Consider the following 56,719-nt stretch of genomic DNA (forward strand, 5'->3'; position numbering starts at 1 on the left):
AAAGAAGTGTTGGCCTAGTGGGCGTCGGCTTCGATTGCACCCTGGAGGTAGATCGCGGTCAGCAGGGCGAAAACAAACGCCTGCAGGACCATGATCAGCAGTTCCAGGAAGTACATGGCGACCGAGCCAACGATGACCAGGATGCCAAGGCCGTTCATGGCCAGGGAGTCCTGGACAACGATCAGGTGACGAGCGCCGGCAGCTGCCAGCATCACGATCATGTGACCGGCCAGCATCGTTGCCATCAAACGCAGCGAGTGCGTCAGCGGGCGAACGATGAAGTTAGAAATGATTTCCAACGGAATCATCAGTGGCATGATCCAGCCCGGAACACCGGACGGGACGACGGCCAACTTGAAGTAGCGGATACCGTGGTTCTTCAGGCCTACAGCAATCCAGGTGCCGTAGATGATGATAGCCATCGCGTATGCAGAACCAGCGTGTGAGAACGATGGAAGCTGCAGGAACGGAATCGCGCCGAAGAGGTTGTTCAGCAGTACGAAGAAGAAGGTCGCGAACAGCAGAGGAATCCAAGGACGGAAGTTCTTCTCGCCGATGATGTCGCGGCCAATTCCGTTACGTACAAACGCGTAACCGGACTCAGCGATGTACTGCATCTTGCCTGGAACCAGCTTCGGGTTCTTGATGGCCACGGTGAAGAACCAAGAGATAAGCACGATCGACAAAACGATCATGAGCATCTGCTTGCCGAAACCCGTGCCGTACTCAGCCATCCACGGGAAAAGATCCGGGAGGTGGGTATCGGAAACGGATGGCGGTACGAAGCCGCCTTCTTCTGAGGCCATTGGGAGCGCAAACGCGAACAACGCGCTGTCCTCTCTGCAGTAACGGTCACGGGCAAAAGGCGGTGACTGGCGGTAACTGCCTCTCACCGTGTGAAGAAAAGATCAAACGGGGATCCCATCATGGCCCATGCCAGAAGCATCAACCCTGATGAAGGTCCATCTGCGGGTTACCCCGCGGATGCATATTGCGTATTCCGCCCGCAGTTGAGCGGACGGCCAAAAATGACCCGAAGTAAGCTTATCAAACTCACAGCACCCCACCGACACAAAGTCGCGCAGAATACTCTATTCCTCGTTGTAGATAGCCAGGCGCGCCTTCATGAAAGCACGCACCTCGCCAACCTGCCAGGCAACAAGGGAGATAGCTGCTGCAAGAACGAATCCCTGGCGATTAACCCAATCGGGCAACCCCAGGTTCAACAACACGAAGGCGATGCCAAAAACCTTGATGACAAAGACACCCAAGAACGCGGGCATGGCCCACGAGTGGCGAATTCGCCCTGCAGCTTCGGCAATGAGAATGCCAATCGCGAAAAAGCCAATCACAATTCCGGCAGCCAGCGCGCCAGAAAGCGCGTAGCGAAGATCGGCAACCAACCATGAAATCAGGAAAAATATGGCGGTAGCGATCAGCGAATACACCAGTGACAAGCCAAGAATCGGCAACCAGATGGATTTCGGGGCTGACGAAGCACTGACGCGGGCAGAACCAGAATTCACGTCCGCAACCTTTCTTCGTCAACACCGAGGAACCATCGTGCACCCATCGATGCTGATGAAACTTGAAACTTCCACCTATTCCCTAAAGAGCAGATGAAAGAAGATCCAGATTGAATTCTACACGAGATAGAAACAGATTGCTTGTGCGTTACCCTGCTATTTGATCGGGCTAGGCTTTGCCCATGCGCTTGCGTAAGGCCTCGACCCGCTTGATCACCAGGGGGCGCCACGTTGCAACCGCTGCCACTAGGAACAACAGCAAGGCCATCGGGACCACCAGAATGACCGGGATGAAGGCGATGGAAACCACTGAGACTGCAATCACGGCGGCCCACAGGTAGAGCAGAACTACCGATTGGCGCACCGAGTGGCCCTGGGCCAGCATCCGGTGGTGGATGTGCTTGGCATCCGGGGAAAAGGGTGAGCGTTTGTTGGCCAGCCGGCGGAAGACCGAGAGTACAAGGTCCAGTACTGGTAGGAAGACGATCACCATCGGCAGCAGCATCGGCATGTAGGCCGGGATGTTGCGGAAGCGCCGGGCCTCCAGGCCCTGCACATCACCGGTCACCGCGATCGCGGCCACCGAGAGGATCATGCCGATGGCGAGAACGCCGGTCTCCCCCATGAAGATATTGGCCGGGTTGAAGTTGTGCGGCAAGAAGCCCAGGCAGGCACCGAGCAGCAAGGCGCAGAGCAAGGCCCCGATGTTCGCGTAGTCATCGGCGCTCACGTGCGTGGCCAGCACATAGGAGTACACGAAGAAGGTCGCCGCGCCAATGGCGGCCAGGCCCGCGGCCAGGCCATCCAATCCATCGGAGAAGTTGATCGCGTTCATGGTCAGCACGATCAGGAAAATGGTCACCGCAATCTGCAGCCATTGCTCATCGATCTGCCACGAACCCACGGGCAGGGACTGGATGACGATTCCGTTGGTGGCGACCAGCCAGCCGATCAGGATCTGGCCGGCGAGCTTCAGCCACCACTTCAGGTCGAACATGTCATCGGCCAGGCCCATGAGCACGATGACGCCCAGGGCGTAGGCGATTCCCCGGATGGGGTCGTCATTGCCGAAAACCCCGCGGAAGAAGTGGAAGTTGCTGGCCAGCCATAGCCCTGCGGCGAAAGCGGCGATAATCGCCAGGCCGCCGAACTTCACGATCGGTTTTTCGTGCTGGTCGCGTTCGCGCACCAGCTGGTTGCCGGTGAAACGGTGGCCAAGGGTGCGGATGATCGGGGTGAGCAGGAACGAAACCGTAAAGCTGAATGCTATGAGCAGTACGTATGTTCTCATGCGCCGGTTTCCGGTGCGTCCTGTCCCAAATCGAGAATGCCAGGGACGACCACGCGCAATTCCTCAATGGAAATCGCGCCCGAGCGAACCACCTGCAGGTTCTGGCCGGTGCAATCGATGATGGTCGATGGCAGGACCTCTTCCCCGGCCTCGCCGCGCGGGCCGCCATCGAGGTAGACATCCACCGACTCCCCGAGCTGAGCGAGAGCCTGCTCGACATCCAGCGCCGCCGCGTTGCCGGTGCGGTTGGCCGAGGACACGGCCAGCGGGCCGGTCTGGCCCAGGAGCTCCAGGGCGGTGTCGTCGTTGGGCACGCGCAGCGCCACGGTGCCGCGGGTCTCCCCCAGGTCCCAGGTCAGCGAAGGCTGGGCCTGCAGGATCAGGGTCAGTCCGCCTGGCCAGAACGCTTCGGCCAGCTTGCGCGCAGCCTCGGGGATGTCCCTGGCCAATCCGTCCATGGTGGAACTCTGGGCGATCAGCACCGGCGGGGGCATGGTGCGGTTGCGGCCTTTGGCGGCCAGCAGCATCGCCACGCCCTGGGCGCTGAATGCATCGGCGCCGATCCCGTAGACGGTATCTGTAGGCAAGACGATGCAGCGCTTGTCCGCCAGCGCGGCCTTGGCTGCGGCGATGCCTTCAGCGTGTTCCTGCTCGTTGCTTACCGAAAATGTTGTGCTCACGGGATCATTCTTTCATGCACTGGGTGTGGTTTGGTTATTGCGGCGCGTAGCCGGATGTGGCGCGGGCGCGCCCGGTCAAATCTTCATGGCCAGCTACCTGCGTGAAACCGGCCGCGCGCAGCATCGCTGCCGCGGTTTCGCGCTGCACTTCGGCGTGTTCCATCACGTAGTAGCCGCCGGGACGCAAGAGCTTCATGGCTTGGGCGGTAATGGCTCGCGGAATGTCCAGTCCGTCCTCCCCGAGCCCGTACAACGCCATTTCCGGGTCGTGCTCGCGCACTTCCACTTCACGCGGCACCGCGTTGGGCGGAATATACGGCGGATTGGAGATCACCAGGTCCATGGTGCCTTCCAGCTCCCCGGGGACCGCCGTGGCATCCTGGTGCAGCACGGTGACCCGGTGCGGCTCGCAGTTGGCCCGGGTGTAGCCGATGGCATCGTCCGAGAGCTCCACGGCCCAGACGCTGGCTGCTGGCACTTCGCTGGCCACGGACGCTGCAATGGCCCCGGAGCCCGAGCACAAATCAATGCACCGCGGGGTGCCGATGCCTTGGGCGGCCAGGAAATCAAGGCCGAGCTGCACCACGGTTTCGGTTTCCGGCCGCGGGGTGAATACTCCCGGTCCCACCTTCAGTTCCAGGTAGCGGAAGTACGCCACGCCGGTCAGGTGCTGCAGCGGGATGCGGGTGCGCCGGGCGGCCACCAGGGCGGTGAATTGCTCCCGGCTTCCAGGGTCGAGGCCCTCGCCACGCAGTTCGCGCAGCTTCAGTTCCGAGCGGTCGATGCCCAGCACGTGGCACAGCAGCAGGTCGACGTCGACGCCGGGGCTTGGCACCCCGGCGTCGGCCAGCGCCGCAATCGCCTGGCGGCGTACGGCAGTGAGTTCTTCCAAGGCGTCGTTACTCGCCCAGCGCTGCCAAGCGCTCTTCCTCGTCCATCTGGATGCAGGATTCAACCACCGGCTGCAGGTCCCCGTCCATCACGGCGTCAAGGTTGTAGGCCTTGTAGCCGGTGCGGTGGTCGGCAATGCGGTTTTCCGGGTAGTTGTAGGTGCGGATGCGCTCGGAGCGGTCCATGGTGCGGATCTGGCTTGCACGCTGGGCCGAGTTCTCCTTGTCGATGATCTCCTGCTGGTGGGCCAGCAGGCGCGAACGCAGCACGCGCATCGCGGCTTCGCGGTTCTGGATCTGCGACTTCTCGTTCTGCATGGCCACCACGATGCCGGTGGGCAGGTGGGTAATGCGCACCGCGGAGTCGGTGGTGTTCACCGACTGGCCGCCGGGGCCCGAGGAACGGTAGACGTCGATCTTCAGGTCGTTCTGGTGGATGTCGACTTCTTCGGGCTCGTCCACCTCGGGCAGGACCAGCACGCCGGCAGCCGAGGTGTGGATGCGGCCCTGTGATTCGGTGACCGGCACGCGCTGCACGCGGTGCACGCCGCCTTCGAACTTCAGCTGGGCGTAGACGCCTTCGGCCGGGTCGTTCGATTTGCCCTTGATGGCAACCTGGGCGTCCTTGTAGCCGCCGAGGTCGGACTCGTTGAAGGAGATCATCTCCACCTTCCAGCCCTTGTGCTCGGCGAAACGGGTGTACATGCGCAGCAGGTCGGCTGCGAACAGCGCTGCTTCGTCGCCGCCCTCGCCGCCCTTGACTTCGAGGATCACGTCGCGGCCGTCGTTCTCGTCGCGCGGGATCAGCAGGCGGCGCAGCTTCTCCTCGAGCTCTGGCAGGGCGGCGGTGAGGGTTTCCACCTCTTCTGCGAAGTCCGGATCCTCGTCAGCCATTTCCTTGGCTGCTTCCAGGTCCTCGGTGGCGGCGTGCCACTTGTTGTAGGCCTCGACGATGCCGTTCAGCTGTGCCGAGCGGCGGCCGAGCTTGCGGGCCAGCGCCTGGTCGGCGTACACCGCTGGATCCGAGAGCTGCGCCTGGATTGCGGCATGCTCTTCTAGTAGCGACTTGACGGACTCGAACATGGTGGGTGTGCTTCCTTGTTGGCGTTTTCCGCGCAGTGCCGCCGGCTATTGCGGCTGGGGCACTGCTGGAATTCAATTCTAAACGCTGCGCCGGTCGGGGCCGGCGTGCGAGGTGTCACTACGCGCCGATGGCGTCCAGCCAGCTGCCGGTGCGGCATGCTGGCTGGACGCCATGGCGGTGGGTGGTGCTAATCCTTGTTTGGAGTGGTCTTGTTGACCAGCATCAAGAATTCCGCGTTCGATCCGGTTTCGCGGATCTTCCCGGTGAGCACTTCCAGTGCCTGCTGCGGATCGATGCCCGAGAGCATGCGGCGCAGGCGCCACATGATGCGCACTTCTTCGGCACTCATCAGCTGCTCTTCGCGGCGGGTCGAGGAAGCGTTGACATCCACTGCCGGGAAGATGCGCTTCTCGGCCAGCTGGCGCGAAAGGCGCAGCTCCATGTTGCCGGTGCCCTTGAATTCCTCGAAGATGACCTCGTCCATCTTGGAACCGGTCTCCACCAGGGCGGTAGCCAGGATGGTCAGCGAGCCGCCATTCTCGATGTTGCGGGCTGCACCGAAGAAGCGCTTCGGCGGGTACAGCGCTGCCGAGTCGACGCCGCCGGAGAGGATGCGGCCCGAGGCCGGAGCTGCCAGGTTGTAGGCACGGCCCAGGCGGGTCATCGAGTCCAGCAGGACAACGACATCCATGCCCATTTCCACCAGGCGCTTGGCGCGCTCGATGGCCAGCTCGGCCACGGTGGTGTGGTCATCGGCCGGGCGGTCGAAGGTCGAGGCGATGACCTCGCCCTTCACGGTGCGCTGCATGTCGGTGACTTCTTCGGGACGCTCATCAACGAGCACCATCATCAGGTGCACTTCCGGGTTGTTGATGGTGATCGCGTTGGCAATGGCCTGCAGGATCAGGGTCTTGCCGGCCTTCGGAGGCGAAACGATCAGGCCGCGCTGGCCCTTGCCGATCGGCGCAACCAGGTCGATGACGCGCGGGCCGACCAGCTTCGGATCGGTTTCCAGGCGCAGGCGCTCGGTCGGGTACAGCGGGACGAGCTTGTTGAACTCGACGCGTTCGCGGTTGTCCTCCGGCTTCTTGCCGTTGACCGAAGTCAGCTGCACCAGGGCGTTGAACTTCTGGCGGGGGTTCGGGGTCTCGCCCTCGCGTGGCTGGCGGATCGCGCCAACGATGGCGTCGCCCTTGCGCAGGTTGTACTTCTTGACCTGGCCCAGGGTGACGTAGACGTCGTTCGGGCCGGGCAGGTAGCCGGAGGTGCGCACGAAGGCGTAGTTCTCCAGCACGTCCAGGATGCCGGCGATCGGCAGCACGACGTCGTCCTCGCTCAGCTGCGGCTCGTCGTCATCACGGCGGTTGCGGCGGTTGCGGTTGTTGCGATCGTTACGGTCGTTGTTGCGATCGTTGCGATCATTGTTGCGCTCGCGGCGGTTGCTGCGGTCATTGCGATCGTTGCGGTCGTTGTTGCGCTCACGGCGTTCGCGGCGGTCATTGCGGTCGCCACGCTCGGAACGGTCCTCGGTGTTATCCGAGTCGTTCGAGTCGTTGTTGCGCTCGTTGCGCTCAGCACGATCGTTATTGCGCTCATTGCGGTCGTTGTTGCGCTCGTTGCGGCGGTTGTTGCGCTCGCGGCGCTCTTCGCGGCGGTCGGTGCGCTCTTCAGCGTTCTCCGACTCGGCAACTTCGGTGCGCTCAGTGCGCTCGGTGCGCTCGGTGTTGCGATCGCGGCGGTTGCCACGCTCACGGCGGTTGCCGCGTTCGCGGCGCTCTTCGCGTGCTTCGCCGTTGTTCTCGGCGCTCTCCGCCGGTGCCTCGGCCTGCTCGGCTGCCTGCTCTGCTGGCTGGTCAACCGGCTTGTTGTTCCGCGAGTTGCGGCGCTGGCGTGGAGCCTTGGACTCCTCGGCTGCTGCCTGGTTCTCGGCTGGAGCCTCGGTGGCGGCTTCGTTGGCTTCGGCAGGAGCCGCAACCTTGCCCGAGTCGGTCACGCGGCGCGAGGTGCGGCGTGCGCGAGCTGGCTTTTCAGCCGGTGCTTCAGCAGCTGCGCCGGCCTCTGGTGCGCTCTCGGTCTCGGCCTGCGCCTGGGCCGCGGCCTTTGGCGCACGACGTGCACGGGTCTTGGTTTCCTTGGCCTGCTCGGCTGGAGCTTCAGCCTTCGCTGCGGGAGCTTCGGTCTTGGCAGACTTCGCTTCCTGTGCGGCCTTGGCGTCCTTGGCGTCCTTGGCGGCAACGGAGCCACCGCGCTGGTGGTCGCCGATGGCCTTGACCAGATCAGCCTTGCGCATCCGCGAACCGCCGGTGATACCCAGCTGCGAAGCCAACTGCTGGAGCTGGGTCATTTTCAAAGAGGCCAGTCCGGCGCTCTTGTTTTCGGAAGTCTTGGTGTCCACGCCTTCGTTGAGGCTCGTGGTTTCGGTCACGAAAGTTCCTTCTGACTCGTAGGATGGGCCGCTTCAAGGCAGGCCCACTATGCCGTAAATGATGTTCAGCAGCCGAAGATTTCGTGGCTACTTCACTTTCTCCCCGCAAGATGGCCCAGAATTCGGGGCAAAACTGCAGTGGATTAGAGAGACTGACATCTCCTAGGCACGAAGACGTACCTGAATGCGGGATATCAAAGTTGCTGCGAACTGCAGGAAGATCCGGGACGGCTGGACGGATGAAATGGGGTTCGAGAACCGAATTTATCCGCATCAACACTGGCCACAAAGGATTCGGACCGGGCTACTGCCCAGCTATCCGGCCTGCCATGGTGTTACAGCACTTCTACTGTAACACCGTTGGCGGCCAGCTTGGGAACTTCAGCACGCCAAGACACTGGAGATCCTGCAGAGAATTCATCGATGGCCGCTTGCACGGCAGCGACCTGTTCATCGCTGGCCACCAGGGTCAACACGGTCGGTCCGGCGCCGGAAACCACTGCGGCCAGTCCTGCGCCGCGCAGCTTGGCAATCAGCGCTGCGCTTTCGGGCATGGCCGCGGCGCGGTAGTCCTGGTGCAGGTAGTCCTTGGTGCCGCCCAGCAGCTGGCGCGGATCGTTGCTCAGCGCATGGATCAGCAGCGCGGCGCTCGCGCTGTTCGCCGCGGCTACCGCGTGGTCGACCTGTGCAGGCAGCGCGCCGCGCGCGACCTCGGTGGACAAGCCGTTGGACGGGATCGCCAGCACTGCGCGCAGGTCCGGGTGCAGGGGCACCTGCACCGAGCTGAAGCTGCCGGCGGCATCGGTGGCAGAGATGCTCAGCCCGCCAAAGACCGCCGGAGCGACATTGTCCGGGTGCCCTTCCCACGCTGCAGCCGCCTGGAAGATCCGCTCGGTCCCGCCACGAGCTGGGGCCGGAAGCAGCGCATCGGCGGCGGCGTAGGCTGCGACAATCGCCGCGGCGGAGGATCCCATGCCGCGCGCGTGCGGGATGTTGTTATGCGCGACCAGCTGGACGCCAACCGGTTCAAAACCGGCGTCTTTCCAGTAGCGGTGCATTTCCTTGATGATCAGATGCGACTCATCGCGTGGCAGCTGCTGCGCCCCATCGCCGAAAATCTCGACGCTGCTGGACTGCGCGGTGCGCACTTCGAGGCGGTCGCGGTATTCCAGGGCCAGGCCCAGCGAGTCGAAGCCGGGACCGAGGTTGGCGGAGGTGGCCGGCGGGGAAACGATCAACTTCTGGCCCAGGGCGATCTGCTGCGTCATGGTTCCTTCAAGAATTCGGTGCGATAGGTATCAGGTGCGCAACGGCCCGCCGCGATTGGCTCCCCCGGTCCGGGAGAGCCAATGACGCGGCGGGCCGTCGTGCTGCCGGCGGCTGGCCGGCGAAAGCTGCTAGGCCAGGCCCAGCGCGCCGGCGACCTCGACCACGTCGAAGGCCACCTTCTTCGGCGCAACTTCCGAGCCGTCGGCCTGCTTCAGGGCCCAGTCCGGGTCCTTCAGGCCGTGGCCGGTCACGGTGATCACGATCTTCTTGCCGGTCGGCGCAGTGCCGGCGGCGTGGTGCTTGAGCAGGCCGGCCACGCCGGCTGCCGAAGCTGGCTCCACGAAGACGCCTTCGCGGCTGGAAAGCCAGCGGTGGGCTTCGAGGATCTGCTCGTCGGTGACCGAATCGATCTGCCCGCCGGACTCATCGCGGGCGGCTTCGGCCTGTTCCCAGGATGCCGGATTGCCGATGCGGATGGCGGTGGCAATGGTATCCGGTTCGGTGATCGGGTGGCCGGCCACGATCGGGGCGGCCCCGGCGGCCTGGAAGCCCCACATGACCGGGGTCTTGGTGGAGACCGGCTCCAGCACCTTGCCGGCCTCATTGGTCCACTTGGAGGAATACTCCTTGTAGCCCTTCCAGTACGCGGTGATGTTGCCCGCGTTGCCTACCGGCAGCAGGTGGTAATCCGGGGCGTCGCCCAGGAAGTCGACGACCTCGAAGGCACCGGTCTTCTGGCCCTGGATGCGGGCCGGGTTCACCGAATTCACCAGGAACACCGGGTAGTTCTCGCTGAGCTTGCGCGCCACTTCCAGGCAGTTGTCGAAGTTGCCGTCGATCTGGATGATGTCCGCACCGTGGGCGATCGCCTGGGACATCTTGCCCATGGAGATCTTGCCATCCGGCACCAGCACCGCGCACTTCAGCCCGGCCTGGCTAGCGTAGGCGGCGGCCGAAGCGGAGGTGTTGCCGGTGGAGGCGCACACCACGGCCTTGGCGCCGGCAGCCACCGCGGCGGTCATCGCCATGGTCATGCCGCGGTCCTTGAAGGAACCGGTCGGGTTCATGCCCTCGACCTTCAGGTACACCTCGTTGCCGGTCTGCGCCGACAGCGCCGGGGCGTAGACCAGCGGGGTGCCGCCCTCGCCCAGGGTGATGACCTTGGTGTTTTCGTCTACTGGCAGGCGATCGGCATATTCGCGGATCACTCCGCGCCACTGGTGAGCCACGTTAGTTTCCTTCAACTCGCATAACGGATAGAACAGAGTGCACCGCGTCCAGCGCGGTCAGCGCCTCGACGGTGCTGGCCAGGGCCGCTTCGGTGCCCTGGTGGGTCAGGATGCGCAGCTGCGCGCCGGCTTCGGCGTCCACCTGCTGGCTCATCGACTCGATGGAGACCCCGTGCTCGCCGAAGACGGTGGCGATGGCGGCCAGCACGCCGGACTGGTCCTTGACCGACAGGCCAATCCAGTAGCGGGTGTCGATGGCCTCGAAGTCCAGCATCCGTGGCGCCTGGTTGACCGAGCCGTTAGGCAGCGGGGCTCCGGCAGCGATCTGGCGGGCCACGGCGACGACGTCACCCATGACCGCCGAAGCAGTCGGGTTGCCACCGGCTCCAGCCCCGTAGAACATCAGGTCGCCGGCGTTCTGCGCTTCGACGAACACGGCGTTGAACGCGCCATGCACGGTAGCCAGCGGGTGGCTGCGGCGCACCAGCGCCGGGTAGACGCGCACCGAAATGCCTGCTTCGGCCTGCTCGGCGATGGCCAGCAGCTTGATCACGTAGCCGGCGGCGGCCGCGGCCGCGACATCGGCGGCGCTGACTTCGGTGATGCCCTGGGTCCAGACCTGGTCCGAGGACACGGTGGTGTGGAAGGCCAGCGAAGCCAGGATCGCGGCCTTCGCGGCGGCATCGTGCCCGCCCACGTCGGCGGTTGGATCGGCTTCCGCATAGCCCAGCGCCTGGGCTTCGGCCAGCACGTCGTCGAACGCGGCACCGGTGGTGTCCATTGCGTCGAGGATGAAGTTGGTGGTGCCATTGACGATGCCCATCACCTTGGTGATGCGGTCCCCGGCCAGCGAGTCAGCAATTGGGCGCAGGATCGGGATGGCCCCGGCCACCGCGGCCTCGTAGCGCAGCTGGGCGCCGTTGCCGGCAGCGATCGCGTTCAGTTCGGCGCCCTTGAGCGCAATCAGCGCCTTGTTGCCGGTGATGACGCTGGCACCCTTGGCAAGGGCGGCGGCGATGTATTCGCCGGCCGGCTCCATGCCGCCGAGCAGTTCGATGACCACATCGGCCTGGGCGATCAGCCCGTGGGCGTCGGTGGTGAAAAGCTCCTGGGGCAGCACTGCATCGCGCTTGGCATCCGGGTTGCGCACGGCAATGCCGATCAGCTGCAGGCCGGCGCCCGAGCGGGCAGCCAGTTCGTTTGCATCTTCCAGCAGGATCCGGGCCACTTGGGCTCCGACCGTGCCGCAACCCAGCAGGGCTACCTTCAGGTTCTTTTCGCCGCTCAATTAAACTCCCATGTCACGGGCCAACAAGTCTGTTTCCGTTTCCCTGCGCACGATCAGACGGGCTTGGCCATCGCGTACCGCTACCACCGCGGGGCGGGTGAGGTAGTTGTAGTTGCTCGACAGCGCCCAGCAGTAGGCGCCGGTGGCCGGAACGGCGATCAAATCGCCGGCCGCCACGTCATCGGGCAGGTAAACGTCCTTCACGACTATGTCACCTGACTCGCAATGTTTCCCAACTACACGAGAAATAATTGCGTCGTTTTGCGTCATACGGCTAGCCAGCACGGCGGTATATTGCGCGTCATAGAGCACCGGGCGCGGGTTGTCGCTCATCCCGCCGTCCACTGAAATGTAGCGGCGCGGGTGCAGGGCTCCGGCCTCGTCTTCCACCTGGACGTCCTTGCGCACGCCGGCCTCGTAGAGGGTGAAGGTGCTCGGGCCGGCGATGGCGCGGCCCGGCTCGATGGAAATGCGCGGGCATTCCAGCTCGAGTTCGGCGCAGGTCGCCGAGACCACTTCGGCCATCTGCCCGGCCAGCTTGGCCGGGGTGGAGGGGTGGTCCTCGGAGGTGTAGGCAATGCCGTAGCCGCCGCCCAGATCCAGCTCGGGCAGGGAAACACCATGAATCGAGCGGATCTTGGCCAGCAGGCCGAGCATGGTGCGGGCGACCATTGCGAAGCCTTCGGCCTCGAAGATCTGCGAGCCGATGTGGGTGTGCAGGCCCAGCAGGTTGATGTTCTGCGCCTCGATCGCCTGGGCGACCGCACGCAGCGCAGGAGAAGTGCCGGAGGCATCGTCCAGGATGGACAGCCCGAACTTCTGGTCCTCGTGCGCGGTGGCAATGGCCTCATGGGTGGAGGCGTGCACGCCGGGGGTAATGCGCAGCATGACCTGCGCGCTCTGGCCCATGGCGTCAGCGATCGAAATCACCCGGTCCAGCTCGTCCAGCGAGTCGATGACCAGGCGCCCGACGCCCATTTCGATGGCGCGGGTGATCTCAGCAGCCGACTTGTTGTTCCCGTGCAGCGAGAGGTTGGCAGCGGGCACCTTGGCGGCGTTGGCCACGGCCAGTTCGCCCCCGGAGCAGGTATCCAGGCGCAGGCCCTCGTCGGTCACCCAGCGGGCCACCTCGGTGCACAAGAATGCCTTGCCGGCGTAGTAGACGTCGACTCCCCCGCACAGCTGCCTGAACGCGTCGTCGAAGGCGGTCTTGAAACCCCGGGCGCGGGCGCGGAAGTCGTTCTCATCGAGCACGAACAGCGGGGTGCCGAACTCGGCGGCAAGCTGGGAGACGGGAAGGCCCTGGATGGACAGTTCGCCGCCAGCCTCGCGGGAAACCCCCGAAGCCCACTCGATCTGTCGAAGTGCGTTGATGTTTTCCGGGAATTGCAGCCATTGCGGGGCTAGCGGCGATACAGCCATAAGGTCTTACATCCTCTCTGGGGCGGAAACGCCCAGCAGTTCCAATCCATTTGCCAAAACGGTGGTGGCGGCGTCGTTCAGCCACAGGCGGGTGCCGTGCACCGGCGCGACCGCTTCACCTTCGCCCACCGGGGTGATGCGGGTTGCGGCGTACCACGAGTGGTAGGCGCCGGCGACCTGCTCCAGGTAACGGGCAATGCGGTGCGGTTCGCGGAATTCCGCGGCACCGGCAACCACCGACGGGAACTGGCCGAGCACGGCCAGCAGCTCGTTTTCGGTCGGGTCGGTCAGCAGCGCGGCATCGAAGCCGTCACGGGTCACGCCCTTGGCGGCGGCATTGCGGGCCGCGGCGCACGAACGGGCATGGGCGTACTGGACGTAGAACACCGGGTTGTCATTGGTGTTCTTCTTCAGCTGCTCGGGGTCCAGCGCGATCGGCGAATCAGCCGGGAAACGGGCCAGCGAGTAGCGCAGCGCGTCGGCGCCGATCCAGTTGATCAAATCGCGCAGCTCGATGATGTTGCCCGCGCGCTTGGACAGCTTGGCTCCGTTGACGGAGATCAGCTGGCCGATCAGCACCTCGATGTTCTTGTCCTTGTCATCTCCCGCGCAGGCGGCGATCGCCTTCAGGCGGTTGACGTAGCCGTGGTGGTCGGCGCCCAGCAGGTAGATCTTCTCTTCGAAGCCGCGGTCCTTCTTGGACAGGTAGTAGGCTGCATCGGCGGCGAAGTAGGTCGGCTCGCCGTTGGCGCGGATCAGCACGCGGTCCTTGTCATCGCCGAAGTCGGTGGTGCGCAGCCAAACCGCGCCCTCCAGATCGAAGATGTGGCCCTGTTCGCGCAGGCGTGCCACGGCGTCAGCCACCGCACCGCCCTCATGCAAGGTGGTTTCGGAGAAGAACACGTCGAAGCTGACGCCGAAGTCGGCCAGGGTGGACTTGATGTCTTCGAGCTGCGCCTTGTAGGCGGCGTCGCGCAGGGCAGGAATTGCTTCTGCTTCGTCCAGCTCGCGCAGCTGCGGGGCTTCGGCCAGGACCGCGTCGCCCAGTTCCTTGATGTATTCGCCCGGGTAGCCGCCCTCTGGCACTGGCAGGCCGTGGATGCGGTTGTACACCGAACGGGCGAAGACGTTCATCTGGTTGCCGGCATCGTTGATGTAGTACTCGCTGGTCACCGAAGCGCCCGAAGCGCGCAGCACACGGGAGATGGCATCTCCCAGCGCGGCCCAGCGGGTGTGGCCTATGTGCAGCGGGCCGGTGGGGTTCGCGGAAACGAATTCCATGTTGACCACGTGGCCGGCCAGGGCCTCGTTGCTGCCGTAGGCGGAACCCGCCTCGACGATGGTGCGGGCCAGCTCGCCGGCAGCGCCGGCTTCGAGGGTGATGTTCAGGAAGCCGGGACCTGCGATGTCCACGGCGCCGACTCCTGGGACCGAAGCAAGTCGGGTGGCCAGGATCTGGGCGAAGTCGCGCGGGGCCATGCCGGCCTTCTTGCCCAGCTGCAGCGCGATGTTGGTTGCCCAGTCGCCGTGTTCACGGCTTTTCGGGCGGTCCACGCGTACGGTCTCTGGCACCTCGACGGAGATTTCGCCGGCGGCTACGGCTTCGGTGAGGCATGCGGATATTGCTGCGGAGAGTTCTTCAGGAGTCACCGTTCAAGAATACCGGCAATTGCCGTGCTTCTTCAGCATTCATGACTTGCATCGCCTGTGAGACTGGCCCAACCCGGTGACTTTTGCAACACATGCGTGCCAAGGTGCTGGAATTGCGCAGATCAAGTGACGACCTGATAGTATTTTTTCTGTTGCCCAGCAACACGCCTCTGTAGCTCAGTGGATAGAGCGTCTGCCTCCGGAGCAGAAGGCCGAAGGTTCGATTCCTTTCAGGGGCACCACCTAAATTGCAGGTCCTGGTTACCAGGGCCTGCTATTTTTTTCGCTCTTCTTCTCACGCCGCAGCTCGCGCGAGGCCACGAATCTTCTCCGTTCAGCATTTTCTGGCAGCTTCCCCGTCGCCACAACCTTTAGCTTCGGCTAGGCCCTAAACTCGGATAAACCAACAAGCGCTTAAGGGCACCATGAAAAAAACCATTCTCATTACCGGAGCCAGCGACGGGATCGGGGCCGCATCGGCCCGAGAACTTTCACGACAGGGGCACCAGATTGTCGTTGTCGGTCGTTCGCAAACCAAAACCCAGGCCATCGCCCATGAGCTAGGCGCCAGCTATTTCGTGGCAGACTTCAGCCAGCTCGCACAGGTACGCGGCCTGGCCACGCAGTTGCTCCAGAAGTATCCCCGAATTGATGTGCTGGCTAATAATGCCGGCGGGATCAAGGCAGAGCGCGAACTGACCGTGGATGGATTCGAAAAGACTTTCCAAGTCAATCACCTCGCGCCCTTCCTGCTCACGAATCTGTTGTTGCAACGACTAATCGATTCGGGTGCCACGGTCATTCAGACCGCCAGCATGGCTGCGCGTCTCATGGCCAAATTCGACATTGCGGACCTACAGGGCGAAAACAGCTACTCACCGAGGGCCGCCTACGGCAATGCAAAGTTGGCGAACATTCTGTTCACCTCGGAATTACAGCGGCGCTTTGGCGGTTCCGGGATTAACGCCGTGGCGTTCCACCCCGGGATCGTTGGCACCAGTTTCGCCTCGGACTCCAAGGGGTTATTGAAGTTCCTTTACCACGGTCCGCTTAGGCGCTTCTTCACGGTCGACTCGAGCAAGGGTGCCGACCAGCTCGTCTGGCTTGCGGAGGCGAAGCCTGGCGTGCAATTCGAACCGGGCGCCTACTACGAGTCGGGAAAGATCGCATCGAAGGTCAACCCGCTGATCCATGATGAGGTACTAGCGAAGCAACTCTGGGACCGCTCGGCGACCTTGCTTCAAATCCAGAACTGCACATAGGGGATCTCGGAGTCGACCCGACCGGCCTATTCGGGAACTACTGCCGGCATGGACCGGGCTCGTCACCAATCCGAGATGGCGATACCCGCATCAAATTGCCCGCGGCCGCTAACTGCCCACCGCTTGATGGAAAGAGCGATACGCCATCCACTCGACACTGAATTCGCATCGCTGCCATTCAAGAGTTCCTCGGCAAACTACCCGAGCGAAAACGCGGGAAATCGAAGTACTCTCATGAACTCTTGATTTTATCCCGCTAAAAGATAATCTTGACACATGACGAAACGCCTCTTTGGAATCATTTCACTTGCTTCTGTGATTGCTTTGGCACTGTCTTCATGCAGCCCTTCGACTTCCCCTGAGACAGCGCTTGGAGAGATTCCTTCGTCAGATACGTCGGCCAGCACCTCGGAATCGCCAGATCCCCTAAAGAAGCATGCCGAATTCCTCGCCCAGAGCGAAGACTCCTTCCAGATTCTCAATGAAACTCATTCCGTGGGCTCGACCACTCTGCGCCTCGGGGATCTTCCCGGAGGATTTGATTCAGTTGGCTTCATAATTTCATGTGATGCAACGTCCCCTTGGGAGATTATCCTGCTAGGTGGATCAAAAACCGGTGCGAGTGGTTGCGATTCGAATTCAGAAATATATACGAGCCTTTCTACCCCGGCACATCAAATCAACACCAATGAGGTACAGCTCGAATTCAAAGAGCCGGTGGGAGTCTGGGTCACTGTTTATGCCACGAATGAAGAATAGACAGGCGTTTCCGATTTTTCATTTGGACACTAGGCGAAAAGCCTAAAGACATCGCGCGGCAGCTGACTGTCCGCGCTAATGATTCGGCGAAAGCCTAACCGGCATTGCCGAGAGGGAACCAAAGCTCCACTTAGAGCAATAGCCGGGGAAATTTCGCTTTGTATCGCGCTTACGAGATACCCGGATGCCAAGAATCCTGAATCACTAGAATTGCAAAGCTTAGGGATCAACCGTGGATGACTGGGATGCCGGATGCTCGGGCGCAGCAGGATACAGTTCCTCCGGTAGCCCTATAGTGAATCCTTCCTCACGGATACTATGGCCACCGACCCACAGTGAGTGCCGAGCATACTGGCTACCATCAGTCAGGTGAACGGATACTGCGCTTCCAAACTGCTCTCCAACCACGACCGACACATTTTCAGGTGTAATGCCGTGGTTCTCTAGAATCTGCCGAGTCTGGCTGACCATCTGGTCATCCAGGTTTCCTCCTGGAAATGGCGAAGTAACCCGGCAAACTCCAGTCCGATCGCCAGCATACGCAGCAACTACCAATTCCGTGCCCGCCTGCTCTAACGAGCTGACGGGTTTGCGGCCGTCGCAGGTTTCATCGGAGTATTTCCCAGTCAAAGAGCAACCCGACAGCAATCCAGTGATGAGAGCCAGACCGACGACTCCTGTCGCTGCAGCTATGTACGCGCTACGGGTTCTCAATAGTCCACCATTCGTTTCGCAGAAGGTGTTAATCCTAGGCAGGTTTATAGCAATGCATCTTTAACTGCATGAATATTTCTCAAATTCATATTGAGTATCGAAGATCAGCTGCATGAGTAAACCCATTAATGCCACCTACGATGCCAGAGCTGCGGCCGCGCATGTCGCGCTCTCTCATGAGCTAGCAGTTGAAACGGCAGAAATCGAGTCTTCTAGCATGCCGTACCTCGTGAACTAGGATCTTGACAGCGCAGGCAGGCCGACAGGTGTAGAACTGATCCATCCTGCTGGTCACTGCCCCAGCCATGTCCAGTCTGCTGATCGCCAGCAATGCATGTGCCGAGGCGCTCTATCGCCGTTGCGGGTACCAATGGACAGGACAGCAAGTCATCGACCGGAGCTCAGGACGCGTCGAGCACCGCCTTCGCAAACCGCTGCCTTAAACCCGACAGGCCCCGCACCCATCGGGTGCGGAGCCTGCGCAGATGCTGGCCAGCGGCTACTGCAGCATGGTCTTGTCATCGAGCTGTGCGCCCTTGATCTTGCTGAATTCCTCCAGCAGGCCCTTGACGGTCATCTTGGACTTCTCTTCCTGGTCCAGGTCCAGGATGATCTGCCCATCGTGCATCATGATCAGCCGGGTGCCCAGCTGCAAGGCCTGTTCCATATTGTGCGTCACCATCAACGTGGTCAGCTGGTGGCGTTCGACAATTTCCTTGGTCAGGCGCGAGACCAGCGCGGCACGCTGCGGATCCAGGGCCGCGGTGTGCTCATCGAGCAGCAGGATCTTGGGCTTGGAGAAGGTGGCCATCAGCAAGCTCAGCGCCTGGCGCTGGCCGCCCGAGAGCAGGCCCACCTTGGTCTTCAAGCGGCCTTCCAAACCGAGTTCCAGGCTCTTGAGTTCCTCGACGAACAGCTCGCGCCGCTTGGAGCCTACGCCCAGGCCCAGGCCGCGGAAACGGCCGCGGGCGTAGGCCAGCGCCATGTTCTCCTCGATGGACATGGTCGGCGCAGTGCCGGCCATCGGGTCCTGGAATACCCGGCCGATGTACTTGGCGCGGGTGTAGTCGGCCATCCTGGTGACGTTCTTCCCCGCGATGGACACCGAACCGGCATCGGGCTGCAGCTTGCCTGCAACCATATTCAGCACGGTGGACTTGCCGGCGCCGTTGGAGCCGATGACGGTGACGAATTCACCGTCGGACAGGTTCAGGTTGATGTTGCGCAGCGCCTTGCGCTCGTTGACAGTTCCCGGGAAGAACGTGCGCGACAGGTTCTTGATTTCAAGCATTGGTGCGAACCTCTTCCTTGGTTTCAACTTCTGCTGGGGTGCGCTTGAAGTTCTTGATGATCTTCTGGAAGCCCTTCCACTTCGGCAGCAGCAGGGCGACGACGACGAGGACCGCGGAGATCAGCTTCATGTCGTTGACCTCCAGGCCTGCCGACAGGGCCATCTGGATCACCAGGCGGTAGATCACTGCGCCGAAGACCACCGCGATGGCGGCCAGCCAGATGTAGCGCTGGGTGAAGATCGCCTGGCCGACGATGACCGAGGCCAGGCCGATCAGGATCAGGCCGATGCCCATGCCGATATCGGCGAAGCCCTGGTACTGGGCGATGACCGCTCCGGACAGCGCCACCAGGCCGTTGGACAGCGCCAGGCCCAGGATCTTCTGGTTGTCGGTGCTCACGCCGAAGGAACGGATCATTTCCTGGTTGTCGCCGGTGGCCCGCATGGCCATGCCCAGCTCGGTGTGCAGGAACCAGACGATCGCTGCCACGAAGACCAGGCAGACGGCAAAGAGGATGGCCACCGACGCCCAGGAGCCGAGCAGGCCCGAGACGCGCATCGGGCTGATCAGGGTCTCCTCCCCCAGCAAGGGGGTGTTGGCCTTGCCCATGATGCGCAGGTTGATCGAGTACAGCGCGATCATGGTCAGGATGCCGGCGAGCAGGCCGTCGATCTTGCCCTTGGTATGCAGCAGGCCGGTAATGACACCGGCAACCATGCCGGCGAAGAAGGCCAGCACGGTGGCCAGCCAGGGATTCATCCCGTTCACGATGCCCACCGAGGCGACGGCGGCACCGGTGGTGAAGCTGCCGTCGACAGTCAGGTCGGGAAAGTCCAGGATACGGAAGGTCAGGTACACCCCGAGCGCCATGATGGCGTAAATCAGGCCGAGTTCAACCGCTGTGATCATGTGTGGATCCTTGAGTTGTAAGTTTTGCAGGTAATCACGACGAAAGGCGAGGCACCAGGTTATGCGCCTCGCCTTGCGTCGGTAAGTTGTTGCCGGGGCTTAGTAGACCTCTACGGCTTCGGACTTCATCTCGTCGGTGAATTCGATGCCTGCCTTCTTGGCGGCATCTTCATTCAGGTAGAGATCGACCTCGGAGATGGTCTCCACCGGCAGGGTTGCCGGCTCGGCCTCGCCCTTGAGCAGCTTCACGGCCATGGCAGCGGTCTGCGCGCCCAGCTTCTCGTAGTTGATGCCGTAGGTTGCGGTAGCACCGCGCTTGACGGACTCGCCGTCAGCCGAAATGACCGGCACGCCGTTCTTCTCGGCAACCTGCAGCAGGCCTTCCAGGGCAGAAACGACAGCGTTGTCAGTCGGAACGTAGTACGCGTCGACATCCAGCGAGCTGGCGGCCTGCTGGACTTCGCTGGACGCCGAGACAGCGGCTTCTTCAATGGTCAAGCCCAGGCCCTTGGCTGCTTCCTTGGCCATCTTCACCTGGACTGCGGAGTTGGCTTCACCCGAGGAGTAGACAATGCCGACCTTCTTGGCATCGGGCACCAGGTCCTTGAGCAACTGCAGCTGCTCGTCGACCGGGTTCATGTCCGACGTGCCGGTGACATTCGCGCCCGGAGCTTCATTGGAGGCGACCAGCTTGGCATCAACCGGGTCGGTCACAGCGGAGAAGAGCACCGGGACCTTGGTAATCGCCTGCGCCGCAGCCTGGGCCGATGGGGTGGCAATTGCCAGCACCAGGTCGATATCCGAATCAGCGGCGAGCTTGCCGGCAATCGAGGTGTTGGTAGCCTGATCGGTTTCGGCGTTGTTCTCGTCGTAGCTGATCTTCTCGCCGGTGTAGCCGGCTTCTTCCATGCCTGCCTTGAAGCCGGTGACCACTGCGTCCAGCGAAGGGTGCGAGACGAACTGGGAGATGCCGATCTTGACGGCCTCGTCGCCGCCCTCCGCGGTGCCCTGCTCGCCACTGCCGCCGCAGGCGGTCAGGGCCAGTGCGCCAGCTGCTGCGATGGCAGCGAATTTCATGGCGGTGAAGCTCTTCATTGAAGTTCCTTTCAAAGTTCCCTTGCGAGTGATTCCCACCGATAGCGCGGAAGCCTGGTTATGAAGCGCAACTGGTGCGCAGCATGCGGGAACCGTCCAGGCATCACGTCGATGATTACCCCCGATCTTACATGTGAACGACCTCACCTTGCCTACAATCAAGGTCGATTCCTAGACGTTTGCATCTTGATACGGATTCTTGTGGACACAAATGCTCCGCCGGGAAGCAGAATCTGGAAGTTTTGTATTTACCGGCCCGAACTTGTCGACAATTGCTTGGACAATCTGAAAATTTGACTCATGGAGCAATGCGTCCGGGAGCACATTTCCTGCCCCGAATCGGGCTTCGGCCCGGCGGCCACCACGAAAATGCGTGGCGCGAATAGAATGGGAACATCATGGCGCTCAGCATTACGTATCCCGAAGCCCTTCCCGTTTCAGCCCGCCGCGAGGACATCCTCGCCGCGGTCCGCGAAAACCAGGTCGTGGTAATCGCCGGCGAAACCGGTTCGGGCAAGACCACCCAGCTTCCCAAGATGCTCATCGAGCTCGGCCTGGCCGAGAAGGGCATGATCGGGCACACCCAGCCGCGCCGCCTGGCCGCGCGCACCGTGGCCGAGCGCATCGCCGAGGAAATGGGCACCGAAATCGGCGAGGAAGTCGGCTTCCACGTGCGCTTCACCGGCGAGGTTTCGCGCAAGACCAAGCTGAAGGTGATGACCGACGGCATCCTGCTAGCCGAGATCAAGCGCGACAAGCTGCTCAAGAAATACTCGGCGATCATCATCGACGAGGCCCACGAGCGCAGCCTGAACATCGATTTCCTGCTGGGCTACCTCAAGCAGATCATGCCCAAGCGCCCCGAGCTGAAGATCATCATCACCTCCGCCACCATCGACCCGCAGCGCTTCGCCGAGCACTTCGGCAAGCCGCTGCCCGGCGGCGGCGTCGAGCCTGCCCCGATCCTGGAGGTTTCCGGGCGCACCTTCCCCGTCGAATTGCGCTACCGCCCGCTGCAGGCCGAGCTCGATGTCGACGCGGACGAGGCCGCGGAGAACACGCTGGAGGAAGAACGCGACCCACTGGATGCGGTCACCGACGCGGTCAAGGAACTGAGCGGCGAAGCGCCCGGGGACATCCTGATCTTCTTCTCCGGCGAGCGCGAAATCCGCGACGCGGCCGAAGCCTTGCGCGCCATGGTCACCGCCAATAAGCGCCTGCCGCGCTATGAGGTGCTCCCGCTGTTCGCCCGGCTGTCGCTGGCCGAGCAGCACCGGGTCTTCCACCCCGGTGGCGCCCCGCGCATCATCCTGGCCACCAACGTCGCCGAGACCTCGCTGACGGTGCCGGGCATCAAGTACGTGATCGATACCGGCACCGCCCGCATTTCGCGCTACTCGCACCGCACCAAGGTGCAGCGCCTGCCCATCGAGCGCGTCTCCCAGGCCAGCGCCAACCAGCGTTCGGGACGTTGCGGCCGCGTGTCGGAGGGCATCGCCATCCGCTTGTACTCGGAGCCCGACTACGAGGCGCGTCCCGAATTCACCGACCCGGAAATCCTGCGCACCAACCTGGCCAGCGTGATCCTGCAGATGATCTCCATGGGCGTGGTCGCTTCGGCCGCCGAGGTTGCCAGCTTCCCGTTCGTCCAGCCGCCCGAAGCCAAGGCCATCACCGATGGCGTGAACCTGCTGCGCGAGCTCGGTGCGCTGGAGCAGGACAAGGCCGCGAAGCTGACCGAAACCGGCAGGGCGCTGGCGGTGCTGCCGCTGGATGTGCGCCTGGGCCGGATGATCGTCGAGTCCGCACAGCGCGGGGTCGCCAAGGAAGTGATGGTGCTGGCTGCCGGGCTGAGCATCCAGGACCCGCGCGAGCGTCCCAGCGAGGAGACCGGGCAGCGTGATCGTGCGGTGGAGCTGCATAAGCGCTTCGCCGATGACAAGTCCGACTTCATTGCATTGCTGAATTTGTGGGCCTACCTGCAGGAGCAGCAGAAGGACCTGTCCTCCTCCGCTTTCCGCCGGCTGTGCAAGAACGAGTTCATCAACTACCTGCGCGTGCGCGAGTGGCAGGACCTGTTCACCCAGCTGCGCCAGCTGGCCAAGCCGCTGGGCATCACCATGGCGGCCGCCCCGATCGACCCGGCGGCCAATGAGGACCAGGTGCACAAGTCGCTGCTGTCGGGCCTGCTGGGGCACATCGGGCTCTACGATGAGCGCAAGCGCGACTACCTGGGCGCGCGCGGCACCCGTTTTGCGATCTTCCCCGGCTCGGGCCTGTTCAAGAAGTCCCCGACCTGGGTGATGTCCGCCGAGCTGGTGGAAACCTCGCGGCTGTGGGCCCGCACCAACGCGGCCATCTCCCCCGAATGGGTGGAAGAGCTGGCTCCGCACCTGCTCAAGCGCACCCACTCCGAGCCGCACTGGTCCAAGCGCACCGGTTCGGTCATGGGCTACGAGAAGGTCACGCTTTTCGGCCTGCCGATCATCCCGCGCCGCCAGTTCCACTACTGGCGGGTGGATAAGGACCTGGCTCGCGAGCTGTTCATCCGCCACGCGCTGGTGGAGGGCGATTGGCGCACCCACCATAAGTTCTTCGCCAAGAACCGGGCGCTGCTCGAAGAAGTCGAAGAGCTCGAAACCCGCATGCGCCGCCATGACCTGCGCATTTCCGATGAAGACCTGTTCGCCTTCTACGATGCCCGGGTGGGCGCCGAGGTCTACTCGGAGCGCCACTTCGACCGCTGGTGGAAGAAGGCCCGCGCCACCGATCCCTCGCTGCTGGACTTCGACCCCGAGGCGCTGCTGGCCGAGTCCGATGCGGTTGACGAGGCCGCGTTCCCCACCACCTGGCAGCTGGGCAGCATCCACTTGCCGCTGTCCTACGAGTACAACCCGGCGGCCGCCCCAGGAGAAGGCGATGGCGTGTCGCTCACGGTCCCGGTGGTGTTCTTGAACCAGCTGGATCCCGCGCGCTTCGCCTGGCTGATTCCGGGGTTGCGCCACGAGCTGCTCACCGCGCTGATCCGTTCGATGCCCAAGGCCATCCGCAAGAACTTCGTGCCCGCCCCGGATGTGGCGGCCAAGGCGCTGGCCATGCTGGAGGCGGACTTCGATCCGGCGGCCGATGACCTGGCCGATTCCCTGGCGCTGGTGCTGCGCCGGCTGCGCGGCATGGTCGTCGAGCCTTCGGTGTTCGATTTCTCCACGCTGCCCGCGCACCTGCGCTTCGGCTTCACCGTCACCGATGCTTCGGGGAAGGCGCTGGGCAGCGGCGATGACCTGGCCGCCTTGCAGTACAAGTTCGCCGCGGCCAACCGCGCCGCGCTGGCCAGCGGGGTCAACTCCCCCGGTGTCGCCACCGGCAAGCCGGGGGTGCCTGGCAGGCCTGCGGCCGCGTCGAAGGCGCAGTCCAAGAAGAAGGGCGCCGCGGCCACCGCAGCGGCGGCCACCGGCGCCTGGGACCAGAAGTCGCTGGATCATTGGCCGCAGCTGGAATCATCAGGCGAAACCCTGGGCGATACGCTGCCTGCCAAGGTCACCACCACGGTGATGGGCCAGCAGATCACCGCCTATCCGGGGCTGATGGACACCGGCGAAAAGGTCGACCTGAGTGTTTTCCGCACCCAGGCCGAGCGCGATGCGGCGCACCGCACCGGTGTCATCCGGTTGCTGATGCTGCGCTTGCCGCCTGCCGGGAAGTTCGTGATTTCGCACCTGAAGAACGCTGAGAAGCTGGTGTTCACGCAGAACCCGCACGGGTCCATCGAGAAGCTGATTGCCGATTGCACCATGGCCGCGGTAGACCAGCTGGTGCCCGAGAAGCTGCCGATGAACCGCGCCGAATTCGAGGCGCTGTTCGAGACGGTGCGCGCCGAGCAGATCGACACGGTCTTCACGATTACCGCGATCGTGGCGAAGGTCTTCGGCTCCTCGACCCGGATCAACAAGGATCTGAAGAGCACCAACTCCCTGGCGATGTTCGCGGCAGTCACCGATATCCGCTCCCAGCTCGAGCAGCTGATCTATCCGGGCTTCATCGCGGCCACCGGGGCAGCGAACCTGATGCGCCTGCCGCGCTATGTGCAGGGCATCGAGATGCGCTTGGAGAAGCTGCGCGCAGGTGCGGTCACCCGTGATTCCCAGGCCCTGGTCGTGATCCAGAAGCTGGAAGACGAATACGATACCGCCCTGGATCGGGTTCCGCCCGGAGCCCGGGTGCCGGCGGACTTGGCCCAGGTGAAGTGGATGCTGGAGGAAATGCGCATTTCGCTGTTCGCCCAAGAGCTGGGCACCGCCTATTCGGTCAGCGAAAAGCGCATCCGCAAGGCGATCAAGGATTCGCTGGCGCAGCTATAGCGGCCAGCTGAGGATCCCAACGTAGACGGCGGTACCGCCCAGCACGCTGAGCACCGCATTGGACTTGAGCAGGTGCAGCACCACGGTGGCCGCCAGGGCGGTGGCCACCGGCCACGCCACGGCCGGATCCGCAATGCCGGCAGGCACCGTGGAAGCAACCAGCACCACCATGATTCCCAAGGGCATGCGCAGCGCCAGGTAGTTGATGAACGCGTTGCTGCGCAATTTGGCGATGAAGGCGAAGGGCAAGGCACGCAGCCCGAAGGTCACTGCGGTGCTCAACGCGATGGCCGAGAAGAGGTAGAGGCTATCGGGCATCGGCTGCTTCTCCCGCCTGCTGCCCGCCGGCCTGCTGAGCGGTGCCGGTGCGCCGTCGCAGCAGGTAGGCCGCCGCAAGTCCGGCCAGGAAAATCGCCATGGCTACCACCATCATGCTCTGCGGTGCGATCCAGCTGGCCGCCACGGCGCTGATCAGCGCCAGCATGGACAGCGGCACACTGCGGTAGGCCTTGAACGCTTCGATCGCCAGCACGGCAAACAATGCGGTCACCGCGAATTCCAGACCCCTGATGGATTCGGGGATCATTGCGCCCAGCAGCGATCCGCCCAGCACGCTGGTGGTCCAGCTTGCATGGAACAGGCTCTGGATGGCCAGGATCCGCGTCGAGGAATAGTCCTTCCGCTCGGCCTGCAGGGTCAGCGCATAGGCCTCATCGGTCAGCGCAAACATGCTGTAGAACTTCGCCCCCTGGCCCTTGACCCGGTGCAGCGGGAAAGAGATCGCATAGAATACGTGGCGGAAATTGACTACCAGCGTGGTCAGGGCGATATGGGACAGCGGCGCCACGGCGGCAAGCAGCCCGATCAAGAGGAATTCCAGGGAACCGGCGAACACCAGCCCGGCAAGCAAGGGAGCCGACCACCAGGGCAATCCCGAGCGCACCAGCAGCACGCCCAGGGCCAGGCCCAATGGCATGACCGCAAGACTGGCGGGAAGCACATTTTTCGCGCCCAGCCTGATCTGCTGCCATCGGTCCTCTTCGGACAAAGGCCGGGAACCTTTAATTGCCAGTTTTTCGCTCATGAAGCAATATTAGGAAATTCCAAGCCAAATATGGTTGCCAATTCTAGCCAACCGACGGGTTGGATCGGCAATAATAGATGCATGGATGATCTTGACCGCGCAATTATTGCCGAACTGGAAAATGACGGCCGCATCAGCAACCTCGAGCTCTCGCGCAGGGTGGGCCTGACCCCCGCTCCCTGCCTGCGCCGCGTCCAGCGCCTGGAGGCCGAGGGAATCATCCATGGCTACAAGGCGATCGTCAATCCCAAGGCCTATGGCAGGGGCTTCGAGGTTACCGTGGCCATTGACGTCGAAATGAACAACGAGCACAGCCTCGACGAATTCGAGAAGGCGGTGGACACCGTTGCCGGCGTTACCGAAATACGCCGCCTCTACGGCCAGCCCGACTACTTCCTGCGCATCCAGGTGGCCGATGCCGAGGCCTACGACCGGGACCTGATTCCCAAGCTGACCGCGCTGCCGGCGGTCCGCCGCGTCACCTCCCACATGACCATGCGCCGGGTGAAGGGCTAGGGCACTGCGGGCGTGGCGATCACCTGCACGTCATCTTCGTAGATGATGGTGCCCGGAGCACTGCTTTCCAGCTTCTCCCAGCCGATCCGGTGCGCGTCGAGCAACCGCAAATACGGCTCGACGCGCTCCAGCAGGTGCTGCGCGCTGCCCTTGAACCACGCCACGGCCCCGGGGTTGATCGCATGATCGTAGATTGCCCGATGGGTGCGGCTCGGGTTCGGATAGGCAGCGTCGTACCAGTCGTTGCCCGCACGCCAGATGGCGTGTTCGGCGGCGCTCAGCTTCCCGCCGTGGCCCAGGGAATTGGCCAGCGCGAAAATCCCCAGGTGCACGCCGCGGTGATTGGGCTCGGTGCCCTGGTAGCGGATGAATTGCACCGGCTAGGCCTCGGGCACGAATTCCCCGTGGCCATCTTCGCGCAGGCCCGCGCGAAGCGCTTGCGCGTTCTTGTCCATGGCCACCGGATCCGGGTTATCGGCCGCATTGGACAGGTCGAAGTCCGCCAGCGAGTTGGTCGGCCAGACATGCACATGCAGGTGCGGCACCTCGAATCCGGCGATCATCAGGCCCGCGCGCTGCGCGGAGAACACGCGCTTCTGGGTGCGCCCGATCTTGGCCGCGACCAGGGTCAGGTGCGCAACCAGCTCGTCGGAGGCATCGGTGAACTCGTCGATTTCCTCGCGCGGAACCACCAGTGCGTGCCCGTCGGAGAGCGGCCCGATGGACAAGAACGCCACGCAGGTTTCGTCCTCCCACACGAAGCGGCCCGGGATCTGCCCGTTGATGATCTTGGTGAACAGCGTACTCATTGCTGCCTTTCTTGCTCGATGGCTGAATTCTAGTGGCGGTGCTTCTCGTCGCTCGTAGCGACCGGCGCATCCGGGTAGGAGCAGTATTCGGACCAGCTGCCGGGGAAGAGCCCCAGCGGGATCCCGGCACTTGCCGCGGCCAATACCTGGTGCGCCGCGGTGATCCCCGAACCGCAGTAGGCGGCCGATCCCGGCCTGTGGGCACCCAGCGTCACGAAGCTGGAATGCAGCACCTCCGGCGCCCGGAAACGCATCTGCGCGTCGAGGTTGTCGGTGGTGGGACGGTTCAGCGCACCGGGAATATGCCCGGCCACCGGGTCGATGGGCTCCTCGATGCCCAGGTAGCGCGCGGTGGCCCGCGAGTCGATCAGGGTGCCGGGCAAGGTGTCCAGCTCCTCGTACTCCACCACCGGCATCCGGCCCCACGACAGCGAAACGCTGCCCTTGGCGGCCTGCTCGTAGCCCAGCGCCAGCTCTCCGCCGGCGTCCGTCCAGGCCCCGAGCCCGCCGTCGAGCACCTGCACGCGGTCGAATCCGGCATGGCGCAGCAGCCACCAGGCCCGGGCCGCGGCGAGGGCTCCGGAGTTGTCGTACGCCACCACGTGGCTCTGGGCGTTGATACCCCAGCCGCGCGCGGCCTGCTCGAAGTCCGCCGGCAAAGGCAGCGGGTGGCGGCCGGTATGCTCGCCCGGCGCACCGGAAAGCTCTTTTTCCAGGTCAGCGAACACCGCGCCGGGGATATGCCCGGCAGCGTAGCTCTGCGCCCCGTCGTCGCGGCCCAGGACCCACCGCACATCGAGCAGCACCGGCTGGCCCCCGGCGTCCAGGATTTCGCGAAGCTGCGCGGCGCTTATCAAGGGGTTCATTCGTTGGTGCCTCCCAGCAACTCGTCGAGATGATGTTCGATTCCAGGTTCCAAGCGCACATAGCTGCATCCTGCCCGCTGGGCGATCGCGCCGAGCTGGCGATCGAAAAGCCCCAGTCCGTCGGCGTTGAGCAGCCCGTCGTGGATCGGCATCCAGCACTTCGCATCCACGGCCACCGCGAAGTCGGCAGCCTCGGCCATCTTGCCCCACGGGGCCATCACCGGCAGCAGCAGCACATCCGGCTGCGCCCCCACCGGCACCTGGTAGCTGTCGCCCGGGTGGAAGACCTCCAGCTGGCCTACCGCGCGGTCCCCCAGGAGGTAGCCCACGTTGGCAACCACTGCAATGGAATGGTGGATGGTGGCGTGGGTGCCTCCGAAAGTCCGTACGCGAATGCCGCCGACAATGAAGTCGGCCCCGGCTCGCACCGTCACCACCTGGGATTGGGCCGCTGGCGGCAGCTGGTCGCGCATCGCCTGCGCCAGCGCGGCCGGCGCGTAGAGCTCCAGGATGGAATTCGCCTCCAGCGCGGCGGCAATGGCCGGCTGGTCGGCATGGTCAGCATGCTCATGGGTGACCAGCACGGCATTGATGCCGTCGAACGCGTCGTCAAGCTGCGAAAATCCGCCCGGATCCAGCAAGACCTTGCCGTCGATCGTGCTCGCTTCCAAGCAGGAATGGCCCCTAAGTTTGATGCGCATATCCTTAGCGTAGGCTCAGCGCCCCGCCCATGCCAGAGCCAGACACGCATTGCAACGCAAAGTTGGCTAAAATTGAGGGAAACCGCAGGTGATTGGCCCAGTTCGCTGGCTCATCGCCGGTCCGCAACAAACTCAAGGAATGGTGCACGTCGATGTCCCAGCCAGAAACCCGGGTCACCAAGCAGCGCCTGGCCGTCACCGAGGCACTGGGCGAGGTCGATGATTTCGCCACCGCCCAGCAGCTGCATCGTTGGCTGCAGGATTCGGAGAAAAAGGTTTCGCTGGCCACCGTGTACCGCCTGCTGCAGTCCATGGCCGACGATGGCCTGGTCGATGTGCTGCGCAGCGGAGATGGCGAAGCCCGCTTCCGCCAGTGCGTCACCGAGGTCCACCACCATCATCTGGTCTGCCGCGTTTGCTCCAAAACCGTCGAGGTACTTGCCCCTTCCGTCGAGCGCTGGGCCGCTCGGGTTGCCGCGGAGCACGACTTCTCCGATCCCGAGCACACCGTGGAAATCTACGGCCTCTGCGCCGACTGCCGTGCCAAAGCCAAGGCTGGCGCCCCCGCTGCCTCGTAGCCCTTTCCGCTGCCTGGACCTGGGTCCAGCGGACTGTTCGGCGCCCCAAGAATTCGGTAATCCACAGCTGAATCATTCGAAGACATATTCGAGCAATGGGCGTATACTAGTACTATGTTCGAAGCAAAGGCGCAAGGAAACAGCCTAGCCCGCCCAGCAGATCAGCCGGATTTCGAATCCCACCTGATCCAGCTGCAGAACGACCTGTCATGGTTCCATGACCACGGCGGCAAGGCCGCGTGCGCCCGGGTTATCGAGTCCGTCGAAGGACTGGTCTCATCCTTGCGCTATCAGCAAGCCGGCCTGGCTCACCAGTTGGAGAAGGAAGTCCTGCGCGAGAATGAAGAGCGCGGCACCAACATCGATGACCAGGTCCGCGGAGCGGCCAGCCGCGTTGCCATCGCCCGCAAGCAGACTCAACGCGGTTCCAGGAACTACCTGGCCAATTGCCGCATCCTCTTCGAGGACACCCCGAATATCGCTGCCGCATTCTCCCGTGGTGAATTCACCGAAGCGCAGATCAACGCAATGCTCACCCCGCTGCAGGAAGTCCGGCCATTGCGCCGCACCGAGTTCGATGCGATCTACGGGCAGAATCCAGACATGTTCGAATCCATGGGCCCCAAGCGCATCAAGGAAACGGTCACCAGCTTCACGATCAAGTACGCATCGGACCGGGAAGACAAGAAGCTGAAGGAAGCCAACCAGCAACGCTACGTTCGCTTCCGCACCGATCGGGAAGCAGGGTGCGTCTTCCTCCAGGCCCGTCTGCCTATCGTTGGCGGAACCGGATTGCAGATGACGCTGCGAAACCAGTCATGCAGGATCAAGCGCAAGGGCGATGCCCGCACCCGCACCCAGATCCAGGCCGATCTGCTGGCCCGCTACATGTTCTTCGATGAAAACAATGAGCAGAAGATCAACGTCCAGCTCGGACTGGTCATGACCGATAGAGCGCTGTTCATGGGTGATCGCGAACCGGCCTACTTGGAAGGCTACGGCTTCATCCCCGCGCAGACTGCGCGGGAACTCATTGGCGGCCACCAGATTCCCAACGAGCTGACCTTCGCGGAAATGGAAGCCGAACTCGCCCCCGAGAATATTGAGCGGATCGAAGTGATGACGGAGATAACTCGTCTCTACACCGCTCCCGGGGACCAGGAACTAATCGCGATGGATTCCAAAGCCCGGATCTTCCCGGATAAGCTCAAGAGGTTCATCGGGATTCGCGATCGGCATTGCCGAACGCCCTTCTGCGACGGGCTGGTCGAAGAAACAGACCACGTGCTCCAGTATGCACGTGGCGGCAAGACGACCGTGGCCAATGCCTCGGGCCGTTGCGCGACCTGCAACAAGGCAAAGCAGGCCGACGGCTGGTACGAGTACACCGCTTTCCGCGATCGGCACTCGATGATGATCTGTCCGGGCTCGGCGATGTCCTATCGATCCACTGCGCCACCGGCAACTGGATTCATGCACAAGCCATTCCCGCAACTAATGCGCGACTCGAAATGGTTCGCTGATTTCAAGGAACGGCTCACCAGGCCCGACGGACCAGGAACTACTGAAACCTAGGCAGCGGCGCGCGTTCTGCCGCGCGGCCCCTCCCTATTCTGCAATTTACCGCACGAGGGCCAGCCCCGGACCCGTCAGGCCCACAGCGTGCTTGCCTCGGCCTGAAACCAGCATCAGCAGTTCAAGGCGCGGTCCTGCGATCTGCGGGCCGATGCCCAGCCGGAAGTCTTCGTCTTCGCTGCACAGCTGGACCCTGCTCGCTAATTCCTTGGCACCCCCGACACCCTGCGGGGTCGCTGCCTGGTATTTGATTGCTGGCTCCAGGGATTCTGCAGGATAGGCCCGTTTCAGGCCCACGGCACGACGGATGTCTTCCCCATGGGCGATTTCCTCCACCAACCTGCTGGCAAGCGGAACCGGTGGAGTGGCCCGCAAAGCCGCGACCTCGACGAGCCTGCGCAATGTCCCATCGGGAGTCGCGGCCTTCTCGGCGGCCACGCCATTGTCGTTCTGGCGGTCCAAGCTGAATCCGGCCTTGGCCATCCCGGCAAGCAGGCGGAAGAAAGTCGCACGCGCGTTATCTGCCAAATGAGCAGCCACGTCATGGACGCTCCACCCATCGCACAGGGAGGGAACTTCCCACTGATCCGGATCCAAAGTTCCCAGATCGTCGATCAGGGCCAGGCGTTCGGCATGCACCAATGGCCAGATCTCACTGGCTGGAATTTTGCTCATGCTCCAGCTTGGAGGTTCGGCTGCTTGCTAGTCAACCGGGCCCGGAACCAGCGGGGGCGCGCTGGCCGAATGCAGCTCCTAGACTTGGTGGCGGCGAGGGGAACGCACCGCTTCGATTCCGCGGCAGACCACATAGATCACGAACGAAATCGTGGTCACATATGGACTGATCGGCAAGGAACCAGCCAGGGCAAGAAGGATGCCGCCCACGACAGCCAGTTCCGCGAACACGATGGAGAGCACGACGGTGATGACCGGATTGGAGCTCACGCGCATGGCGGCTGCGGCGGGCGTGATCAGCAGCGCCAGCACCAGCAAGGCACCGACCACTTGAATCGTCACCGCTACAGCCAGCGCCAGGATCATCATGAAGACGATGGACAGGCCAGCAGTGCGCACGCCCCGGGCATTGGCAACCACCGGGTCCACCGAAGCGAAGGTCAGCGGACGCCAAATAACCAGCAGCGCGATCACTACCACCGCCGAAAGGACCAGCATTCCTGTCAATTGCACGTCATCCACGGCCACGATCTGGCCGGTCAGCAGGCCAAACTTATTGGCGCTTCGCCCTTCATACAGCGACAGGAACAAGATGCCCAGGCCAAGGCCGAAAGGCATCAGCACGCCGGTGATGGAATTTCGATCCCGCGCCCGGGTTCCGAGAATGCCAAGGATCAGCGCCGCGATCATGGACCCGAACACCGAGCCAGTCACCACGTCGGCGCCGATGAGCAAGGCGAAGGCCGCCCCCGCAAAGGACAGCTCAGCGATGCCGTGCACGGCGAAAGCCATGTCCCGCATCATGATGAAGATGCCGATCAGACCGCCAACCACGCCCAGGACTGCACCGGCAATCAGGGAATTGGTCACCAGCGGAAGCAGCAGTCCGTAATCCTGGAAGTTGAACGCCTTCTCGATGAGATCCGAAAAGTCCATGTCCTGCTCCTACTTTCCGGTCTCTAGATCGATTTCTTCAACGTGGTCGTGCCCATCGGCCGGCAATGCCCGATTGCCATCGCCCGAGACCACCACGATGCGGCCATTGACCCGCAGCACCTCGACCGGAGCACCGTAAAGTTCGGTGAGCACCGCAGACTGCATGACTTCATCCACGCTGCCCAGATGGAAGCGACCTTCGGCCAGGTACAAGACGCGGTCGACATAGGGCAGGATCGGGTTGATCTCGTGCGTCACGAAGACTACCGCGCTGCCGCGCTCTGCGGCCTGGCGGTGAATCACTTCGCTGATCGCCTGCTGGTGATTGAGGTCCAGGGAGAGCAGCGGCTCGTCGCATAGCAGGACCCGGGGATCGCTGGCCAAAGCCTGCGCTGCGCGCAGGCGCTGCTGCTCGCCTCCGGAAAGGTCGGACACCGCACGGTTGGCGTAGGCGGTAGCGCCGACCAGTTCCAGCAGTTCGTCGACCTTGTTGCGCACGGCCCTGCGGGCCACGCGAATCCCGGGCCGGGTTCCATCCAGTCCCAGTGCGACCAGGTCGCGAGCGCGCAGGGGAACGTTGTCCCCGAAGGGGCGCTGCTGCGGGATCAACCCCACGGCAGCCGACCCCCGGCGCACGGCCTCCCCGGCGATCGAGACCCTGCCTCGATTGAGCGCGGTGGTGCCGAGCATCGTGTTGATGAAGCTGGTCTTGCCCGAGCCGTTGGGCCCTAGAACTGCAAGGAACTCCCCCGCCGCAATGGATAGGTTGAGTTCATCCCAGAGCACGCGGGAGCCATAGGCAAGGCGCGCGTCTTCAAACCTGACGATGGGGGTCTCTGTCATTGACTGCTTTCTGGATTGCGCTGGCTGAGGATGGGCCGGCAACGAAAAACTGCGGCACCCGCAATGGGTGCCGCAGTCAATCGTATCAGTTGCGAGTCATTCGCAATATGCACTCAGGGGTGAGCTTGAGCTAATTTGCCCGTTTTTCGCTGCGAGGCGGGTTGACGCGTTTTCGCGTGGTATCGGTGATTTCACCGACCAGCACCTCGATCACGTCCTCCAGGAAGAGCACGCCGAGCGTTGCCCCCGACTCGTCGACAACCGCCGAAAGGTGGTTGCCTTCCTGCCGCATCGCTTCCAGGGCGGCCTCGATTTCGGTGTCCTGCTCCAACCGGCCCAGCGGGTGCAATGGCAAATCAAGCAGTGGCTGCGTGGAGTGGGCATCATCGATGAGCATCACGTCCTTCACATGCCAGTAGCCCACCGGAACCTCGTTCTTGGTGATCACCATGCGCGAGAATCCGGTCTTGCCGACCTTCTTCTCGAAAGCGCGCGCGGTCGTCTGCCCGTATTCCAAGGTGAACAGGTCATCCAGCGGAACCATGCAGCTGCGCGCGGTAACCGAGGAGAATTCCAGCGCTTTGGTCAAGCGTGCGGCATCGTCCTCATCCAGTGCGCCTTCCTCGGATGAAGCATCGATGATCGATCGGACTTCAGCGGCGGTATACGAGCTGGCCACCTCGTCCTTCGGTTCGATACCGAAGGCATGCAGCACCAGGTTCGCCACGCCATTGAGCGACGCCGTAATCGGCTTGAGCACCTTGGACAGGCCGACCAGTGGCATGGCCAGCAGCAGCACGGCCTTGTCCGCAACGGAAACCGAAATGTTCTTCGGCACCATTTCGCCGAAGGTCACGTGCAGGAAGGTCACCAGGATCAAGGCAATCAGGAACGCTACGGTGTCCGCAGCTGATTCGGCCATGCCGATCATGGTCAGCGGTTCGGCCAGCAGGTGGTGGATCGCCGGCTCCGAAATATTCAGGATCAGCAGCGAGCAAACGGTAATGCCCAACTGGCACACCGCGAGCATGATCGAAACATGCTCCATGGCGTACAGCGCGATCTTTGCCCGCTTATTGCCCTCGTCGGCCAAGGGTTCAATCTGCGAACGACGCGCACTCATCACCGCGAATTCGCCGGCAACGAAGAAGGCATTGCCAGCCAGCAGCACAATCAGCCAGACCAGGCCCATGAAGTCATTCATTGCCATCCTCCTGCACTGCTGGTTCGAAACGAACCTGCGAGATGCGGCGGCCATCGAGCTCGGTCACCGTGAAGGTGCCATGCTCGGTGGCGACGCGGTCATTGAGGTCAGCCAAGCGGCCCAATTCGGCGAGCATGAAGCCGCCGATGGTTTCGTAGGTCGACTCTTCCGGGATGACGTCCGTATCGAAGTTCTCGTTGATCTGGTCCGGGCGGTACATGCCCGGGAACAGCCAGTTGCCGTCGGGCTGGGTGACTGCTTCCTCCTCGTCCTCGTCGTGCTCATCGGAAACTTCGCCGACGATTTCTTCGACCAGGTCTTCAAGGGTCACCAGTCCAGCGGTTCCACCGTATTCGTCCATCACGATCGCGACCTGGAACTCGGCGGCGCGCAACTGCTCAAGCAGCACATCCAGGTGAATGGTTTCCGGAACGTACAGCGCGTCGCGGGCGAACTCGCCGACCTGCAGCGCTGCGCGGCGTTCGCGGGGCACCGAGACAATTGCCTTGACGTGGCAGATGCCTTGGATTTCATCGGTGGAGCCGGTGGTGACCGGGAAACGCGAGAATCCGGTGTCCGCGCTGACCTCGATCAGCTCGGAAAGTGCCGCCTCGGAATCAATGGTGGACATCGAGGTTCGCGGGGTCATCACGTCGGCGGCGGTGCGCTCGGAGAATTCAATGGTGGATTCCACGAAGCGAGCGGTCTGCACATCCAAGGTGCCCAGCTGAGCCGAACGGCGGACCAGCGATGCCAGTTCCTGCGAGGAGCGGGCCGCGGAGATTTCTTCCTTGGCTTCGAGTCCGAAGAACTTGCGCAGTACCGCATTCGAGAAGCCGTTGAGCACGATGATGGCCGGCTTGAAGATGGCGGTGAAAACCAGCTGCGGGCGGGCCAGCAGCTTGCCAACCTTCATCGCCTGGGCAATTGCCATGTTCTTCGGGACCAGTTCGCCGATCAGCATCGAAAGCAAGGTGGCAACGACCATCGAGATCACCACGGCAATGGCCAGCGAGCTTGCGGCCGGAATGCCGAATTGTTCCATCAACGGCTCGAGCAGCGCGCTCATTGCGGGTTCAAGCACGTAGCCGGTCAGCAGCGTGGTCAGCGTAATGCCCAGCTGGCAGCTGGACAGCTGGGTAGAGAGGGAGGTGAGGCACTGCAGCAGCGGCTTAGCGCCACGCTCGCCGTCATTTACGGCACGCTGCACGGTGCTTTTATCCAGGGCGACCAGGGAGAATTCCACGGCCACGAAGAAGCCGGTGCCGAGAATCAGCAGCAGGCCGAAAAGTATTGAGAGCCATTCCATAGGCGTTTACCGCCGCCTATTCACTGGCATGCGAAGTTCAGTTCCAGTGCCGACAGGGCGGCAACTAGAAGGCTCCAAAAGGGAGGCGGAACTTCCTGAACATGGACTGTTGTGGCCGGCACTGCGCCCTTGGGCGGCACACCGGCTTGGAGAGTGGGATTCCATAGTGCGAATTAGTCTATCGAACGAAGGGCCATTGCGCACCACTTCGACACATGCTCGCCCAGCGGTGCTTTGGATACGCTGAACGGCATGTTAGGCGCAACACTTTCGTGACATTACATACGTGCCGTGGCCAAGTGGGCGGAAAAGTCACTAGACTGGTGCGCAGGTCTAGAAATCTTGTGGGCCGCAGTGGTCGTATCACGTCCTCGAAAGACCACCGGCTCAAGCTAGAACAACGTAGAAATCAGGGAAGAGGCGTTGCACGTGCCAGAGCAAGCACACCACCGACTTACTGAAGAGTTTGGTGGAAACGAGTGGCTAGTAGACGAGCTGTTCGAACAGTATCTCGTCGACAAGAACTCGGTAGATAAGAAATGGTGGGATATTTTCGAATCTCTCGCCGCCGAAAAGAAGGCACCAGCAGCACCGGCAGCGCAGCCGGCGCCAGCAGCGGCAGCACCTGCCGCAGCATCTGCAGCCAACGGGCAGGGCGCGCCACGCGCCGCAGCCCAGGCCCGTGCCTCCGAACCAGCACCGGCTGCCAAGGCAGCACCAGCTCCGGCCGCTGAAGCCAAGAAGGCCGAGCCAGCACCGAAGACTGCGCCGATCCCGGCACAGGCTCCGAAGGCTACGCCGTCCACCGAACTTTTCGGTGAGGAAAAGCGCACCCCGCTGCGTGGACCAATGAAGGCCATCGCAACCAACATGGATGCCTCCCTCACCGTGCCTACGGCCACCACCGTGCGTGCCGTACCGGCGAAGGTGATGATCGACAACCGCATTGTCATCAACAACCACCTCAAGCGCGCTCGCGGCGGCAAGATCTCCTTCACCCACCTGATCGGCTTCGCCGTGATCCGTGCGCTGAAGCAGATCCCGTCGATGAACGTCACCTACGACGTGATCGACAAGAAGCCAACTGCGATCCAGCCAGCCCACGTGAACTTCGGCATCGCGATCGACATGCCGAAGCCGGATGGCACCCGCATGCTGGCCGTGCCGAACATCAAGGCTGCCGAGACCCTGAGCTTCAACGAGTTCTGGGCCACCTACGAAGACCTGATCAAGCGCGCCCGCGGCAACAAGCTGACCGCTGACGACTACGCAGGCACCACCGTTTCGCTGACCAACCCAGGCGGCATCGGCACCGTTCACTCGGTTCCACGCCTGTCCAAGGGCCAGGCCGCGATCATCGGCGTTGGCGCACTGGAATACCCGGCAGAGTACCGCGGCTCCTCGGAGAAGACCGTGGCCGCCCTGGGTATCGGCAAGCACATCACCCTGACCTCCACCTACGACCACCGCGTTATCCAGGGTGCAGGTTCGGGCGAATTCCTGAAGCTGGTCGAGTCGCTACTGCTGGGCGAGCAGGGTTTCTACGACGAGATCTTCGAGCAGCTGCGCATCCCTTACGAGCCGGTTCGCTGGGCCGTTGACAACCAGGTCGACATCGACCTGCAGGTCAACAAGGTTGCCCGCATCCAGCACCTGATCAACTCCTACCGCGTGCGCGGCCACCTGATGGCCGATACCAACCCGCTGGAGTACGTCCAGCGCAAGCACCCGGACCTGGACATCAATTCCTACGGCCTGACCCTGTGGGATCTGGACCGCGAATGGCTGGCCGGCGGCCTGGGCGGCAAGGACCGCGGCCTGCTGCGCGACATCCTCGGCGTGCTGCGCGATGCCTACTGCCGCACCATCGGCACCGAGTACATGCACCTGCAGAACCCCGAAGAGCGCGAATGGTTCCAGGCCAAGCTGGAGTCCGGCTACGCCAAGCCAAGCCGCGAAGAGCAGCTGCGCATCCTGTCGAAGCTGAACTCCGCCGAGGCTTTCGAGACCTTCCTGCAGACCAAGTTCGTTGGCCAGAAGCGCTTCTCGCTGGAAGGCGGCGAATCGCTGATTCCACTGCTGGATGCGATCATCTCCGACGCAGCCGACGAGCAGCTGGACGAGGTCGCGATCGGCATGGCCCACCGCGGCCGCCTGAACGTGCTGACCAACATCGCCGGCAAGACCTACGCACAGGTCTTCCGCGAATTCGAAGGCACCGCAACCCCGGGCTCGGTCCAGGGTTCGGGCGATGTGAAGTACCACCTGGGCACCGAGGGTTCGTACACCTCGGATGCGGGCAACCAGACCAAGATCTACCTGGCTGCCAACCCATCGCACCTGGAAGCAGTCGATCCAGTGCTTGAGGGCATCACCCGCGCCAAGCTGGACCGCCTGAACCAGAAGAACACCGTGCTGCCGATCCTGGTCCACGGCGATGCGGCATTCGCCGGCCAGGGCGTGGTCTCCGAGGTACTGGCCATGAGCCAGCTGCCCGGCTACAAGACCGGCGGCACCGTCCACGTGATCGTGAACAACCAGATCGGCTTCACCACCGCGCCGAGCTCCTCGCGCTCCTCGGTGTACGCAACCGACGTTGCACGCACCGTGCAGGCTCCGATCTTCCACGTCAACGGGGATGACCCGGAGGCAGTGGTGCACGTGGGCCAGCTGGCCTTCGAGTACCGCCAGAAGTTCGGCAAGGACGTCGTCATCGACCTGGTGTGCTACCGCCGCCGCGGCCACAACGAGGGCGATGACCCTTCGATGACCCAGCCGATCATGTACAACCTGATCGAAGCCAAGCGCTCGACCCGCAAGCTGTACACCGAGGCCCTGGTGGGCCGCGGCGACATCACGCAGGAAGAAGCCGAGAACGTGCTGGCCGAGTACAAGGAGAACCTGGAGCGCATCTTCGCCGAGACGCATGCGGCCCAGACTTCGCCGATCCCGATCATCACCCCGGGCTCGACCATCAACGACCTGGAGAAGCCATTCGCCCAGGCTGCCGACGAGAACACCGTCGACGGCGCACGCGGCTCGGCCATCACCGCCCAGACGCTGGCGAAGATTGGTGCCGCCCACCTGGATATCCCGGCCGGCTTCACCATGCACACCAAGCTGAAGTCGCTGCTCGAGCGCCGCGAGAAGATGTCCCGCGAAGGCGGCATCGACTGGGGCTTCGCAGAACTGGCAGCCCTGGGCACCTTGACCATGGAAGGCGTGCCGGTCCGCCTGGCAGGCCAGGACTCGCGCCGCGGCACCTTCGTGCAGCGCCACGCAGTCTTCCACGACCGCGAGAACGACACCGAGTGGTACCCGCTGCACCACCTGGCCGAAGACCAGGCACCGCTGTGGATCTACGACTCCCTGCTCTCCGAATACGCCGCGCTCGGCTTCGAGTACGGCTACTCGGTAGAACGCCCGGATGCACTGGTCATGTGGGAAGCGCAGTTCGGCGACTTCGTCAATGGCGCGCAGACCGTGATCGACGAGTTCATCTCCTCCGCAGAGCAGAAGTGGTCGCAGTCCTCCTCGCTGGTCATGCTGCTGCCGCACGGCTACGAAGGCCAGGGCCCGGACCACTCCTCGGCCCGCATCGAGCGCTTCTTGCAGCTGTGCGCCGAGAACAACATGGTCGTTGCCCAGCCTTCCACCGGTGCAAACCACTTCCACCTGCTGCGCCGCCAGGCCTACGCCCGTCCGCGCAAGCCGCTGATCGTCTTCACCCCGAAGCAGCTGCTTCGCCTGAAGGCCGCGGCCAGCTCGGTAGAGGACTTCACCACCGGAAGCTTCCGCGAGGTCATCGGCGATGCGTCGATCACCGATGCGAACGCCGTGGACAAGGTGCTGCTGTGCTCGGGCCGCGTCTACTACGATCTGCTGGCCGCTCGCACCAAGGCGAACGACACCAAGACCGCGCTGGTACGCGTCGAGCAGCTCTACCCGGCTCCGGCCGAGCAGATCGCTGCCGAACTGGCCAAGTACCCGAACGCCGAGGTGGCTTGGGTCCAGGACGAGCCTGCGAACCAGGGTCCATGGCCGTTCTTCGGCTTGTACGTTGCACCGGCACTGGAGCAGAAGATCACCTTGATCTCCCGCCCGGCATCGGCTGCGACCTCCGCTGGCAATGCAAAGCGCCACGACGCAGAAAACGCAGTGCTGATCCAGCAGGCCTTCGCCCGCTAGACCGCATCGCCTGAACGCTGCTGGCCAACTGTTGCCGGCGAATTATCCGGGGGTTCCACCTCGGAGGTTCGCCGGCAACAGCGCTTTAACCCCGGCGCTGGTTTTTCGCAGGGAATTGTGGGGTTTAACCAATGACCGCCTCCCCCGATGCCAGCGTTCCGACTGCTAAGGTGGGGAGCGATTCATCATTTTTGAGCCAACGAAAGGTCGCCCAGTTGGAGTTACGCACAATCCGAATTACCGCAATCGGAGATGAGCTACTGGCCGGACATGGCGACCCGCGGGGCCTGGGCTGGTTCGGCCGCGTCGTGGCCCGCACCCAGGATCCGGCCCTGCGCCTGCAGTCCTTCGTCTTGGCTTCCCCGGCCGAGGGATCCGAAGCGCTGGCCGAACGCTGGCTGGGGGAAGCTTCCCGCCGATTCAGCGACCAATACGAAAACCGCCTGGTCATCGCGCTCTCGGACCGCGACGTCGATCTGGATGTCACCACCGCGCGCAGCCGGCTGAACCTGGCCAACATCCTGGATTCGGCCTCGCAGATGAACATCAAGGCCTTGCTGGTCGGCCCGGCCCCGGGCCTGGATGATGCGCGCAACCAGCGCGTGGCAGAACTGAACCGCGTCTACTCGGATGTGGCGCTGCGCCGCAACCACCACTACGTCGATACCTTCACGCCCCTGCGTTCCCATGCCCAGTGGCGTGCCGATCTGAACGCTTCCGGCGGGGTGCCCGGCCAGGCAGGCTACGGGCTGATGGCCTGGCTGGTGCTGCACCGCGGCTGGTATTCCTGGCTGGAGTTGCCTGAGCCAGGCGAGGGCTAGGGACCGCCGGTCCGTTAGGAAAATGGGCCGGAAGTGTGAAAGACTATGAGCCGGCCCGAATTTTCGGGAAGCAATATTGTTCCCTCTAAGGAGTCACCATGTCGAAGCGCGCTCGTAAGCGTCGCGATCGCAAGCGTGGCGGTGCCAACCACGGCAAGCGCCCAAACAGCTAAGCGAAGCGAACAAAAAAGAACCCCGTACCCTTCGAGATCAACTCGGAAGATACGGGGTTTCTCTTTGCCGTGCTAGTGGCCTGATTCCACGCGGATCTGCGAGATCCGCGCGATGATGCTGGCCTTCAAGGTCTGCGGGGCATGCTCCTGGCAGCTGCGGCGCACCACCGAGCGGATGATGCACTCCAGATCGTACTGCTCGGTGCATTCCGGGCAGCCATCCAGATGGGACTTGACCTCCTTGAGGTCATCGAGCGTCAGCGCTCCGTCGAGGTACTCGTAGATGCGGACGATGCGGTCATCGGCGCAATCACCCATTGAATTGCAATCCATCTTATTTCGCTCCTCGGTCAGCCTTGGCGGCACTCTTGCTCTGGGTGCCGGTGGCGATCCCACGATCTGCTGCGTAATCGGCCAGCAGTTCCCTCAAGTTCTTGCGTCCGCGATGCAACCGGGACATCACGGTGCCGATCGGCACGCCCAGGATCTCGCTGGCTTCCTTGTAGCTGAAGCCCTCGACATCCACGAAGTAGACGGCCATGCGGAAATCCTCGCCGATCGACTGCAGCGCGGCTTTCACATCCGAATCCGGAAGGTGGTCCAGCGCCTCGGCCTCGGCCGAGCGCAAGCCGGTCGGCGAATGCTCCATGGCCTGGGCCATCTGCCAATCCTCGACCGTATCGGTGGAAGTGCGCAGCGGCTCGCGTTGGCGCTTGCGGTACAAATTGATGTACGTGTTGGTCAGGATGCGGTACAGCCAGGCCTTCAGGTTGGTGCCCGGCTTGTACTGGTGGAAGGCGGAATAGGCCTTGGTGTAGGCCTCCTGCACCAAATCCTCGGCATCCGACGGGTTGCGCGCCATGCGCAGGGCAGCCGAATAGAGCTGGTCCACGTACTGCATCGCGTCACGCTCGAAGCGTTCGCGGCGCTGCTGCTCGGACTCGGAGGCCACATCGGGCAAATTCTCGTCCACACTCTTGTTGTTCATCACTGCCGAGTCTACGCGTTCGAACGGCTTTATGCGCGTGCCAGCGCGGGCCCGGGCCGGCCGCGGTTGCTCGGCGACGGCGCAAGCGGTGCCGCCGGCGTTTGAAGTGTCCTGTCGTATCGTCACAGTAGGTATAACCAGCGGAGCTAAAGCCTTATTCCCGCACCGATCTCGGCTAGAATTAGGCAGCGGGCGCACAGTACTTGCGGTACTGCCAGCGGCCCCGAATTGAAGCCTCGAGCCTAAGGATCTACCAATCAGCACTGCAAGCGCCCCCGGGAGCCCCCTCGATCAGCTGCACGACGCAGAAAAGAACTGGTGGGCAGCGCCCTATGCCGCCGCCGGACTGGATGCAACCGTCCCGGTGCCAGCTTCGAAGTCGCTGACCAACCGGTATCTGATCCTTGCGGCCCTGGCCTCCTCGCCATCCACGATCCACAACACGCTGATCAGCCGCGACACCGAGCTGATGCTCAGCGCCCTGGCCGGATTCGGGGTCGGGATCAAGCGCACCGAGCAGGCCGACGGCTCCACCACCGTGGACATCACCCCGGGCCAGCTGGCCGCCGGACCGCTGGCGATCGACTGCGGCTTGGCGGGCACGGTGATGCGCTTCGTTCCCCCATTGGCTGCCGTCGCCGGCGCCAAGGTGGCCTTCGACGGCGACGCCGCGGCCCGCGTGCGGCCCATGGCCCCGGTACTGGACGCGCTGGCAGCCTTGGGCGCCCGCATCGACTACGCCGGGAGCACCGGCATGCTGCCCTTCACCATTGATGCCAGCGAGCTGAAGCAGGATGCCGAAGTGGTCATCGACGCGTCGGGCAGCTCCCAGTTCATCTCCGCGCTGCTGCTGGTTGGCCAGGCACTGCCCGGCGGGCTGAAGCTGCGCGCGGCGCCGGGGCCTATCGCTTCCCCGGACCACATCGCGATGACCGTCCAGACCCTGCGCGATTTGGGCGTAGAGGTAAGCGTCGATGCCGACGCGCGCGGCTGGAGCATCGCCCCGGGCCAGCTGGCGGGCTTCACCGTCACCGTGGAACCGGACCTGTCCAACGCCGGACCGTTCCTGGCGGCCGCGCTGGCGAGCCATGGCACCGTGAGCGTGCCCTTCTGGCCTGCCAGGACCACCCAGGTCGGCGGCAAGTGGGTAGAAATACTGGCCGCGATGGGAGCGGAAGTCAGCCACGGCGGCGACGGCGTGCTCACCGTGCGCGGAACCGGAGTCATCCGCGGCATCGACTACGCCGATGCCTCCGAGCTGGCCCCTACCCTGGCAGCACTGTGCGTGCTGGCCGATTCGCCGAGCAAGCTGACCGGCATCGGGCACCTGCGCGGCCATGAAACCGATCGGCTGGCCGCGCTGGAAACCGAATTGTCCAAGGTGGGCGCCAGAATCACCGCCACCGCGGACGCGCTGGAAATCGTTCCCGGAGCCCTGCAGGCAGCGGATATCGATTCCTACGAGGACCATCGCATGGCGACCGCCGGTGCCCTGCTGGGCCTGGCCATCGACGGGGTGCGCGTGGAAAACATCGCCACCACCGCCAAGACCATGCCGGATTTCCCGCAGCTATGGTCCCGCATGGCGGCTACCGCAAAGGGCCAGGGCTAATGCGCTACTCCGACTACGACGAATCCTCGGTCCGCGTCCGCCCCAACAAGAAGGGCAGCCGTCCGCGCACCAAGGACCGCCCGGCCTACGAACAGGCGGTCATCGGCCGCATCATCACCGTGGACCGCGGCCGCTACACCGCAATCCTGGATGAGGACACCGCCACGGAGCGCATCGTCATCGCCGCCCGGGCCCGCGAGCTGCGCCGCCAGGCGATCGTGCCCGGGGACCTGGTGGGACTGGTGGGCGACACCTCCGGAAAGCCCGATACCCTGGCCCGGCTGATCCGCATCGAAGAGCGCACCACGCTGCTGCGCCGCAGCGCCGACGACACCGACGCCACCGAGCGCGTGGTCGTCGCCAATGTCGACAAGCTGGTCATCGTCGTGGCCGCCGCCAATCCCGAGCCGCGCACCGGCTTCGTGGACCGCGCGCTGGTCGCCGCCTTCGACGCCGGCATCCAGCCGGTGCTGTGCGTGACCAAGGCGGATGTGAAGGATCCGGCCGACTTCCTCAAGCACTACGAGGGACTGGAGTTCCCCGTGGTCATCTCCCGCACCACCACTGCCGACGCCTCCGGCGTGGACGCGCGCGGCGCCGACGGTTCCAGCGCCCGGCTGGATGCCGGCGCGCTGGCCGAACTCGAAGAGATCCTCTCCGGCTGCGTCTCGGTAGTGCTGGGCCACTCCGGAGTAGGCAAGTCCACCCTGGTCAACGCCCTGACCGGTTCGACCCGCGCCACCGGGCACGTCAACGCGGTCACCGGCCGCGGACGCCATACCTCGTCCAACGCCCTGGCACTGCGCCTGGGCGACACCCCTGGATCCTGGCTGATCGACACCCCCGGCATCCGTTCTTTCGGGCTGGGACTGGTAGACCGGGACAATATCCTGGCCGCCTTCGAGGACCTGGCAGAAATCGCCACCGGCTGCCCGCGCGGTTGCACCCATGCCGCCGGCGAGGCGGGCTGCGCGCTGGAAGCTTGGGCCGAAAATGCCGAAGGCACCCAGGCCGCTGACCGGTTGGCCTCCTACCGCCGGCTGGTCACCACCGAGGAAACCACGCACGAAAAGGAGCTCGGCGCGCTCTAGGCGCCCGCAACACCATGGCTGAATACACCCTGCAGCAAGATCTCGACTTCGCCCTGGCTCTGGCCGGGAAGGTCGACGCCTTCACCCTGGCCCGCTACGGCGCCAACGACCTGGTGGTCGAATCCAAGCCGGACATGACCCCGGTCTCCGACGCCGACCGCGGCGCCGAGCAGCTGATCCTGGCCGAGCTGGCCGCCCACCGCCCCGATGATTCGGTGCTCGGCGAAGAATTCGGCGTGCACGGAACCGGCTCCCGGCGCTGGGTCATCGACCCGATCGACGGCACCAAGAACTTCGTGCGCCGCGTACCCGTCTGGGCCACGCTGATCGCGCTGGAGATCGACGGCGAACCGGTGCTGGGAGTCATCTCCGCCCCGGCCATGACCCGCCGCTGGCATGCCGCGAGCGGCCTGGGCGCGTACGTCACCGAACCGGGTGCCACCGCCGGTACCACCGCCACCCGCCAGATCAAGGTCTCCTCGGTGAGCGAGCTGTCTGACTCCTCGCTGGCCTACGCCTCGCTGAACGGCTGGAAGGAGGCCGGCAAGCTCGAGGGCTTCCTGGAACTGCTGGATACCGCGTGGCGCACCCGCGGCTACGGGGATTTCCTGTCCTACGCGCTGCTGGCCGAAGGCGCGGTCGATGCGGCCTTCGAACCCGAACTGGAGCTCTACGACATGGCCGCCCTGGTGCCGGTGGTACGCGAAGCCGGGGGCCGCTTCACCTCGGTGGCCGGAGAAGAGGGCTGCCATGGCGGCAACGCCCTGGCCACCAACGGCAAGCTGCACGAGGCGATCCTTCCCTACCTGAACCGCAGCTAGGCAGCGCGAGGACGATGGCAACTGCACGACGCGGGCCGGCCGGGCTGACCACCAGCGAAGAGGACTACCTCAAGGCGGTGTACCTGCTCACCGAATGGGAAGACACCGAAGTGGGCACCGGCGCGCTGGCCGACCAGCTGGGCTTGTCCCCTGCCTCGGCCACCGCCATGGTGCAGAAGCTCGCAGCCAAGCACCTGGTCCATCACGTGCCGCGCGGGGCCATTACGCTCAGCGGCACCGGCCGGCGCGAGGCCTTGCGCATGGTGCGCCGCCACCGCCTGCTGGAAACATTCCTGCGTGATGAGCTGGGCTACGGCTGGGATGAGGTGCATGACGAGGCCGAGGCCCTGGAGCACACCGTCACCGACCGCTTCATCAACGCCCTGGAAGCCCGGCTGGGCCACCCGCGCCACGATCCGCATGGCGACGCGATTCCCAGCGCGGAAGGGGAACTGCCGGTCTCCGGGGCCATCCGGCTTGACCGCTTCTCCGGTGCCCGGGCCGTCATCGACCGGATCAGCGATGAAGATCCCCAGTTCCTGCGTCGTGCCGCCGCCCAGGGGCTGGTTCCCGGGGCGGTCATCGAGCTGCCGCATCAGCTGGATTTCATTGAGGCTTCGCTGATCTGGGTGCGCAAAGCCTAGCTGATTGCCGGCTGTGCAAGAATTAAAAGCAGCGACGCGCTGCACGGTGCGCCCCACTGCCAAAGGGAGGGCCATTGGAGACACGACCGATCATCCTGGGCATCCCGGATCGCCTCGATCCCCACGTTCTGGACGCAGCCGCAGACCTCGCAGGCGCGCTCGGAGCGCGGTTGCTTTGCGTCCACGTGGATCCCACCCGCTATCCGCTCGAAGAGCTTCCCGATGGCACCATCCGCAGCGCACCGCTGGATCCCGAATCCGGGGACGAAGCAATTGAGCGCTTCCCGGCACGGCTTCTGCAGCAGCTCGAAGCCCAGCTCGGCGGATCGGGACTGGAATGGCAGGCGCATGCCGCGGCCGGTGGCCCCGGTCAGCAGCTGTCGCATCTTGCCCTGCAGCATGATGCGGCGCTGATTGTGCTCGGGGTTCGGGAGCGTTCCATGGCCAACACTATTGGGGAACTGCTCAACGGTTCGGTAGCGGTGCATCTGACCCATCGACAGCGCCATCCGGTGCTCCTCGTCCCGCCACGCCGCGCAGAACAGATTCGCAATTCATGACCCGTCCGCCAACACCCATGGCCCAGCGCCCCGCGCAGGGTTCCTTCCTCAACCCGCGTTTCCTGCTGCTGGTATTCCTTGGCGGCGCTGCCGGTACTGCCTGCCGGCAAGGCCTGGGCCTGCTGCTGCCAGATCCCGGCGGTTTCCCGATCGCGATTTTCCTAGCCAACATGCTGGGGGCGTTCCTGCTCGGCCTGCTGCTCGAGGCGCTTTCGCATCCCGGCCTCGACGAGGGCAAGCGTCACCGGCTGCGGCTGCTGCTGGGCACCGGTTTCCTGGGCGGCTTCACGACCTACAGCGCGCTGGCCACCGGCAGCATGCAGATGTTCGCATCCGGCGCAGCGCTCCATGCCCTGGGTTACGCACTGTTCACGGTGTTCTTCGGTGCATTGGCAACCTGGTGCGGAATCGCCGCCGGTGCTAGGCGCATGGCCCGGAAATCGGGAGGGCTTCACTAGTGCTCTCCCCCGGCTTATTTCTTATCGTTGCGCTCTGCGGCGGCCTTGGCGCCTGCCTGCGTTTCGTGGTCGATGCCCTGATCAAGCGGTGGCTTCCGGCCCCGCTGCCCTGGGGCACGATCCTGGTCAATCTCTCCGGCTCCTTCGCGCTGGGTGCGCTGACCGGGCTGATGGCCCAGCAGTTGTTGTCGGCGCAATGGCTTGCGGCCATAGGTTCAGGATTGCTCGGCGGCTACACGACGTTTTCGGCGGCCAGTTTCGAAACTGTCCGGCTGCTCCAGGCCGGCCGCCTCGCAGCCAGCCTGGCCAATGCATTGGGGACCCTCGCTGGAGCGGTGCTCGCGGCATTGCTCGGCTACCACGTCGCTGGGCTCTTCTAGCCGCAAACGAAAAATGCCAAACCTTTCGGCTTGGCATTCCATCAGTTCTAGCGTGCTGCCCGGCGTCCCTTGGGAGCACCCGCTCGTGCCCGGCTCGGAACTTGCTTCGGTGGCTGCTTGGTTCGATCGTGCGGGACCACGTATCCGCCGGTGGCGATGACCAGAATGGCGCTGATGCCGGTCAACGCAAGCATTCCGATGGCCCAAATCTGCGATTGATCGTAGAAGGAATGGTCGACGCTCAGCCACAGCACGTAGGCTCCGATGAGGTAAATGATATGGACCAGGAGCAGACGGGTTCGCAGCCTCAACTTGATGACGGCTTTCGGCGAGAAGAAAATCGACCAGAGGATCAGCAGCGGGACAACTACTACAAGGATTGCTGGAATTGTCGGCCATGGGATGAAAGCGATAGCGGCTAGTGCCGCGGCGAAAAGCAATCCTACTTCCAAGAGGAAGGCAACTGCCGCATAGCTTGCTGAAAGGAAAGGCGATACCCGCTGGGAACTGTTTTTACCCATCGACTTCAATCTCACTCCGTTTCTGCACACGCTGTCGTTTCGAAAGCCTTGGACTTTCATTTCAAGTCTATGTGTAAATTCTCCATCCCGCGAACAGGCTCGCGATGTGACTGCGGACTCCGAAACAAACAAAAAGCTCCGGAGCCAGACCTATGGGCCTGGCTCCGGAGCTGGATATTGTGGAGATGGGGAGAATTGAACTCCCGTCCGATGTGGTGTTGCCAGGTCTTCTCCGGGCGCAGTTTGCTGCGGATTTTCTCTGCCCCAACCATCACGCAAACATGTGGTTGATCCGGGCACAGTTGCCTAAATGTGTATCCAGAAGCGGCAACATCCGCTGGATACATTGGCTATCTAAATGACGTTAGGAACAGGGGCGATAGCGTCCCCTGGCTAACGGACCGTCTGGCTGCTTAGGCAGCGAGAGCGAAGTCAGTGCGCTTTGATTCGGCACTTATTGGTTTGCAAAGGGCGTTTACGAGATAACTTTGCGTCCTCGGCCCGCTTCATCTGTCGCGACTCACACCGTCGAAACCGATCATCCCCGTATTTTGTTGTCAGTCCCGGTCTCCCGGGTACAACCACACCCTAGGGCGTGTCTACCAATCATAGCGCACTGCCCGGGTTTCCCCCAATGCGAAATGCGCCACAAGCTAGCCTTATGCGTTTCCGCGGTTGCGTTCGCGCATGGCACGCAACGCCTCGCGATTATCCTGCTTTTCCCTCAGGGTCTGGCGCTTGTCGTATTCGCGCTTACCGCGGGCAACGCCGATCTCCAGCTTCGCCCGACCGGATTTGAAGTACAAGCTCAGCGGGACGACGGTCAGGCCGGCTTCACTGATTTTGCGTTCGATCTTGAGCAGTTCCTGGCGGTGCAGCAAGAGCTTGCGGCGACGACGGGCCGCGTGATTGGTCCACGATCCATTGAGGTACTCGGGGATGTAGACGTTCTCGATGTACAGCTCGCCACGGTAGAACTGGCCGAAACCGTCAACCAGCGAGGCCTTGCCTTCGCGAAGCGACTTCACCTCAGTACCCGTGAGCACCATGCCAGCTTCGAAGGTGTCGAGTATTTCGAAATCGTGGCGCGCCTTGCGGTTGCTCGCGATTACTCGATCTTCTTGATTCTTCTTAGCCACGTTACTCCTTGCATGTCGCGGGCGGATTCCCGCGCACAGATTACAAGTCTAGCGCTAGAGAAGTCCCAAGGGGTTCACATGTGAACCATTGATGATCGTTTCGAAGTGCAGATGGCAGCCGGTCGAATTGCCGGTGGTGCCAACGTAGCCTATAACCTGGCCCTGCTTCACATGCTGGCCGACGCTTACCGCGATGCGGGACATGTGGTGATAGTTGGTGGCCAGGGCCTTGCCCTTGATGACGCCGTGAGAAACGGTGACCTTGTTACCCGAGGATCCGCCCCAACCGGCCATCCACACTTCACCGGAGGCAGCAGCCGTGATTGGCGAGCCGCACTGGCCGCCGAATCCCCAGTCAATGCCTGCGTGGACATAGCCGCCACGGCCGCCATAGTCGATTGTTCCAGCTGGAGTCGGGCGCCACCCGAAGGTCGAGGTCAATCGGTTACTGGTAGTGGGCTTAACCAAACCCCAGCTGCTTGGCTCGGCATATGTCGGTGCCTTTGGCTCGGATTTGGGTGCTACATAGGCCTTCTTCTTGTAGGCCTTTTTCTCTGCGCGAGCTTCTGCTGCCTTGCGCTCCTGCTCAGCTTCGTAGGCCGCCTTTTCCTCGGCGATGCGCTTTCGCTCGGCTTCTGCTTCGCGGCGCGCTTTTTCTTCTGCCTTGCGCTTGCGTTCGGCAGCTTCCCTGATCAAGCGCTCCTGGCGTTCCTTGATCTGCTGGTTGACCGCGGCGTATTCCTTCTGCTGCGATTGCAGTTTCGCCTGGATACGCGGCTTCTGCGCTTCAAGTTCAGCACTGAGTTCTTCGGTGCTGGCAACCAGCGCATCCAGTTCGTTCTTGGCGTTCTGCGCAGCATCTCGCGCCGCCTGCTCCTGCGCCAAGGCTTCCTCAGCCTGGGCTTTCAGGGAGGAAATTTCCTTTTCAACAGCAACCAGGCGAAGCTTGTTGCTTTCATTGCTGGCTTGTTCCTGGGCCAGGTCATTGTATGCGGCATTCTGGGATTCCATGGCGCGGTTGGCCATGTCCAGGCCATCGGCCATCTTGGTCGCCGAATCCATGTTGAGGATCATGTCCAGCCCGCCAGAAACGCCGCCGCGCTTATAAGCCTCAGAAGCGATCTGCGCCATCGCATCTTGAGCGTCGGAAAGCTTAGCCGCGTTTTCCTCGATCTGCTTAGCCACTTCATCACGAGTCGCTTGCGCGCTGATTAAGCGGTTGTTGAGATCGGAAAGGGTGGCCTGTGCATTGGCTACGCGGCTTTGCGCGTCAGCCAATGCCTGCTGGGCTACAGGAACCTGTGCTTGCTGGTCACGCAATTTCCTGTCGGTTTCTTGAATGTCGGCATCCAAGAATTCCATGTCGTTCTCGAGGGTATCGATGTTCTTTTCGACTTGAGCTTTCTTGTCGTCCAGCTCATCGGCGGCTACCAGCCCTGCGGGCAGCGTGAGCGCGAGAGCCATTGCTCCACCGATGGAGGCGCGTAAGAATTTACGTCGCACTGCGTTCGACAGCATAAAGCTCCTTTTAGAAATTGCGTACTTCAGTTCAAGCCTAGATAACGTTTCAGCTAAACCTTCAGGTAACGCTTCAACGTTACCACTGATGAAATTGTGGCCAAAACGATACCAATAATCAAGAGTATCGGAGCAACTAGCCATATTTCGCTGGTGGAGATGAACGCTACACCGACGTTTTCATTGGCCAACTTATCCTCGACGAGGAACTTCAGCAGCAACCACAAGGTGCCAGAAGCCAGCAATCCACCAATCAGCGACGCGATGACTCCTTCGATAATGAACGGCAGCTGAATCGTTGCTTTCGATGCACCAACCAGTCGCATGATCGTTGTTTCGAGTCGCCGGTGCATGGCTGAGAGCTGGATAGTCGTACCGGTCAGCAGCACCGCGCAAACAATCATCACGATTGCAACGACAGCAGCGGCGGCGGATGCCACGCGCACCAACTGGAAGACCTTTTCAAGCAGTTCCCGTTGGTCAATGACCGAGTCAACGCCTTGTACCGTGGAGAACGCTTCGTTGATCACCGGATACTTCTCCGGATCTACCAGTGCGACGCGGAATGATTCGGGCAGCTGCTCAGCAGTGACCTGGTCAACCAATGCCGAGTTCTCGTATTGGTCGAGGAAGTTTTCGTATGCCTGGTCCTTCGACTCGTAGGCGAATTCCTTGATATACGGCGCAAGCTGCTCTGATTTGAGCATCTCTTCAATGCTCTGGCGCTGCTCTTCGGAAACCGCGCTACCAGCGCAGTTGGGCGAAGTGCTCGTGTCATCACAGAGGTACACCGCAACTTCCATGCGGTCGTACCAGTAGCCCTTCATCTGGTTGATCTGGAGCTGCAGTAATACCGAGGCACCGACGAAGGTCAACGATACGAAAGTCACCAGCACCACAGAGACGACCATGACGACATTCTGCCGCAGGCCCTTCGCCGCTTCGCGGAGAATAAATCCTAGTCTCACTGGTCCTCGTCTTTCTTGTCCTCAGCAACCTGTGACTCTTCGTCGTACTCCACGGCGGAATCGCCGACGAGCAGTTCGCGCGAACCGTCCTGGTTCACCACGGTGGTCATCGGGGCGTACTGTCCATCAATTTCATCGCGGATGACCTGCCCGCGACTCAGTTCAATAACGCGGTGGCGGTATTCGCTCACCAGTTCATGTGCGTGCGTAGCCATCAGGACAGTCGTACCGTTCTGGTTAATGCGGTTGAGCACGTTCATGACTTCGATGCTGTTCTTGCGGTCGAGGTTACCCGTAGGCTCATCGGCAAGCAGGATCGAGGGCCTGTTCACAATGGCGCGGGCAATGCCGACGCGTTGCTGCTCGCCACCGGAAAGTTCAGTTGGCTTGCGACGCGCCTTATCTTCAAGGCCGACCATTTTAAGTGCATCTGGCACACGCTCGCGGATCTGGGCCCGTGAAGCTCCAATGACCTCCATGGCGAACGCGACGTTGTCGAAGACCGTGCGCTCGCGCAGCAGGCGGAAGTCCTGGAAAACGAAACCGATGTCACGGCGCAGCTTAGGCACACGGCGGCTCGGAATGCGGTTGAGGTTCTGTCCCGCCACGTAGACGGATCCGTCGGTGGAGCGCTTTTCGCGCAGCACCAAGCTGAGGAAGGTCGACTTACCCGAACCGGATTCGCCAACCAAGAAGGCGAACTCGCCACGGTCTATCTCGATGTTTATATCGTCCAAAGCTGCATTCTGCTGCTTTGGCTCGTAAACCATCGAGACGTTTTCGAATTTAATCATGTCTTCAATCACTAGTCTTCGTCGGGGCGCGACCCACGAATACCAATCTCGAGATCAAACGTCTTTTGGTGCGCCAGTCTTCCAAACACTATCGGTGCCAGGTAGCTAACCAGCCGAAATATAAGGTGTGTTGCGAGATTCATGCCGTACATACAGCTAACGCAGAATGCCCAGCTTAGGCATGACTAGCTGGAATTAGCGAAACGGAGTTCGTAACGGTGATGATACTTACACCCTCTGTGGCAAAAGCGTTTAGACCAGCTGGAATTCGCGATTTCGCTTACTTACTAGGGCGACGCTGTCCTGCACGCCAGCGGATGCCTGCATCAATGAAATCGTCAATTTCACCATCAAGTACTGCCTGGGTATTGCCGACTTCATGTTCGGTACGCAGGTCCTTGACCATTTGGTACGGATTAAGCACATAGGATCGCATCTGATCGCCCCAAGATGCCTTCACATCTCCGGCGAATTCCTTCTTCTGGGCGTCTTCTTGTTCCTTCTTCAGAAGCAGCAACCGCGATTGCAGAACTCGAAGTGCGGCAGCACGGTTCTGGATCTGCGACTTTTCGTTCTGCATCGAGACGACAACTCCGGTAGGAATATGCGTCATGCGTACTGCAGAGTCGGTGGTGTTAACGCTCTGTCCGCCAGGGCCAGAGGAACGGAAGACGTCCACGCGGATTTCAGATTCAGGGATTTCGATGGTGTCAGTCTGCTCAATCAGCGGCACGACCTCCACTGCGGCAAACGACGTCTGGCGACGTCCCTGATTATCGAATGGTGAAATACGAACCAGACGGTGCGTGCCGGCTTCTACCGAGAGTGTGCCGAAGGCATACGGTGCGTCGATTTCGAAGGTTGCCGATTTAAGGCCGGCCTCCTCGGCATACGAGGTATCCATAACGGTGGCCTTGTAACCACGGCGTTCAGCCCAGCGCAGGTACATGCGCAAAAGCATCTCTGCGAAATCGGCGGCATCAACGCCGCCGGCACCGGAGCGAATCGTGACAACCGCTCCGCGAGCATCGAATTCACCGTTGAGAAGGGTAACAATTTCGAGCTCGGCAAGGGACTTCTGGACGCTGACGAGCTCTCTATCCGCTTCGTGCAACGTATCATCGTCGTCTTCAAGTTCAGCAAGCTCAACCAAGACTTCCAAATCGTCGATGCGGGTCTTCAGCCGGGTCAGCCGTTCCAGCTCAGACTGGCGATGCGATAGCTTGCTGGTAACGATCTGCGCGGCGGCCGGATCATCCCAGAGGTTCGGAACGCCAGCTTCCTCCGAGAGGACTGCGATGTCAGCTTTGATCTGCTCGACATCGCTCACGTCTTCAATTGCGGAGAATGTAGAACGCAGTGAGCGGATTTCAGCGGAGAAGTCAGTTTTTGCCATGGTCCTCTAAGACTACGTCATTTAGCCATTGATCAATGAGTCCGGTGCTATCGCCGAAAAGAAGTTCCAATCGAGGTTTTCACTGAAAATCGCGCTGTGGAACCCCTAGCCAACTTGCAAGGCTTGCATCCACGGGTCGATCGGGAATCCGGCCAGTCAGTTCTCGAACAGTATTTCTGAACTGGGATTTGGAGGTGGGGTCCGCAAGCTTCCAAAGAAGCCCGAACTACCGCAAAAATGATGGATCCGGTTGCGCTGGATCCATCCTTCTTGGATTCCGCTCCTGGGGCATGCAGCAGCGTTGCTCGCTGACACGTTCTTTCTCTTGCTTCCCCGTACTTGTGCATTTCCCGCTTCCCTGGAACATCCATGCTGCTCTGCGCGGAGGTGTTCACCTGCTCAGTACAGTTCTTGCTGATGAATCTACAGATATTGGTACTCCGTCTGGAACGATCCACCCCACTATCGGCGGTTGCACCGAGCCCTGCAGCACGAGATTCGCGCCTTGCCCATCAGGCGTGATCTGCACCCGGCCAATGCGTAAATTGTCGACGCGGCCGGCCGCACCCACATCCGAAAGGTACTGTTGCACGGCTTGTTGCACGCGCTGCTGGTCCAACTGAATCCTCGGGTCGCCATTGTCCGCAACAAATTCGAATTCATCCACGGCAGCCACGACCGCCCCGTCGGCAATTGACAACAGCTGACGCGCTTTGAGGTTGACTGCGCTGACTGCTAGCACCACTGAAATTGTCAGCAAAGTGATGGCGCACAAGCCGATTGCCAGCACTAAGGATTGTCCATCCTCGTCCCGTGGATTCAGGGCAGCGCGTTTTGTCCTAGCCAAAGCGATCAGTCCTTTGCGAGGCTGAAGAATCCACGGTGAAAGCAGATACCTCTGCCCAGTCGGAAACGAAAGGAAGGGGAACATCCAACGCTACCGTCACAGTGACGACACTGCCCGGACTCAAGCATTCCTTGTCGCAACTAATCGATGTGCGAGCGTCGGCATATCCAAAGTTGTTCATGGTTCTTCGTACGACTGCGTGCGCATCTGACCTTGCCTGGGCGGGGTTATCGGCGGCGGCGAAAACCTTCGCTGCATGATCAGCAGCTCCAACCACGGCATAGCTACCGCCTTGCAGCTGTCCGACGGCCAGAATCAGGTACACCATGGGAATCAGCAAGACAGTTGAAGCAAAAATAAACTCCACTATCGCGCTGCCGCGATCTTCGGCCCGGATTCTCTTGTGCATCGCGGCAGCGAGATACTTGGCTCTACCCATAACGCACAGCTTCTCCCTGAACCTGCAAATCCCACCCGTTGGGCAAGAACCCGATTAAGGGCACCCTCGTGTTAACCGATACGGTTACCAACTGGCTATCACCAACGCGGGTTGTGCTCACAGCAATGTCACGGGCAAATCCGCCATGCAAGCTTTCGGTGATCAACATCCGAGTTCTGCTTCGAGCGTCGGATACTGACCGATTGGCCAAAGCACCGTAATGGGCGCCGTTCGATGCTGCGTCAATCAGGGTGTTGCGCACATGCAGTACCAACGCGAGTTGGATGAGCGTCATTGCGATGACCACAAGCAACGTTGTGACCATGACAAATTCGGCTACAGCAGACCCGTTCTCGCAATCTACAAGTTCCGCAGATTCCGAATTTCCAGGAGACCCCGCACTCGACCACATGCGCGGTTATCCCAATCCGGAAACTCGATCGATCGCTTGGTTGAACAGGTCCTGCAGCCTAGGCCCTGCAATGGCCAGCAAGGCGGCAACCAGCAACGCGGACATGAGTGTAATCATGACCCATCCGGGCACGTCGCCTCTGCTATCCCTGAGTTTCGGGGAAACCTTACGAAAGAGTAGTTCACCGGTTGCAGTGATTTGCAATACCAGTTTGAGCATCATTTCTTGTATGTGATTCATGACGGCCCTTCTAACTTGCTAAAGGATTTCAAAGTGGGAGATTCAAGCTTTTCTATGCTCCGATCAATAACTCATCTCCAATAACGCCAGACCGGGGAATACGGCGAAAACGATCGTGAGAGGAAGAATTCCGAACACGACCGGTACCAGCATGGAAATCTCGCGTTTTCCTGCAACTTCCATAAGTTCTCGTTTGGACGCATCGCGGACATCTTGTGCTTGGTCTCTGAGCACTTGAGCCAATGGTGTGCCTCGCTCTGTTGCAACAACGATTGCATCGACAAATCGCGTCATGGCTCCAACTTGCATCCGGTCGGACATATTCTGCATCGCTTGGACCATCGGTGTGCCTGCGTGAATGTCGTTCAAAGTCTTGGTGAATTCGTCACCGATCACCCCGTGGCAGATTCGTGAAATTCTTTCGATGGCCCCGGTGGTTGATTCGCCTGCGCCGACAGTTAGCGCCAGCA

56 protein-coding genes, 1 tRNA gene and 1 other RNA gene (1 of these 58 running past the window's edge) are annotated in these 56,719 nt (G+C 62.3%); 18 read left to right on the top strand and 40 right to left on the bottom strand.

Annotation, left to right across the window (positions count from 1 at the left end):
• Positions 1-14: 14 nt before the first annotated feature.
• The 12 genes from atpB to argS form a co-directional block, all read right to left on the bottom strand.
• Entirely contained in the window at positions 15-806 is a 792-nt protein-coding gene (gene atpB / locus EDF61_RS13865; RefSeq protein ID WP_105658410.1) for a F0F1 ATP synthase subunit A, read from the bottom strand.
• Between the two features lie 285 nt (positions 807-1,091).
• Entirely contained in the window at positions 1,092-1,472 is a 381-nt protein-coding gene (locus EDF61_RS13870) for a hypothetical protein (protein ID WP_133834463.1), read from the bottom strand.
• A gap of 223 nt (positions 1,473-1,695) precedes the next feature.
• On the bottom strand, positions 1,696-2,817 hold the full coding sequence (locus tag EDF61_RS13875) for an MraY family glycosyltransferase (protein ID WP_133834464.1): 1,122 nt from the start codon (positions 2,815-2,817) through the stop codon (positions 1,696-1,698).
• Positions 2,814-3,497 (bottom strand): L-threonylcarbamoyladenylate synthase, encoded by a 684-nt coding sequence (locus tag EDF61_RS13880; RefSeq protein WP_133834465.1) that lies wholly within the window; start codon positions 3,495-3,497, stop codon positions 2,814-2,816. The genes EDF61_RS13875 and EDF61_RS13880 overlap by 4 nt, the downstream gene beginning before the upstream one ends.
• A gap of 34 nt (positions 3,498-3,531) precedes the next feature.
• Positions 3,532-4,389 carry a peptide chain release factor N(5)-glutamine methyltransferase gene (gene prmC, locus EDF61_RS13885; RefSeq protein ID WP_133834466.1) on the bottom strand — a complete coding sequence of 286 codons (858 nt, stop codon included), beginning with the start codon at positions 4,387-4,389 and terminating at the stop codon, positions 3,532-3,534.
• 7 nt (positions 4,390-4,396) lie between these two features.
• Positions 4,397-5,470, bottom strand: coding sequence for a peptide chain release factor 1 (prfA, locus tag EDF61_RS13890; RefSeq protein WP_105658405.1), 1,074 nt, complete (start codon positions 5,468-5,470; stop codon positions 4,397-4,399).
• A 188-nt stretch (positions 5,471-5,658) separates the two neighbouring features.
• Complete coding sequence (rho, locus tag EDF61_RS13895) at positions 5,659-7,896, bottom strand: transcription termination factor Rho (protein WP_133834467.1); 2,238 nt, start codon at positions 7,894-7,896, stop codon at positions 5,659-5,661.
• 335 nt (positions 7,897-8,231) lie between these two features.
• Entirely contained in the window at positions 8,232-9,164 is a 933-nt protein-coding gene (gene thrB / locus EDF61_RS13900; RefSeq protein ID WP_133834468.1) for a homoserine kinase, read from the bottom strand.
• Between the two features lie 129 nt (positions 9,165-9,293).
• Positions 9,294-10,394, bottom strand: coding sequence for a threonine synthase (gene thrC, locus EDF61_RS13905; RefSeq protein ID WP_133834469.1), 1,101 nt, complete (start codon positions 10,392-10,394; stop codon positions 9,294-9,296).
• A gap of 1 nt (position 10,395) precedes the next feature.
• Positions 10,396-11,682 carry a homoserine dehydrogenase gene (locus EDF61_RS13910; RefSeq protein ID WP_133834470.1) on the bottom strand — a complete coding sequence of 429 codons (1,287 nt, stop codon included), beginning with the start codon at positions 11,680-11,682 and terminating at the stop codon, positions 10,396-10,398.
• The gene (gene lysA, locus EDF61_RS13915) at positions 11,683-13,104 is read right to left on the bottom strand and encodes a diaminopimelate decarboxylase (RefSeq protein WP_133834471.1); all 1,422 of its coding nucleotides are present in this window, start codon (positions 13,102-13,104) and stop codon (positions 11,683-11,685) included. It abuts the gene before it with no gap.
• 6 nt (positions 13,105-13,110) lie between these two features.
• A complete protein-coding gene (gene argS / locus EDF61_RS13920) occupies positions 13,111-14,754 on the bottom strand; it encodes an arginine--tRNA ligase (RefSeq protein ID WP_105662579.1) in 1,644 nt (547 codons plus the stop codon).
• A 166-nt stretch (positions 14,755-14,920) separates the two neighbouring features.
• Here argS and EDF61_RS13925 point away from each other — a divergent pair.
• The 4 genes from EDF61_RS13925 to EDF61_RS19120 all read left to right on the top strand — a co-directional run bounded on the left by EDF61_RS13925 (position 14,921) and on the right by EDF61_RS19120 (position 17,727).
• Positions 14,921-14,996, top strand: a tRNA-Arg gene (locus EDF61_RS13925).
• Positions 14,997-15,179: 183 nt separating this feature from the next.
• Positions 15,180-16,016, top strand: a complete 837-nt coding sequence (locus EDF61_RS13930) for an SDR family NAD(P)-dependent oxidoreductase (RefSeq protein WP_133834472.1) — start codon at positions 15,180-15,182, stop codon at positions 16,014-16,016.
• Positions 16,017-16,292: 276 nt separating this feature from the next.
• Positions 16,293-16,775, top strand: coding sequence for a hypothetical protein (locus EDF61_RS13935; RefSeq protein WP_133834473.1), 483 nt, complete (start codon positions 16,293-16,295; stop codon positions 16,773-16,775).
• A gap of 826 nt (positions 16,776-17,601) precedes the next feature.
• A complete protein-coding gene (locus tag EDF61_RS19120) occupies positions 17,602-17,727 on the top strand; it encodes a hypothetical protein (RefSeq protein WP_286134315.1) in 126 nt (41 codons plus the stop codon).
• Positions 17,728-17,988: 261 nt separating this feature from the next.
• On the opposite strand, the gene EDF61_RS13940 is transcribed toward EDF61_RS19120, so the two are convergent.
• From EDF61_RS13940 to EDF61_RS13950, 3 genes are all read right to left on the bottom strand, one after another.
• Positions 17,989-18,780: an ABC transporter ATP-binding protein gene (locus EDF61_RS13940; protein WP_133834474.1), complete on the bottom strand. Its 792-nt coding sequence runs from the start codon at positions 18,778-18,780 to the stop codon at positions 17,989-17,991.
• Complete coding sequence (locus EDF61_RS13945) at positions 18,773-19,690, bottom strand: ABC transporter permease (protein ID WP_133834475.1); 918 nt, start codon at positions 19,688-19,690, stop codon at positions 18,773-18,775. Before EDF61_RS13945 ends, EDF61_RS13940 begins: the two co-directional genes overlap by 8 nt.
• Before the next feature lie 99 nt (positions 19,691-19,789).
• Positions 19,790-20,785: an ABC transporter substrate-binding protein gene (locus tag EDF61_RS13950; protein WP_105658395.1), complete on the bottom strand. Its 996-nt coding sequence runs from the start codon at positions 20,783-20,785 to the stop codon at positions 19,790-19,792.
• A 398-nt stretch (positions 20,786-21,183) separates the two neighbouring features.
• On the opposite strand from EDF61_RS13950, the gene hrpA reads away from it, so the two are divergent.
• Positions 21,184-25,143, top strand: coding sequence for an ATP-dependent RNA helicase HrpA (gene hrpA, locus EDF61_RS13955; RefSeq protein ID WP_133834476.1), 3,960 nt, complete (start codon positions 21,184-21,186; stop codon positions 25,141-25,143).
• Here hrpA and EDF61_RS13960 read toward each other — a convergent pair.
• Complete coding sequence (locus EDF61_RS13960) at positions 25,138-25,461, bottom strand: branched-chain amino acid transporter permease (protein WP_105658393.1); 324 nt, start codon at positions 25,459-25,461, stop codon at positions 25,138-25,140. The genes hrpA and EDF61_RS13960 overlap by 6 nt on opposite strands.
• Entirely contained in the window at positions 25,451-26,227 is a 777-nt protein-coding gene (locus EDF61_RS13965; protein ID WP_133834477.1) for an AzlC family ABC transporter permease, read from the bottom strand. Before EDF61_RS13965 ends, EDF61_RS13960 begins: the two co-directional genes overlap by 11 nt.
• 81 nt (positions 26,228-26,308) lie before the next feature.
• Here EDF61_RS13965 and EDF61_RS13970 point away from each other — a divergent pair, with 81 nt between their 5' ends.
• Positions 26,309-26,743, top strand: a complete 435-nt coding sequence (locus EDF61_RS13970) for an Lrp/AsnC family transcriptional regulator (protein WP_105658391.1) — start codon at positions 26,309-26,311, stop codon at positions 26,741-26,743.
• On the opposite strand, the gene EDF61_RS13975 is transcribed toward EDF61_RS13970, so the two are convergent.
• From EDF61_RS13975 to EDF61_RS13990, 4 genes are read right to left on the bottom strand one after another with little or no spacing between them, the layout of a single operon-like run.
• Positions 26,740-27,120: a hypothetical protein gene (locus EDF61_RS13975; RefSeq protein ID WP_105662574.1), complete on the bottom strand. Its 381-nt coding sequence runs from the start codon at positions 27,118-27,120 to the stop codon at positions 26,740-26,742. The genes EDF61_RS13970 and EDF61_RS13975 overlap by 4 nt on opposite strands.
• Positions 27,121-27,123: 3 nt before the next feature.
• Positions 27,124-27,552, bottom strand: coding sequence for an HIT family protein (locus tag EDF61_RS13980; RefSeq protein ID WP_105662573.1), 429 nt, complete (start codon positions 27,550-27,552; stop codon positions 27,124-27,126).
• Positions 27,553-27,581: 29 nt separating this feature from the next.
• The gene (locus tag EDF61_RS13985; protein ID WP_105658388.1) at positions 27,582-28,418 is read right to left on the bottom strand and encodes a sulfurtransferase; all 837 of its coding nucleotides are present in this window, start codon (positions 28,416-28,418) and stop codon (positions 27,582-27,584) included.
• On the bottom strand, positions 28,415-29,119 hold the full coding sequence (locus tag EDF61_RS13990; protein ID WP_133834478.1) for an MBL fold metallo-hydrolase: 705 nt from the start codon (positions 29,117-29,119) through the stop codon (positions 28,415-28,417). Before EDF61_RS13990 ends, EDF61_RS13985 begins: the two co-directional genes overlap by 4 nt.
• A 152-nt stretch (positions 29,120-29,271) precedes the next feature.
• On the opposite strand from EDF61_RS13990, the gene EDF61_RS13995 reads away from it, so the two are divergent.
• Together EDF61_RS13995 and EDF61_RS14000 are read left to right on the top strand one after the other, a co-directional pair.
• On the top strand, positions 29,272-29,697 hold the full coding sequence (locus tag EDF61_RS13995) for a Fur family transcriptional regulator (RefSeq protein ID WP_105658386.1): 426 nt from the start codon (positions 29,272-29,274) through the stop codon (positions 29,695-29,697).
• A gap of 114 nt (positions 29,698-29,811) precedes the next feature.
• A complete protein-coding gene (locus EDF61_RS14000) occupies positions 29,812-31,272 on the top strand; it encodes an HNH endonuclease (RefSeq protein ID WP_133834479.1) in 1,461 nt (486 codons plus the stop codon).
• Between the two features lie 45 nt (positions 31,273-31,317).
• On the opposite strand, the gene EDF61_RS14005 is transcribed toward EDF61_RS14000, so the two are convergent.
• The 5 genes from EDF61_RS14005 to EDF61_RS14025 form a co-directional block, all read right to left on the bottom strand.
• Entirely contained in the window at positions 31,318-31,947 is a 630-nt protein-coding gene (locus EDF61_RS14005; RefSeq protein WP_133834480.1) for a maleylpyruvate isomerase family mycothiol-dependent enzyme, read from the bottom strand.
• Positions 31,948-32,025: 78 nt separating this feature from the next.
• Positions 32,026-32,883 carry a metal ABC transporter permease gene (locus tag EDF61_RS14010; RefSeq protein ID WP_105658383.1) on the bottom strand — a complete coding sequence of 286 codons (858 nt, stop codon included), beginning with the start codon at positions 32,881-32,883 and terminating at the stop codon, positions 32,026-32,028.
• 9 nt (positions 32,884-32,892) lie between these two features.
• Positions 32,893-33,726, bottom strand: coding sequence for a metal ABC transporter ATP-binding protein (locus EDF61_RS14015; protein WP_105662569.1), 834 nt, complete (start codon positions 33,724-33,726; stop codon positions 32,893-32,895).
• A 130-nt stretch (positions 33,727-33,856) separates the two neighbouring features.
• Entirely contained in the window at positions 33,857-34,930 is a 1,074-nt protein-coding gene (locus EDF61_RS14020) for a hemolysin family protein (RefSeq protein WP_166650811.1), read from the bottom strand.
• Positions 34,923-36,239 (bottom strand): hemolysin family protein, encoded by a 1,317-nt coding sequence (locus EDF61_RS14025; protein WP_133834481.1) that lies wholly within the window; start codon positions 36,237-36,239, stop codon positions 34,923-34,925. The genes EDF61_RS14020 and EDF61_RS14025 overlap by 8 nt, the downstream gene beginning before the upstream one ends.
• A 429-nt stretch (positions 36,240-36,668) precedes the next feature.
• Here EDF61_RS14025 and EDF61_RS14030 point away from each other — a divergent pair, with 429 nt between their 5' ends.
• The 3 genes from EDF61_RS14030 to EDF61_RS19275 all read left to right on the top strand — a co-directional run bounded on the left by EDF61_RS14030 (position 36,669) and on the right by EDF61_RS19275 (position 41,421).
• A complete protein-coding gene (locus EDF61_RS14030; RefSeq protein ID WP_133834482.1) occupies positions 36,669-40,427 on the top strand; it encodes a multifunctional oxoglutarate decarboxylase/oxoglutarate dehydrogenase thiamine pyrophosphate-binding subunit/dihydrolipoyllysine-residue succinyltransferase subunit in 3,759 nt (1,252 codons plus the stop codon).
• Between the two features lie 215 nt (positions 40,428-40,642).
• Positions 40,643-41,248 (top strand): GDSL-type esterase/lipase family protein, encoded by a 606-nt coding sequence (locus tag EDF61_RS14035; protein ID WP_105658455.1) that lies wholly within the window; start codon positions 40,643-40,645, stop codon positions 41,246-41,248.
• Positions 41,249-41,346: 98 nt separating this feature from the next.
• Positions 41,347-41,421 carry a 50S ribosomal protein bL37 gene (locus tag EDF61_RS19275; protein ID WP_369299107.1) on the top strand — a complete coding sequence of 25 codons (75 nt, stop codon included), beginning with the start codon at positions 41,347-41,349 and terminating at the stop codon, positions 41,419-41,421.
• Positions 41,422-41,493: 72 nt separating this feature from the next.
• Here the strand turns inward: EDF61_RS19275 and rsrA are convergent, their stop codons facing one another.
• Positions 41,494-41,754, bottom strand: coding sequence for a mycothiol system anti-sigma-R factor (rsrA, locus tag EDF61_RS14040; protein WP_105658379.1), 261 nt, complete (start codon positions 41,752-41,754; stop codon positions 41,494-41,496).
• Between the two features lies 1 nt (position 41,755).
• Positions 41,756-42,409, bottom strand: a complete 654-nt coding sequence (locus EDF61_RS14045) for a sigma-70 family RNA polymerase sigma factor (protein ID WP_166650812.1) — start codon at positions 42,407-42,409, stop codon at positions 41,756-41,758.
• Positions 42,410-42,704: 295 nt separating this feature from the next.
• On the opposite strand from EDF61_RS14045, the gene aroA reads away from it, so the two are divergent.
• The 7 genes from aroA (at position 42,705) to crcB (ending at position 47,975) form a co-directional block, all read left to right on the top strand.
• Entirely contained in the window at positions 42,705-44,021 is a 1,317-nt protein-coding gene (gene aroA / locus EDF61_RS14050) for a 3-phosphoshikimate 1-carboxyvinyltransferase (RefSeq protein WP_133834483.1), read from the top strand.
• Positions 44,021-45,112: a ribosome small subunit-dependent GTPase A gene (gene rsgA, locus EDF61_RS14055; RefSeq protein ID WP_105658377.1), complete on the top strand. Its 1,092-nt coding sequence runs from the start codon at positions 44,021-44,023 to the stop codon at positions 45,110-45,112. The genes aroA and rsgA overlap by 1 nt, the downstream gene beginning before the upstream one ends.
• A gap of 14 nt (positions 45,113-45,126) precedes the next feature.
• The gene (locus EDF61_RS14060; RefSeq protein ID WP_105658376.1) at positions 45,127-45,933 is read left to right on the top strand and encodes an inositol monophosphatase family protein; all 807 of its coding nucleotides are present in this window, start codon (positions 45,127-45,129) and stop codon (positions 45,931-45,933) included.
• 14 nt (positions 45,934-45,947) lie between these two features.
• Positions 45,948-46,577, top strand: coding sequence for a metal-dependent transcriptional regulator (locus tag EDF61_RS14065; protein WP_105658375.1), 630 nt, complete (start codon positions 45,948-45,950; stop codon positions 46,575-46,577).
• 74 nt (positions 46,578-46,651) lie between these two features.
• A complete protein-coding gene (locus tag EDF61_RS14070) occupies positions 46,652-47,137 on the top strand; it encodes a universal stress protein (RefSeq protein WP_166650813.1) in 486 nt (161 codons plus the stop codon).
• Complete coding sequence (locus tag EDF61_RS14075) at positions 47,134-47,595, top strand: CrcB family protein (protein WP_105658373.1); 462 nt, start codon at positions 47,134-47,136, stop codon at positions 47,593-47,595. The genes EDF61_RS14070 and EDF61_RS14075 overlap by 4 nt, the downstream gene beginning before the upstream one ends.
• Positions 47,595-47,975 carry a fluoride efflux transporter CrcB gene (crcB, locus tag EDF61_RS14080; protein WP_105658372.1) on the top strand — a complete coding sequence of 127 codons (381 nt, stop codon included), beginning with the start codon at positions 47,595-47,597 and terminating at the stop codon, positions 47,973-47,975. Before EDF61_RS14075 ends, crcB begins: the two co-directional genes overlap by 1 nt.
• 47 nt (positions 47,976-48,022) lie before the next feature.
• Here crcB and EDF61_RS14085 read toward each other — a convergent pair whose 3' ends face one another.
• The 12 genes from EDF61_RS14085 to EDF61_RS14140 form a co-directional block, all read right to left on the bottom strand.
• On the bottom strand, positions 48,023-48,496 hold the full coding sequence (locus EDF61_RS14085) for a DUF2568 domain-containing protein (RefSeq protein ID WP_166650814.1): 474 nt from the start codon (positions 48,494-48,496) through the stop codon (positions 48,023-48,025).
• A 177-nt stretch (positions 48,497-48,673) separates the two neighbouring features.
• Positions 48,674-49,042, bottom strand: a transfer-messenger RNA (tmRNA) gene (gene ssrA, locus EDF61_RS14090).
• 113 nt (positions 49,043-49,155) lie between these two features.
• Entirely contained in the window at positions 49,156-49,635 is a 480-nt protein-coding gene (gene smpB, locus EDF61_RS14095) for an SsrA-binding protein SmpB (protein ID WP_105658370.1), read from the bottom strand.
• A 54-nt stretch (positions 49,636-49,689) separates the two neighbouring features.
• A complete protein-coding gene (locus tag EDF61_RS14100; protein ID WP_105658369.1) occupies positions 49,690-51,153 on the bottom strand; it encodes a M23 family metallopeptidase in 1,464 nt (487 codons plus the stop codon).
• Positions 51,154-51,206: 53 nt separating this feature from the next.
• Positions 51,207-52,121: a permease-like cell division protein FtsX gene (ftsX, locus tag EDF61_RS14105; protein WP_105658368.1), complete on the bottom strand. Its 915-nt coding sequence runs from the start codon at positions 52,119-52,121 to the stop codon at positions 51,207-51,209.
• Positions 52,118-52,915, bottom strand: a complete 798-nt coding sequence (gene ftsE, locus EDF61_RS14110) for a cell division ATP-binding protein FtsE (protein ID WP_105658367.1) — start codon at positions 52,913-52,915, stop codon at positions 52,118-52,120. Before ftsE ends, ftsX begins: the two co-directional genes overlap by 4 nt.
• Positions 52,916-53,195: 280 nt before the next feature.
• Complete coding sequence (gene prfB, locus EDF61_RS14115) at positions 53,196-54,311, bottom strand: peptide chain release factor 2 (RefSeq protein ID WP_105658366.1); 1,116 nt, start codon at positions 54,309-54,311, stop codon at positions 53,196-53,198.
• Between the two features lie 391 nt (positions 54,312-54,702).
• Positions 54,703-55,158 carry a hypothetical protein gene (locus tag EDF61_RS14120; protein ID WP_133834484.1) on the bottom strand — a complete coding sequence of 152 codons (456 nt, stop codon included), beginning with the start codon at positions 55,156-55,158 and terminating at the stop codon, positions 54,703-54,705.
• A complete protein-coding gene (locus EDF61_RS14125; protein ID WP_105658364.1) occupies positions 55,151-55,597 on the bottom strand; it encodes a hypothetical protein in 447 nt (148 codons plus the stop codon). The genes EDF61_RS14120 and EDF61_RS14125 overlap by 8 nt, the downstream gene beginning before the upstream one ends.
• A complete protein-coding gene (locus tag EDF61_RS19195) occupies positions 55,590-56,009 on the bottom strand; it encodes a TadE family protein (protein ID WP_105658363.1) in 420 nt (139 codons plus the stop codon). Before EDF61_RS19195 ends, EDF61_RS14125 begins: the two co-directional genes overlap by 8 nt.
• Positions 56,010-56,015: 6 nt before the next feature.
• Complete coding sequence (locus EDF61_RS14135) at positions 56,016-56,231, bottom strand: hypothetical protein (RefSeq protein ID WP_286134310.1); 216 nt, start codon at positions 56,229-56,231, stop codon at positions 56,016-56,018.
• Between the two features lie 81 nt (positions 56,232-56,312).
• Positions 56,313-56,719, bottom strand: the 3' portion of a protein-coding gene (locus tag EDF61_RS14140; RefSeq protein WP_105662566.1) for a type II secretion system F family protein. It continues 535 nt past the right edge of the window; 407 of the gene's 942 nt are visible here — the last part of the coding sequence; its start codon lies off the right edge, out of view — the gene reads right to left on this strand; its stop codon occupies positions 56,313-56,315.

The sequence above is a fragment of the Arthrobacter sp. JUb115 genome (assembly GCF_004365035.1).
In the GTDB taxonomy this organism is placed as follows: domain Bacteria; phylum Actinomycetota; class Actinomycetes; order Actinomycetales; family Micrococcaceae; genus Glutamicibacter.

Bases quoted from the DNA above. Each gene is read 5' to 3' on its own strand.
- lysA (WP_133834471.1), bottom strand. From the start codon at position 13,104: ATGGCTGTATCGCCGCTAGCCCCGCAATGGCTGCAATTCCCGGAAAAC.
- EDF61_RS13960 (WP_105658393.1), bottom strand. From the start codon at position 25,461: ATGCCCGATAGCCTCTACCTCTTCTCGGCCATCGCGTTGAGCACCGCA.
- rsgA (WP_105658377.1), top strand. From the start codon at position 44,021: ATGCGCTACTCCGACTACGACGAATCCTCGGTCCGCGTCCGCCCCAAC.
- atpB (WP_105658410.1), bottom strand. From the start codon at position 806: ATGGCCTCAGAAGAAGGCGGCTTCGTACCGCCATCCGTTTCCGATACC.
- EDF61_RS14000 (WP_133834479.1), top strand. From the start codon at position 29,812: ATGTTCGAAGCAAAGGCGCAAGGAAACAGCCTAGCCCGCCCAGCAGAT.
- prfB (WP_105658366.1), bottom strand. From the start codon at position 54,311: ATGGCAAAAACTGACTTCTCCGCTGAAATCCGCTCACTGCGTTCTACA.
- EDF61_RS13935 (WP_133834473.1), top strand. From the start codon at position 16,293: ATGACGAAACGCCTCTTTGGAATCATTTCACTTGCTTCTGTGATTGCT.
- EDF61_RS14085 (WP_166650814.1), bottom strand. From the start codon at position 48,496: ATGGGTAAAAACAGTTCCCAGCGGGTATCGCCTTTCCTTTCAGCAAGC.
- EDF61_RS14025 (WP_133834481.1), bottom strand. From the start codon at position 36,239: ATGGAATGGCTCTCAATACTTTTCGGCCTGCTGCTGATTCTCGGCACC.
- EDF61_RS14075 (WP_105658373.1), top strand. From the start codon at position 47,134: ATGACCCGTCCGCCAACACCCATGGCCCAGCGCCCCGCGCAGGGTTCC.
- EDF61_RS13970 (WP_105658391.1), top strand. From the start codon at position 26,309: ATGGATGATCTTGACCGCGCAATTATTGCCGAACTGGAAAATGACGGC.
- EDF61_RS13995 (WP_105658386.1), top strand. From the start codon at position 29,272: ATGTCCCAGCCAGAAACCCGGGTCACCAAGCAGCGCCTGGCCGTCACC.
- EDF61_RS14125 (WP_105658364.1), bottom strand. From the start codon at position 55,597: ATGGGTAGAGCCAAGTATCTCGCTGCCGCGATGCACAAGAGAATCCGG.
- hrpA (WP_133834476.1), top strand. From the start codon at position 21,184: ATGGCGCTCAGCATTACGTATCCCGAAGCCCTTCCCGTTTCAGCCCGC.
- EDF61_RS14060 (WP_105658376.1), top strand. From the start codon at position 45,127: ATGGCTGAATACACCCTGCAGCAAGATCTCGACTTCGCCCTGGCTCTG.
- EDF61_RS13990 (WP_133834478.1), bottom strand. From the start codon at position 29,119: ATGCGCATCAAACTTAGGGGCCATTCCTGCTTGGAAGCGAGCACGATC.
- EDF61_RS13930 (WP_133834472.1), top strand. From the start codon at position 15,180: ATGAAAAAAACCATTCTCATTACCGGAGCCAGCGACGGGATCGGGGCC.
- EDF61_RS14005 (WP_133834480.1), bottom strand. From the start codon at position 31,947: ATGAGCAAAATTCCAGCCAGTGAGATCTGGCCATTGGTGCATGCCGAA.
- EDF61_RS14100 (WP_105658369.1), bottom strand. From the start codon at position 51,153: ATGCTGTCGAACGCAGTGCGACGTAAATTCTTACGCGCCTCCATCGGT.
- EDF61_RS13875 (WP_133834464.1), bottom strand. From the start codon at position 2,817: ATGAGAACATACGTACTGCTCATAGCATTCAGCTTTACGGTTTCGTTC.
- EDF61_RS19120 (WP_286134315.1), top strand. From the start codon at position 17,602: ATGAGTAAACCCATTAATGCCACCTACGATGCCAGAGCTGCGGCCGCG.
- EDF61_RS19195 (WP_105658363.1), bottom strand. From the start codon at position 56,009: ATGTGGTCGAGTGCGGGGTCTCCTGGAAATTCGGAATCTGCGGAACTT.
- EDF61_RS14045 (WP_166650812.1), bottom strand. From the start codon at position 42,409: ATGAACAACAAGAGTGTGGACGAGAATTTGCCCGATGTGGCCTCCGAG.
- EDF61_RS14065 (WP_105658375.1), top strand. From the start codon at position 45,948: ATGGCAACTGCACGACGCGGGCCGGCCGGGCTGACCACCAGCGAAGAG.
- prfA (WP_105658405.1), bottom strand. From the start codon at position 5,470: ATGTTCGAGTCCGTCAAGTCGCTACTAGAAGAGCATGCCGCAATCCAG.
- EDF61_RS13945 (WP_133834475.1), bottom strand. From the start codon at position 19,690: ATGATCACAGCGGTTGAACTCGGCCTGATTTACGCCATCATGGCGCTC.
- EDF61_RS13985 (WP_105658388.1), bottom strand. From the start codon at position 28,418: ATGAACCCCTTGATAAGCGCCGCGCAGCTTCGCGAAATCCTGGACGCC.
- EDF61_RS13940 (WP_133834474.1), bottom strand. From the start codon at position 18,780: ATGCTTGAAATCAAGAACCTGTCGCGCACGTTCTTCCCGGGAACTGTC.
- EDF61_RS13965 (WP_133834477.1), bottom strand. From the start codon at position 26,227: ATGAGCGAAAAACTGGCAATTAAAGGTTCCCGGCCTTTGTCCGAAGAG.
- ftsE (WP_105658367.1), bottom strand. From the start codon at position 52,915: ATGATTAAATTCGAAAACGTCTCGATGGTTTACGAGCCAAAGCAGCAG.
- EDF61_RS14015 (WP_105662569.1), bottom strand. From the start codon at position 33,726: ATGACAGAGACCCCCATCGTCAGGTTTGAAGACGCGCGCCTTGCCTAT.
- EDF61_RS14020 (WP_166650811.1), bottom strand. From the start codon at position 34,930: ATGAATGACTTCATGGGCCTGGTCTGGCTGATTGTGCTGCTGGCTGGC.
- EDF61_RS13980 (WP_105662573.1), bottom strand. From the start codon at position 27,552: ATGAGTACGCTGTTCACCAAGATCATCAACGGGCAGATCCCGGGCCGC.
- rsrA (WP_105658379.1), bottom strand. From the start codon at position 41,754: ATGGATTGCAATTCAATGGGTGATTGCGCCGATGACCGCATCGTCCGC.
- EDF61_RS14135 (WP_286134310.1), bottom strand. From the start codon at position 56,231: ATGATGCTCAAACTGGTATTGCAAATCACTGCAACCGGTGAACTACTC.
- EDF61_RS13950 (WP_105658395.1), bottom strand. From the start codon at position 20,785: ATGAAGAGCTTCACCGCCATGAAATTCGCTGCCATCGCAGCAGCTGGC.
- EDF61_RS14010 (WP_105658383.1), bottom strand. From the start codon at position 32,883: ATGGACTTTTCGGATCTCATCGAGAAGGCGTTCAACTTCCAGGATTAC.
- thrB (WP_133834468.1), bottom strand. From the start codon at position 9,164: ATGACGCAGCAGATCGCCCTGGGCCAGAAGTTGATCGTTTCCCCGCCG.